This is a genomic window from Pseudomonas sp. FYR_7, assembly GCF_043106155.1.
Lineage (GTDB): Bacteria > Pseudomonadota > Gammaproteobacteria > Pseudomonadales > Pseudomonadaceae > Aquipseudomonas > Aquipseudomonas parafulva_B.
In genome coordinates this window covers 56060-112045 of the sequence record NZ_JBICMI010000080.1, presented here as the reverse complement: position 1 = coordinate 112045, position 55986 = coordinate 56060, and the positions used below count along the sequence as shown (strand labels likewise).

Here is a 55986-nt window from a genome sequence, read left to right as displayed (position 1 = left end):
CGCTTCCTCGTAGCCGCGACATCCGTGGTCGGGGCAGCGGGAGCAGTGGGGGCTGCGGTACCGTTCGTGGGGTCATGGTTCCCCAGTGCCAAGGCGAAAGCTGCAGGCGCACCGGTAAAGGTCAACATCGCTAAGGTCGAGCCAGGGCAGCAGATGGTCGCAGAATGGCGAGGGCAGCCTGTGTTCATCGTGCGGCGAACGGCTGAGATCCTCGGCAACCTCAAGAAAATCACCGGCGAATTGTCAGACCCTGATTCCCAGGCATCGGACCAGCCGACCTACGTCGATCCGCAAGTACGCTCCATCAAGCCGGAGATCCTCGTGCTGGTTGGTCTGTGCACGCACCTGGGGTGCTCGCCCACCTTCCGCCCGGAAGTGGCCCCCGTCGACCTCGGTCCCAAATGGGTCGGAGGCTATTTCTGCCCGTGCCATGGTTCCCACTACGACATGGCAGGGCGAGTGTACAAGTCGCAGCCGGCACCGCTGAACCTGCCGGTGCCGCCCCATGCCTACGAGTCCGACGAGATCATCGTCATCGGTATCGACCAGGAGAACGCATGATGAGCAAGTTCATGGACTGGATCGACGCGCGTTTCCCTGCCACCAAGATGTGGGAAGACCACCTTAGCAAGTACTACGCGCCCAAGAACTTCAATTTCCTGTACTTCTTCGGCTCCCTGGCCTTGCTGGTGTTGGTCAACCAGATCGTCACCGGGGTCTGGCTGACGATGAGTTTCACGCCTTCGGCCGAAGAGGCCTTCGCCTCAGTCGAATACATCATGCGTGACGTGGAATACGGCTGGATCCTGCGCTACTTGCATTCGACGGGTGCGTCGGCCTTCTTCATCGTGGTCTACCTGCACATGTTCCGCGGCCTGTTGTATGGCTCCTACCAAAAGCCCAGGGAGCTGGTATGGCTGTTTGGCATGCTGATCTACCTGGCGCTGATGGCTGAAGCGTTCATGGGCTACCTGCTGCCATGGGGGCAGATGTCGTATTGGGGTGCCCAGGTGATCATCTCGTTGTTCGGGGCCATTCCCGTCATTGGTGATGACATCACCCAGTGGATTCGCGGCGACTACCTGATCTCGGGCATCACGCTCAACCGCTTCTTCGCCCTGCATGTAGTGGCATTGCCGATCGTCATCCTGGGCCTGGTGGTGCTGCATATCCTGGCCCTGCACGAAGTCGGCTCTAACAACCCCGATGGCATCGACATCAAGAAGCACAAGGACGAAAACGGTATCCCGCTGGACGGTATTCCGTTCCACCCGTACTACACCGTCAAGGATATCGTCGGGGTGGTCGTGTTCCTGTTCGTGTTCTGCGCCGTGGTGTTCTTCTTCCCGGAAATGGGCGGGTACTTCCTGGAAAAACCCAACTTCGAACAGGCCAACGCCTTCAAGACCCCCGAGCACATCGCGCCGGTGTGGTACTTCACGCCGTTCTACGCCATCTTGCGCGCCGTACCGGACAAGCTGATGGGCGTGATCGCCATGGGCGCAGCCATTGCCGTACTGTTCGTGCTGCCCTGGCTGGACCGCAGCCCGGTTCGCTCCATGCGCTACAAGGGCTGGATAAGCAAACTCTCCCTGCTGGTGTTCTGCGTCGCCTTCATCGTCCTCGGCGTGCTGGGGGTACTGGCGCCAACGCCTGGGCGTACCTTGCTGTCGCAGGTGTGCACGTTCCTGTACTTCGCCTACTTCCTGCTGATGCCGTTCTACACAAGGCTCGAGAAGACCAAACCGGTTCCGGAAAGGGTGACTGGCTGATGAAAAAGTTGATTGCTGTATTTCTCCTGGCAGTGATGCCTGCATTCGCCCTTGCTGCAGAGCATGGCGTGGAACTGGACAAGGTCGATATCGACTTGAGCGACAAGGCAGCGATGCAGGACGGTGCGCGCACGTTCGCCAACTACTGCATGGGGTGCCACAGTGCCAAGTTCCAGCGCTATGAGCGGGTGGCTGATGACCTGGGCATTCCCCACGACGTGATGCTTGAAAACCTGGTGTTCACCGGGGCCAAGATTGGCGACCACATGCAGATTGGCATGAAACCCAGCGATGCCAAGACCTGGTTCGGTGCCGCGCCACCCGACCTTACCCTGGTGGCACGGGTCAGAGGCGCCGACTGGCTGTACAGCTATCTGCGCAGTTTCTATGAAGACCCATCGCGGCCCTACGGTGTGAACAACAAGGTCTTCCCGAACGTCGGCATGCCGAACGTGCTGGTTGGCCTGCAGGGAAACCAGGTGATCGGCTGCAAGCAGGTGCAGACGGTGGTGGATGGCAAGAAACAATTTGACCCCTTGACCGGCACGCCGTTGACCCATGAAGCCTGCGATCAGCTGACCATCACGCCGAATTCCGGTACTCTGACCACCGAGCAGTTCGACGAGAAGGTCAAGAACCTGGTGACCTTCCTGGCCTATTCGGCCAACCCGGTCAAACTGGAAAGCCAGCGCATTGGTACCTACGTATTGCTGTACCTGGCTTTCTTCTTCGTATTCGCCTACTTGCTCAAGCGTGAATACTGGAAGGACGTGCACTGATCACGCAGTAACCTCTGGTTGTTGAACGCGCCTGTGGCGCACTGGTAGTTATGCCAGTGCGCCACAGGCGCGTTTTCATTTACAGTTTTACAAGCATCCCTCGAGAGGAGGCGCTACATGGGCGTAACCAATGGGTTAGCCTGCTATTCCGACCCTGCCGATCAATACTCGCATCGGGTTCGCCTTGTGTTGGCCGAAAAGGCCGTTGACGCGCACATCACCAACGTCGATACCGACAAGATTCCGCCGCGGCTCGCCGAACTGAACCCGTATGGCAGCGTGCCGACCTTGGTTGATCGGGATTTGGTCCTGTATGAGTCGTCGGTGATCATGGAGTACCTGGAGGAGCGCTATCCGCATCCTCCGCTGATGCCGGTCTATCCGGTGGGGCGTGGCAATAGCCGGTTACTGATGCACCGTATCCAGCGTGACTGGTGCAGCCTGGCTGATCAGATTCTCGACCCACGCACCGGTGAGGCTGCCCGTGCAGAGGCTCGCAAGGCGCTGCGCGAGAGCCTGACCGGTGTCTCGCCGCTGTTTGGCGAGTTCGCCTGTTTCATGAGCGATGAGCAAAGCCTGGTCGATTGCTGTCTACTGCCCATACTCTGGCGTCTGCCGATGATGGGTATCGAATTGCCGCGGCAAGCCAAGCCGCTGCTGGATTACATGGAGCGACAGTTCGCCCGGGAGTCATTCCAGGCAAGCCTGTCGTCCGTTGAACGCGAAATGCGCACGCTTTGAGGAGCTGTTGATGAACTCCAGTCGCCCCTATCTGGTTCGAGCACTGTACGAGTGGATCGTCGACAACGATTGCACACCCCATATGTTGGTCAATGCCGAGTACCCGAAAGTACAGGTGCCGGAAGGTTTTGCCAGTGATGGCCAGATCGTCCTGAATGTGTCGCCCAGCGCTGTGCGCAGTTTGCACATGGACAATGACGCCGTCAGCTTCGAAGGCCGTTTTGGCGGCGTGCCCCATTCGTTGTTCGTGCCCATTGGCGCGGTACTGGGTATTTATGCCCGCGAAAATGGTCAGGGCATGGTTTTCGAGTTGGAGTCTTCGATGATGGAGGACGAGGAAATCGAGGACGATCAGGAGCAGCCTGATGATGATGGGCCGCCAGAAGGCGGCGGGCAGCCACCGCGCCCGAGCGGTCGGCCAAGTTTGAAAGTGGTGAAATAAGAAAAGGCGATCCGCAAGGATCGCCTTTTTAGTACTGTCAATAGGCTAGGTGCGCGAGGGCCTGCGCGGCCTGGCGTGCTCAAGTGTTCAGTCGATGTACTCGAACAGTTTCACGATTTTTTGCACACCAGACACGCTTTGCACGACGGCAGTGGCGGCATTGGCCTCCTGCTGGGTGACGAGCCCCAACAAATACACGATGCCATTCTCGGTGATCACTTTGATCCGCGAGCTGGGTACTGCTGTATCGGCCAGCATCTGAGTCTTGATCTTGGTGGTCAACCACGCATCGTTGTTGCGCGCCAGGATGGAGGAGGGCTGCATGACCTGCAGTTCGTTATGCACCTTCTTGACGCGCTGGACTTGGCTGGCCGTCTGTTCGGCAAGGCTTTTGAGGTCGGCGCGTGGCGTCTGGCCAGCCAACAGAACGATGCCGTTGTAGCTGCTGACGACGATGTGCGAGCCCTTGTCGAGGTCCGGGCTTGCCTTGGCGATGTTCACCGATGCCTTGGTCTCGATCAGTGAATCGTCGATCTTGCTGCCAATGGTGCGAGTGCCTCGGTCGTCCTCGATGGGCGAATTACGAGCAGAGTTGAGTACCGAACTGCAGCCGGTGACGCTCAGGCACAAGGTCAAGGCCATGAGGCCAATGCGCATAGGGGTCATTCTTCACTCCCGAACAGTTGGCTGTCGATCAGATCGCACAGGCAATGGATCGCCAGCAGGTGGACTTCCTGGATGCGAGCGGTCACCGTCGAGGGTACCCGAATCTCGACGTCCTCTGGCAGCAATAGCGAGGCCATGCCCCCGCCGTCGCGGCCCGTCAATGCTACGACAATCATTTCGCGGTCATGTGCGGCCTGGATGGCCTGGATGACGTTGGCGGAATTGCCGCTGGTGGAGATGGCCAGCAGAACATCCCCGGGTTGGCCCAAGGCGCGGATCTGCTTGGAAAACACCTCGTTGTAACTGTAGTCGTTGGCAATCGAGGTCAGGGTCGAGCTGTCAGTGGTCAGCGCGATTGCTGGCAGGCTGGGGCGTTCGCGTTCGAAGCGGTTGAGCAGCTCCGAAGAGAAATGTTGCGCATCGCCGGCCGAGCCGCCGTTGCCGCACGCGAGCATCTTGCCCTCGTTGAGCAGTGCGTTGACCATGACCAGGCTGGCCTGCTCGATGTGCGGTGCCAGGATGTCCATTGCCTGTTGCTTGGTATCGATGCTGGCCTGGAACAGCCGGCGGATTCGGGATTGCATGTCCATCTGGTGACCTTAAATGGGGCGGAGGCCGTCGCGGCACGCGACGGTAATCAGCCCGCGAAACATAGAGCATAAAGAACGAAGTGGGTTCAGCATTCGAAGGCGTTTTTCAACCATTCGAGCGGCTTGCCAGCATGATGGCTGCCTTGAAGGGCGACCACGTCGAAGCGGCAAGGACAGTTGCCCCATTGAGGTTTCTGATGCAGGAACAGGCTGGCGGCAAGCACCAGCCGCTTCTGCTTGCGCTGATCGATACTGCCGAGGGCGCCACCGTAGTGCGCGTGCAACCGATAGCGGACTTCGACGAATACTACTGTATCGGCGTCGAGCATGACCAGATCAAGCTCGCCTCCTTTGCATCGCCAGTTGCGGTCAATCAGCTTCAGGCCATGCCCTTGAAGGTACTCAAGGGCATGGTTTTCCGCCGCTTGCCCAGCATGGCTTGGCGAGGCAGCGGTCATCAGCGGGGCGTATCAGGGAGGCGCTTGACCTGGCCGCCGGCGAACTCTGCCCACGGCAACTGACGCTCAACGCGCTGGCTGGCATTGATGCCGAGGTTGCCAGACAGGCCCTGGATACGGCTGTCCGGCAGGGCCTTGAGCTGACCGAGGCGCGGGGCCAGGGTGTAGGCGTCTACACCCATGGCATACAGGCGGCCCAGGCTGCCCGCCGCTTGCGGCCATTGCTGTACCACCTGCTGGCGGAGGCTGTTGCTGCTGTCGAGCAACCATGGGGTTTCACAGAAACGGATGCCGTTCATGTCGTTGTACTGGTTCACATCGCCGCTGGCGCTGTACAGGTTGGAAGTGGCATAGACTGGCACGTCACCTGCGTACTGGAAGTTCAGCGTCGGCTTGATCTGCTGCGCCTGCTGTGGGGTGGCTGCCAGGAACAGGAAGTCGATGTCTTGGCGACGTGCCGGCTGGGCAGCGATGCTGCCGCCCACGGTGCTTTGCACGCTCTTGGCGCGCCCTTCGCTTTGGCGCAGCTGGAACAGGTCGGCAATCTGCTGGGCCAGTGCCACGGGCTGGGCAATACGCTCTGCAGCCAGCAGGGTACCGCCGTTGCTCTCCCAATCCTGACGGAACGCGGCCAGGACACGATCGCCCCATTCACCGCTCGGCACCATGGCAACGGCGCGGACCATGCCGTCTGCGCGGGCCCTGCGGGACACCTCGCGGGCCTCGTCCTCGGCGGCAAGGCCGAACTGGAACAGTTGAGGCGGCGCCTTTTGACCCGCGTCGGCATAGTTCAGTGCCAGGGTGGTGATCGGAAGCTGCGGCTTGGCAGCCAATTGCTTGACCAGGGGTTTCTCCAATGGGCCAATGACAAGCTGCACGCCGTCGGCCTGCGCCTGTCGGTAGAAGTCGTCCAGCGACCCGATGCGGGAGCTGTCGACCATCTGCACGGACGGGGCGGGTTGCCCGGATTGCTGGGCCTGGAAGTGGGCGGCCATGAACCCGTCACGCAGCGCGCGCGCCACACCGGCCAATGGGCCTTCCTGGGGAAGTAGCAGGGCGATACGCGTCAGAGGCTGGCTAGCCAGCTCCTTGAGCTTGGTGAGGGCAGTGGGCAACTGTTTCGCGGCAGGATGATCCGGGTGCTGTTTGACCCAGTCGTCGATGGCTGCCTGTTGCTGCTCCAGGGTGCCGGCGCCCTTGACGGCCAGGGCGAGGCTGGACCAGCCCGCCAGGACCGGATCGTTGGCGGGCTGTTGCAGTTGCTCGGTCGACAGCGAGGCGACAAGTGACCAGATGGCATCGTGGTTGGCGCTGGCGGCTTGCCCGCTGAGCAGCGGTGCCAACAGCACACGCTGCTGGGCAGCGGCCATGGCCTGCCCGTCCGCCTCCAGAGCGGCGGCATGTACCGAATAGGTGCGCACCTGCTGTTGCGCAGGCAATTCGGGCACGTGCTGCAGGCTGGGATGCTGCAGCGCGCTCAAGGCAGCCTTGGGTTGGTTGCGGCTCATGGCAAGTTCGGCGGTCAGCGTGACGGCGAACACCTGCTGGGCGGGCTTGAGCGTGTCTACCTGGACTTGTTCGAGAATGCGTGCGGCGCGCGGGAAGTCCTTCTGCTGGTAGGCCATGTCTGCGGCGCTCAGGCGCAGCAGTGCGGCATCTTCGGCAGACTTGCTGGAGGTCGCCCGTTCGAGCAGTTGCTCGATGCTGGCATCCGGCGTACGGGGCAGCTCGCCAAGGCTGGATGAGGGCGAACTGGCGCAGGCTGCCAGCAGGGCAGCGAGACAGAAGGCTGTGAGCAGCCGCAGGCAGGCGATCATGTAATTGTCCTGTTACTCGATCAAGTTGGCTGGCGATTGTACCCAAGCGCTGGCCCGGGCGCGATGTCGCCGTGTGGAAGCTTCACTATAGGCCTGCTGTGGCGCAGCGGCGTTCAACTTCTTTGCGCGCTGTTGCGGGTGCTCGGGCTACAATGCCTGCTTTGATTTCAATGGCAGGTGCGTGCAGTGACTGATGTGGCCGGGGCTTCGACCGCCCCAGTGGGAACGCTTTATGTGGTGGCAACGCCTATCGGCAATCTTGATGACATGAGTGCCAGGGCGCTGAAGGTGCTGGCAAGCGTGTCACTGATCGCTGCCGAGGACACGCGCCATTCGATCCGCCTGCTGCAACACTTCGGCATCGACACACCACTGGCCGCCTGCCATGAACATAACGAGCGGGATGAGGGGGGGCGCTTTCTGACCCGGCTATTGGCCGGCGACGATGTGGCGCTGGTGTCTGACGCAGGCACACCGCTGATTTCGGACCCCGGTTATCACCTGGTCCGACAGGCTCGCGCTGCAGGTGTGCCCGTGGTGCCGGTGCCTGGCGCCTGTGCCTTGATCGCCGCACTGTCAGCGGCAGGCTTGCCTTCGGATCGCTTCATCTTCGAAGGTTTCCTGCCCGCCAAGACAGCGGGGCGCCGCGCCCGTCTGGAGCAGGTCAAGGAGGAGCCGCGTACCTTGATCTTCTATGAGGCGCCGCATCGCATCCTGGAGTGCCTGGACGACATGCAGGCGGTGTTTGGCGCAGACCGTCCAGCGGTGCTGGCGCGCGAAATCACCAAAACGTTTGAAACCCTCAAGGGCCTGCCTTTGTCCGAGCTCCATGCGTTCGTTGCCGGCGACAGCAATCAGCAGCGCGGCGAATGTGTGGTACTGGTAGGCGGCTGGAGCGCGCCGGAAGGCGAACAGGGTATCGGCACCGAAGCGCAGCGCGTACTTGACCTTCTGCTGGCCGAGCTTCCGCTCAAGCGGGCAGCGGCGCTGGCGTCGGAAATAACGGGCGTACGCAAGAACCTGCTGTATCAAGTTGCACTGGAAAAACAGAAAGTGCAGTAGTGGCTAATTGATATAAAAGGCGGTAGCGCTTGTTCTTGGCAGCATCTGCCGGTACTCTTTGCGCCGGAGAGTCGATCGGACAGTCGCTGCCCGTTTAAGTTCCACCGCTTTGCGGTGTCGCTGGCGGGGGGAGGAAAGTCCGGGCTCCGCAGGGCAGAGTGCCAGGTAACGCCTGGGAGGCGCGAGTCTACGGAAAGTGCCACAGAAAACAACCGCCTAAGCACTTCGGTGCCGGTAAGGGTGAAAAGGTGCGGTAAGAGCGCACCGCACGGCTGGCAACAGCCCGTGGCTAGGTAAACCCCACTCGGAGCAAGACCAAATAGGGTTCCATCAGGCGTGGCCCGCGTCGGAACCGGGTAGGTTGCTAGAGGCGTCCAGTGATGGCCGTCGTAGAGGAATGACTGTCCTCGACAAAACCCGGCTTACAGATCGACTCTCCACCTTTTCCCTCCTGCTTGAATCGATAGCAGATCTCATCTGGTAATGCCGAAAAAATCTTACTCTTGATAAATCACTTTAAGTTCGGCCCGCATCGGGTTGTGCGCATTTGATTTCTCAAGTCTTTTTATTCCCCAGATAGTCTTTCCACATTCCTTTAACGCGCTAAATCTCGGTCATGTAAGGCTTTTCCTTCCGAACGTGCCTTGACGGTGCTGCGGGCGGATTCCTATAGTGTGCGCAGGTGGCAGGAAGTGGGATGAAGTGGGTTTTCTGACACAAAAAAGCTAATATTGTGGGGAATCGCTGCCGTGTTTCGCGGAGCCAATGCCGTCAGTCTCGATGCCAAGGGCCGTCTCGCCATGCCGAGCCGGTACCGTGACGAGCTCGATTCGCGTTGCAACGGCCAGCTGATCGTGACCATCGACGCTGTCGATCCCTGCTTGTGCGTCTACCCGCTCGATGAGTGGGAGCAAATTGAAGCCAAGTTGCGAGCCTTGCCATCGCTTCGTGAGGAAAACCGCCGCCTGCAGCGCTTGCTGATTGGTAATGCGGTCGACCTAGAGCTTGATGGCAGTGGTCGCTTCCTGGTGCCGCCCCGCTTGCGTGAGTACGCCCGGCTGGACAAGAAGGCGATGCTGGTGGGGCAACTGAACAAATTCCAGCTGTGGGATGAGGAAGCCTGGAACACGGTTTCGGCAGCCGACCTCGCAGCTATCCAACAACCGGGCGCCATGCCCGACGAATTGCGTGACCTGATCCTGTGACCATAGATAGCGGCTTCAACCACATTACCGTCCTGCTCGACGAAGCTGTCGAGGCACTGGCCTTGCGCGCCGACGGTTGCTATCTGGACGGCACCTTTGGCCGTGGCGGACACAGTCGGCTGATCCTCAGCAAGCTCGGCCCAGAAGGGCGGCTGTTGGGATTTGACAAAGACCCACAAGCGATTGCCACAGGGCAAGCGCTGGCGGCCGAAGACGGCCGCTTTGTCATTGTGCAGCGCAGCTTTGCCGAGCTGGGTGCAGAAGTGACCGAGCGCGGCCTGCACGGTAAGGTGAGCGGGATACTGATGGACCTGGGCGTGTCTTCACCACAGCTTGACGACCCGGAGCGTGGCTTCAGCTTCCTCAATGACGGGCCGCTGGACATGCGCATGAACCCCGACCAAGGCATCAGCGCCGCCGAATTCATTGCCACCGCGCCGGTCGAGGAAATCGCCCGCGTATTCAAGGAGTATGGCGAGGAGCGCTTTGCCGGCCGTATGGCCCGTGCAGTCGTCGAGCGCCGTGAAAAGCAGCCGTTCACCCGCACAGGCGACCTTGCCGAGGTTCTCAAGGTGGCCAACCCTGCATGGGAAAAGGGCAAGAACCCAGCCACCCGCGCGTTCCAGGGCCTGCGTATCCACGTCAACAACGAACTCGGCGACCTGGAAACCGGCCTGCAAGCGGCCATCGACGCACTGGAGGTTGGCGGTCGCCTGGCCGTGATCAGCTTCCATTCGCTCGAAGACCGCATCGTCAAGCTGTTCATGCGCAAACTGGCCAAGGGCGAAGCTGATAACCTGCCGCGCAACCTGCCCGTGCAGCACAAGGTGTTCGAACCCACGATCAAGCTGATCGGTAAAGCCCAGTTCGCCTCCGATGCAGAGCTCAAGGCCAACCCCCGCTCACGCAGTGCGGTGATGCGTGTTGCGGAGAAATTGCGGTGAGCAAGTTGTTCGCCAAACCTCTGCCTGGCGGCAGCTTCCTCATGCTCATGCTGTTCGTCGGCGTGTTGGGCTCGGCCATTGCCGTGTCGTACAGCGCGCACTGGAACCGGCAATTGCTCAATACCCTGTACGGGGAGCTCAACGAGCGGGACAAGGCCCAGGCTGAATGGGGCCGGTTGATCCTGGAGCAAAGCACTTGGACAGCGGCCAGTCGCATCGAAAACCTGGCTACCGAGCAGCTCAAGATGCGCGTGCCAGCCGCTGACGAAGTGCGGATGGTGGCGCCATGATGAAGCTCGAAGGCGCACTCTATCCCTGGCGGTTCCGTGTGGTCGTCGGCCTGTTGGCGCTGATGGTCGGTGCCATTTGCTGGCGCATCATCGACCTGCAGGTCGTCGACCGCGATTTCCTCAAGGGGCAGGGCGATGCACGCAGCCTGCGCCACATTCCCATCCCTGCGCACCGTGGTTTGATCACTGACCGCAACGGTGAGCCGCTGGCGGTCAGCACGCCGGTCACCACGCTGTGGGCCAACCCCAAGGAAATGCAGGCTTCGCGCGACCGCTGGCCGCAGTTGGCAACCGCTCTGGGGCAAAATCCCCAGCAGCTCACCGAGCGCCTGACCCAGCAAGCCAACAAGGAATTCATCTACCTGGTCCGCGGCCTGACCCCGGAGCAGGGGCAGCATGTGCTGGACCTGAAGGTACCAGGCGTCTATGGGCTGGAAGAGTTCCGCCGCTTCTACCCTGCCGGCGACGTGACCGCCCACATGGTCGGCTTTACCGACCTGGACGATCACGGTCGCGAAGGCGTCGAGCTGGCCTATGACGAGTGGCTGGCCGGTGTACCGGGCAAGCGGCAGGTGATCAAGGACCGGCGCGGCCGCCTGATCAAGGACATCCAGGTCACCAAGAACGCCAAGGCAGGGAAGACCTTGGCGTTGTCGATTGACCTGCGCCTTCAATACCTGGCTACCCGCGAACTGCGCAACGCCATCGCCGAGCAGGACGCCAAGGCCGGCAGCCTGGTGATCATGGACGTCAAGACCGGTGAGGTTTTGGCGATGGTCAACCAGCCTACCTACAACCCCAACAACCGCCGCAGCATGTTCCCGGCGGCCATGCGCAACCGGGCCATCATCGACGTGTTCGAGCCTGGCTCCACGGTCAAGCCGATCTCGATGAGTGCCGCACTGGAAAGCGGCCGCTGGAAGCCTACCGACAAGGTCGAGGTTTACCCGGGCAGTCTGCAGATCGGTCGCTATACCATCAAGGACGTGTCCCGAAGCGAGGGTCCGATCCTCGACCTGACCGGCATTCTGATCAACTCCAGTAACGTGGGCATGAGCAAGATCGCCTTCGATATCGGCGGCGAAGCCATCTACCGTGTCATGTCCCAGGTCGGGCTGGGCCAGTACACCGGCCTGGGTTTCCCGGGCGAGCGTGTCGGCAACCTGCCCAACCACCGGGAGTGGCGCAAGGCCGAAACGGCCACGCTGTCGTACGGCTACGGCGTTTCGGTCACCGCTCTGCAGCTGGTGCACGCTTATGCAGCCTTGGCCAACGACGGCAAGATGGTGCCGCTGTCGATCCTCAAGGTGGACAAGGCGCCCGAAGCCGTCCAGGCGATTCCCAAGGAAACCGCAGAAACCGTGCAGGGCATGCTCCAGCAAGTGATCGAGGCGCCGCGCGGCGTGTTCCGTGCCCAGGTGCCGTTCTACCACGTGGCCGGCAAGTCCGGTACCGCGCGTAAAGCCACGGTGGGTTCCAAGGGCTACACCGAAAATGCCTATCGCTCGCTGTTCGCAGGCTTCGGCCCGATGAGCGACCCGCGCTATGCGATCGTCGTGGTAATCGACGAACCCGGCAAAGGCGGCTACTTCGGCGGTCTGGTATCGGCACCTGTGTTCAGCAAGGTCATGTCCGGCACCCTTCGGTTGATGAACGTGCCGCCAGACAACCTGCCGCCACCTGCGCCGGCAGCGCCGGCAAGCCAATCGCAAGTCAATGCAGCAGCCGCCAACGGAGGGCGTGGATAATGACAATGCCATTGAGCAAGCTCTTCGCCCATGCCAGCCGCGACCCGCTGATTCGTGAACTGACCCTCGATAGCCGCAACGTGCGCCCAGGCGACCTGTTCCTGGCAGTGCCTGGGGCCAAGGTCGATGGCCGCGAGCATATCGCCGACGCGCTGGCCCGTGGCGCTGCCGCCGTGGCTTACGAGGAACAGGGCGCCACGGTGCTGCCGCTGACCGATGTACCGCTGATTCCAGTCAAGGGCCTGATCGCCCAGCTGTCGGACATCGCCGGGCGTTTCTATGGCGAGCCCAGCCGCCAGTTGAACCTGGTAGGCGTGACCGGCACCAACGGCAAGACCAGCGTCACCCAACTGGTGGCACAGGCGCTCGACCTGTTGGGCCAGCGTTGCGGCCTAGTGGGTACCCTGGGGACGGGTTTCTACGGCGAGCTGAAAAGCGGTCGACTGACCACGCCTGACCCGATCGCCGTGCAGTCGACCCTGTATGACTTGAAAAAACAAGGCGCCAAGGCCGTTGCCATGGAAGTGTCCTCCCATGCACTGGAACAGGGGCGTGTAGCGGCCTTGGCGTTCGACATCGCGGTGATGACCAACCTGTCCCGTGACCACCTCGACTACCACGGCAGCATGCAGGCCTACGAAGCGGCCAAGGCCAAGCTGTTTGCCTGGCCAAGCCTGCGTTGCCAAGTGGTCAATCTGGACGACGACTTCGGTCGCCGCCTGGCTGACGCCTACGCTCACAAGCCGATGGCCGAGCGCATCGATACCCGGTTGATCACCTACAGCCTGGAGCACTCGGACGCCTCGCTGTACTGCCCCAAGGCCAAGTTCGACGACGATGGCGTCTGCGCCACCCTCGTCACCGCCCAAGGCGAGCGCACGTTGCGCACGCAGCTGCTGGGTCGCTTCAACCTGAGCAACGTATTGGCGGCCGTGGCGACCCTGCTGGCGTTGGACTACGCCCTGGACGAGATCCTCAAGGTCATGCCGCAGTTACACGGCCCTGTTGGCCGCATGCAACGCCTGGGCGGCGGCGACAAGCCCCTTGTGGTGGTCGACTACGCACACACGCCCGATGCCCTGGAAAAAGTGCTCCAGGCCCTACGCCCCCATGCCCACGGCCAACTGCTGTGCCTGTTCGGCTGTGGCGGCGACCGTGACCGGGGCAAGCGCCCGCTGATGGCAGAAGTGGCCGAACGTCTGGCCGACCGGGTGCTGGTGACCGACGACAACCCGCGGACCGAAGACCCAATGCGCATCTTCGACGATATTCGGCCCGGCTTTAAGGCGCCGGTCGAGGTGGCGTTCGTGGCCGGTCGCGGTGATGCCATCGCTCAGCTGATCGCCGGTGCCGCTGCCGACGACGTCATCGTGCTGGCCGGCAAGGGACACGAGGACTATCAGGAGATCAACGCGCAGCGCCATGCGTTTTCCGATTTGACCGAGGCCGAAAAGGCACTCGCAGCCTGGGAGGCCCCCAATGCTTGAGGCGATGACGCTTAGCCAGGTGAGCGCCACCTTGAAGGGTCGCCTGACCGGCGCCGATGCCCGCTTCGATGGCGTCAGCATCGACAGCCGCAGCGTTGTGCCGGGGCAACTCTTCGTTGCCCTGGCCGGCCCGCGCTTTGACGGTCATGACTACCTGACAGACGTCAAGGCCAAGGGCGCCGTGGCGGCGCTGGTCGAACGCGAAGTGCAGGGCGTCGACCTGCCGCAGTTGGTGGTCGCCGATTGCCGCCTGGCCCTTGGCCAGCTCGGTGCACTCAACCGGGCGGCCTTCGACAAGCCCGTGGTGGCCATTACCGGGTCCAGCGGCAAGACCACGGTCAAGGAAATGCTCGCCAGCATCCTGCGCACGCGCGGCCTGGTGCATGCCACACGTGGCAACCTGAACAATGACCTGGGCGCGCCGCTGACCTTGTTGGAAATCGCCCCCGAGCACAGCGCCGCCGTCATCGAGCTGGGCGCCTCGCGCATCGGCGAAATTCGCTACACCGTGGGTTTGACTCAGCCCCAAGTGGTCATCATCAACAATGCCGGCACCGCGCACGTGGGTGAATTCGGCGGCCCGGAGAAGATCGTCGAGGCCAAGGGCGAAATCCTCGAAGGACTGGGTGAGGGCGGTACCGCCATTCTCAACCTGGCCGACAAGGCCTTCGACACTTGGCGAACGCGTGCCGGCGATCACCGGATCGTGAGCTTTGCGCTCGACGATACCCGTGCCGACTTCCATGCCAGTGACATTGGCCGTGACCCCCGCGGCTGCCCGTCTTTCACCCTGCACGGGGCCGGCGAGCAGGCGCAGGTGCAACTCAACGTCCTGGGCGTGCACAACGTCAGCAACGCCTTGGCCGCCGCCGCCGCCGCCCATGCCGTGGGCATCAGCCTGCAGGGCATTGCTGCCGGCCTGGCTGCGGTCCAGCCGGTCAAGGGCCGCACCGTGGCGCAGGTCACCCCGAGCGGCGCTCGCGTGATCGACGACAGTTACAACGCAAATCCCACCTCCATGTGTGCCGCCATTGATATACTCGCCGGCTTTTCCGGACGCACCGTCCTGGTGCTTGGAGAAATTGGCGAGCTGGGTCAGTGGGCGCAGGAAGGTCACCGTCAGGTGGGTGACTACGCCCGCGGCAAGGTCGACGCCTTGTATGCGGTGGGCGCCAACATGGCGCACGCCGTCGAGGCGTTTGGTACCCATGGCCACCATTACGCTACGCAGGCCGCGCTGATCGAAGCAGTCAGTGCCGAAAATGCCGGCGATACCACTATCTTGATCAAGGGCTCGCGCAGCGCTGCGATGGAAAATGTCGTGGCTGCACTGTGCGGTGCCAGCGGGGAGAAACATTAATGCTGCTGCTGTTGGCCGAGTATCTGCAACAGTTCCACAAAGGCTTCGCGGTCTTCCAGTACCTCTCCCTGCGCGGGATTCTCGGGGTGCTTACCGCGTTGTCGCTGGCGCTGTGGCTGGGGCCGTGGATGATCCGTACCCTGCAAATTCGCCAGATCGGCCAGGCCGTTCGCAATGACGGGCCGCAGTCGCACCTGTCCAAGTCCGGTACGCCGACCATGGGCGGGGCATTGATCCTGTCTGCCATTGCCGTCAGTACCTTGCTGTGGGCTGACCTGACCAACCGTTATGTCTGGGTGGTGCTGATCGTTACCCTGGCCTTCGGTGCCATCGGCTGGGTCGACGACTACCGCAAGGTCATCGAGAAGAACTCCCGCGGCCTGCCAAGTCGCTGGAAGTATTTCTGGCAGTCGGTGTTCGGCCTGGCTGCGGCCGTGTTCCTCTACAAGACGGCCCCGACCAGTGTGGAGACCACCCTGATACTGCCGTTCATCAAGGACGTTACCATCCCCCTGGGCATCGGTTTCGTGGTGCTGACCTATTTCGTCATCGTCGGCTCCAGCAACGCCGTGAACCTGACCGATGGCCTGGATGGTCTTGCCATCATGCCGACCGTGATGGTTGGCGGGGCGCTGGGCATCTTCTGCTACTTGTCGGGCAACGTGAAATTCGCCGAGTACCTGTTGATCCCGTACGTACCCGGCTCTGGTGAGCTGATCGTGTTCTGCGGCGCACTGATCGGTGCCGGCCTGGGCTTTCTGTGGTTCAACACCTACCCGGCACAAGTGTTCATGGGCGACGTGGGCGCACTGGCGCTGGGCGCGGCGCTGGGCACCATCGCCGTGATCGTGCGCCAGGAAATCGTGCTGTTCATCATGGGCGGTGTATTCGTGATGGAAACCCTGTCCGTGGTCATCCAGGTCGCTTCCTTCAAGCTGACCGGCAAGCGCGTGTTCCGCATGGCGCCGATTCACCACCACTTTGAACTCAAGGGCTGGCCAGAGCCACGCGTGATCGTCCGCTTCTGGATCATCACCGTGATCCTGGTGCTGATTGGCCTTGCCACCCTGAAACTGAGGTAGATGCGCGTGTCACTGATCGCTTCCGACCAATTCCGCATCGTTGTCGGCCTCGGCAAGAGCGGCATGTCCCTGGTTCGCTTCCTGGCGAGCCGGGGCATTGCCTTTGCGGTCGCCGATACCCGCGAGCAACCGCCGGAACTGGAAACCCTGCGCCGAGATTACCCGCAGGTGGAAGTACGCTGTGGCGAGCTTGACGTGGACTTCCTGTGCCGCGCCAGCGAGCTGTACGTCAGCCCAGGCCTGGCCTTGGCTACGCCGGCGCTGCAACAAGCCGCTGCCCGCGGGGTCAAGCTGTCCGGCGACATCGAGCTGTTTGCGCGCAACGCCAAGGCACCGATCATCGCCATCAGTGGATCGAATGCCAAAAGCACCGTCACCACCCTGGTCGGCGAAATGGCCGCCAGGGCGGGCAAGCGCGTAGCGGTTGGCGGCAACCTCGGCACCCCGGCCCTCGACCTGTTGGCCGATGACGTCGAGCTGTACGTGATGGAGCTGTCCAGCTTCCAGCTGGAAACCACCGACCAGCTCAATGCCGAAGTTGCCACGGTGCTGAATATCAGCGAAGACCACATGGACCGCTACAGTGGCCTGCCGGCCTACCACTTGGCCAAGCACCGCATCTTCCGGGGTGCCCGGCAGGTGGTGGTCAATCGCCAGGACGCGCTCAGCCGTCCCCTGCCAGTCGAAGGCCGCCCCTGCTGGACCTTTGGTCTGAGCGAGCCCGACTTCAAAGCCTTCGGCCTGCGCGAGGTGGACGGCGAGAAATACCTTGCCTTCGCGTTCCAGGCTCTGATGCCGGTGCGCGAACTCAAGGTGCGCGGTGCTCATAACCAAAGCAATGCGCTGGCCGCACTGGCCCTGGGCCATGCTGCAGGGCTGCCCTTCGAGCCGATGCTGCAGGCGCTGCGTGAATTCAAGGGGCTCGCTCACCGCTGCCAGTGGGTACGTGAGCGCAACGGGGTGAACTGGTACGACGACTCCAAGGCCACCAACGTGGGCGCCGCACTGGCAGCTATCGAAGGCCTGGGTGCCGATACGCAAGGCAAGCTGGTGCTGATTGCCGGAGGCGACGGCAAGGGCGCCGATTTTGCGGCGCTGCGCGAACCGATCCGGCGCTATTGCCGCGCCGTGGTGTTGCTCGGCCGTGATGCTGAACGCCTGGGCCAGGCCCTCGGCGATGCCGCGCCGCTGGTGCGGGTAGCCTCCCTGGACGACGCTGTGCAGCGCTGCGCCGAATTGGCACAGCCCGGTGATGCCGTGCTGCTGTCGCCAGCCTGCGCCAGCCTCGACATGTTCAAGAACTTCGAAGAACGCGGGCGCCTGTTTGCCCAGGCAGCGGGAGCACTGGCATGATCTTCGGCATCCTCAAGCCTTACCCGTCGCCGCTGATCAGCGGCCGTGGCATCGACTTGGACTTCCCTCTGCTGGCCGGTTGCCTGGCGCTGCTGGGCCTGGGCCTGGTAATGATCACCTCTGCCTCCTCGGAGGTGGCCGCCGTCCAGTCCGGCAACCCGCTTTACCACATGTACCGGCACCTGGTTTACGTCTTCCTCGGGCTAGTTGCCTGTGGCGCGACCATGATGGTGCCGATCGCCACCTGGCAGCGCATGGGGTTCATGATGCTGCTCGGTGCCTTTGGCCTGCTGGTCATGGTGCTGGTGCCCGGCATCGGGCGCGAGGTCAACGGTTCGATGCGCTGGATCGGCTTCAGCTTCTTCAACGTCCAGCCTTCGGAAATCGCCAAGGTATTCGTGGTCATCTACCTTGCCGGCTACCTGGTACGCCGGCAGACCGAGGTACGTGAGAGCTGGATGGGCTTTTTCAAGCCGTTCATCGTGTTGCTGCCCATGGCCGGTTTGCTGCTGATGGAGCCTGACTTTGGCGCCACCGTGGTGATGATGGGGGCCGCGGCTGCCATGCTGTTCCTGGGTGGGGTGGGGCTGTTCCGCTTCAGCCTGATGGTGGTGCTGGCGGTCGTGGCGGTGTTTGTGCTGGTGCAGGCGCAGCCCTATCGAATGGCGCGACTGATCACCTTCACCGACCCCTGGTCCGATCAGTTTGGCTCCGGCTACCAGTTGACCCAGGCCCTGATCGCATTCGGGCGGGGCGAGTGGCTGGGCGTGGGCCTGGGCAACAGCGTGCAGAAGCAGTTCTACCTGCCTGAAGCGCACACCGACTTCGTGTTCTCGGTGCTGGCCGAAGAGCTGGGTGTGGTTGGCTCGCTGGTCACCATCGCACTATTCGTCTTCGTCACCATTCGCGCGCTTTACATCGGGCTGTGGGCCGAGAAAGCCAAACAGTTCTTCGCCGCGTACATGGCCTTTGGCCTGGCCTTCCTGTGGATTGGTCAGTTCTTGATCAACATTGGCGTGAACGTCGGCCTGCTGCCGACCAAGGGCCTGACCCTGCCGTTCCTCAGCTATGGCGGCAGCTCGCTGGTCATCTGCTGCGCGTGCGTGGGGCTGCTGCTGCGTATCGAATGGGAAAGCCGTACCCATCTGGGCAGCGAAGAACATGAATTCAGCGAGAGCGACTTTGCCGAGGAGCCTGCCCATGGCCGCTGAACACAAGAACGTATTGATCATGGCCGGCGGAACCGGCGGTCACGTGTTCCCAGCGCTGGCTTGCGCGCGCGAGTTCCAGGCGCGTGGCTACACCGTGCACTGGCTGGGCACCCCGCGAGGGATCGAAAATGAACTGGTGCCCCAGGCCGGCCTTACCCTGCATCGGATTCAAGTCAGCGGCCTGCGTGGCAAGGGCAAGCTCTCGCTGCTCAAGGCCCCTTTGACCCTGGTCAAGGCCGTGCTGCAGGCCCGGCGCATCATCCGCACGCTCAAGCCTGCCTGCGTGCTGGGCTTCGGTGGGTATGTCACAGGCCCGGGCGGCGTGGCGGCGCGCCTTTGCGGGGTACCGCTGATCATTCATGAGCAAAATGCCCGCGCCGGCACCGCCAACCGCTTGCTGGTACCCCTGGCCGCACGGGTATGTGAAGCCTTCCCCGACACCTTCCCGGCCAGTGAAAAGCGCCGCACCACAGGCAATCCGGTGCGTGCAGAACTGTTCATGGATGCCGGGCGTCCTGCGCTTGGCCAGCGCCAACCGCACCTGCTGGTGCTCGGCGGTAGCCTGGGCGCGGAACCCTTGAACACATTGTTGCCTAAAGCGCTGGCCGAAGTGCCCGAAGCCGTACGGCCCCAGGTGTTCCACCAGGCTGGCAAGCAACATGCGTCGATCACCGCCGAGCGATACCGCCAAGCCGGTGTCCAGGCGCAGGTCGAGCCCTTCATCAAGGACATGGCCCAAGCCTATGGCTGGGCCGACCTGGTGGTGTGCCGTGCCGGGGCCCTGACCGTCAGCGAGCTGGCGGCAGCGGGCCTGCCCTCGATGCTGGTGCCCTTGCCCCATGCGATCGACGACCACCAGACCCATAACGCCCATTATCTGGCCCGCGAAGGCGCTGCCTTCCTGATGCCACAAGCGACAACTGGCGCAGCGCAGCTCGCTGAACGCCTGAACGAGGTGCTGATGCAACCCGAGAAACTGACTGTCATGGCCGGTACCGCAAGGCGCCTGGCCAAACCTGCTGCAACCAGCACCGTCGTCGATATCTGCCTGGAGGTGGCCCGTGGTTGAGAGCCAGAAAGCCATGCCCCAGCCCAAGATGGGCCGTATTCGTCGTATCCATTTCGTGGGTATCGGCGGTGTCGGCATGTGCGGTATCGCCGAGGTATTGCTGAACCTGGGCTACGAGGTATCCGGTTCGGACCTCAAGGTCTCGCCTGTGACCGAGCGCCTGGAGTCGTTCGGCGCGCAGATCTTCGTTGGCCATCGTGCAGAGAACGCTGCGACCGCTGACGTGCTGGTGGTGTCCAGCGCCATCAACCCGGCCAACCCTGAAGTGGCCACTGCCCTGGAACGTCGCATTCCGGTGGTGCCACGGGCAGAGATGCTGGCCGAACTCATGCGCTACCGCCATGGCGTGGCCGTGGCCGGTACCCACGGCAAGACCACCACCACCAGCCTGCTGGCCTCGGTATTCGCCGCCGGTGGGCTGGACCCCACGTTCGTCATCGGTGGTCGCTTGACTGCAGCGGGCACCAACGCCCAGCTAGGCACCAGCCGTTACCTGATTGCCGAAGCCGATGAAAGCGACGCCAGCTTCCTGCACCTGCAGCCGATGGTCGCCGTGGTCACCAACATCGACGCCGACCACATGGCCACCTACGAAGGGGACTTCAACAAACTGAAGAAGACCTTCGTCGAGTTCCTGCACAACCTGCCGTTCTATGGCCTGGCCGTGATGTGCCTGGATGACCCGGTGGTGCGCGAGATTCTGCCTCAGGTCAAGCGCCCGACGGTCACCTACGGCTTCAGCGAAGAAGCCGATATCCGCGCCATCAATGTTCGTCAGCAAGGCATGCAGACGCATTTCACCGTCTTGCGCCGCGACTGTGAGCCGCTGGAGGTTTCGGTGAACATGCCGGGCAACCACAATGTGCTCAATGCACTGGCGACCATCGCCATCGCCACCGACGAAGGCATTCCCGACCAGGCCATTCTCCAGGGGCTCTCCGGGTTTCAGGGCGTGGGCCGTCGGTTCCAGGTGTACGGTGAGCTGCCCGTGGAGGGCGGCAGCGTGATGCTGGTGGACGATTACGGTCATCACCCCACTGAAGTGGCCGCGGTGATCAAGGCCGTGCGTGGCGGCTGGCCAAGCCGCCGGCTGGTGATCGTCTACCAGCCGCACCGCTACAGCCGCACCCGCGACCTGTACGACGACTTCGTCCAGGTGCTCGGTGATGCCAACGTGCTGCTGCTGATGGAAGTCTACCCGGCCGGCGAAGAGCCGATCCCGGGGGCCGATAGCCGCCAGCTGTGCCACAGCATCCGCCAGCGCGGCAAGCTGGACCCGATCTACATCGAGCGCGGCGCCGAGCTGGCGCCGCTGGTTCAGCCGTTGCTGCGTGCCGGCGACATCCTGATCTGCCAAGGTGCCGGCGATGTCGGCGGCCTGGCTCCGCAATTGATGAAAAGCCCGCTGTTTGCCGGCGCCGTGCAGGAGACGTCGAAATGACCAGCGCCTACGACACATTGCCCAGCACCCTGGACGTCAAGGCGTTCGGTCGCGTCGCCGTGCTCTATGGGGGCAAGAGCGCCGAGCGGGAAGTCTCGCTCAAGTCCGGCGCCGCCGTGATTGGCGCGCTCACCGAAGCCGGCGTGGACGTCGTCGCCATCGACGTGGGCGATGACCTGCTTGCGCGTCTGCAAAGCGAAAAAATCGACCGTGCCTTCATCATCCTGCACGGCCGCGGCGGTGAAGACGGCAGCATGCAAGGGCTGCTCGAGTGCCTGGGCATTCCTTACACCGGCAGCGGCATCCTGGCTTCTGCCTTGGCGATGGACAAGCTGCGCACCAAGCAGGTGTGGCAGAGCCTGGGTATTCCTACCCCGCGGCATGCCGTGTTGGCCAGCGAAAGCGATTGTTTGCGTGCCAGTACGGAACTGGGCTTCCCGCTTATCGTCAAACCTGCCCATGAAGGCTCCAGCATCGGCATGGCCAAGGTGAACAGCGAGCAGGAACTGGTCGCCGCCTGGCAAGAGGCCGCCAAATACGATTCTCAGGTACTCGTGGAACAGTGGATTCACGGCCCGGAGTTCACCATTGCGGTGTTGCGCGGGCAGGTGCTGCCGCCGATTGCCCTGGGAACGCCCCACGTGTTCTACGACTACGACGCCAAATACATCGCCAACGATACCCAGTACCGCATTCCCTGTGGGCTCGATAGCGCCAAGGAGCAGGAACTGATCGATCTGACTGCCCGCGCTTGCGATGCCATTGGCATCGAAGGCTGGGGGCGGCTGGACGTGATGCAGGACGAGCAGGGCCGGTTCTGGCTGCTCGAAGTAAACACCGCCCCAGGCATGACTGATCATAGCCTGGTGCCCATGGCGGCCCGCGCGGCCGGCTTGGACTTCCAGCAATTGGTGCTGGCCATCCTGGCCGACAGCGTGGCGACGCGAGGTTAATCATCATGCAGGGCGCAATGGTACGTCAGCAGCAACCCGTTACCGGCCGCAGCAAGCCGGTGCCGCGTGGTGCCAGCCGGCTGGTGGCCGACGAGCCCGTATCGGCGCGCCTGCCGCGTCCAAGCCTGGGCGGCCTCAAGCGCCTGCTGTGGCCGGTGCTGCTGGTAGCCGCAGGCTTCGGCGCCTACGAGGGTGCCATACGGCTCATGCCGTATGCCGACCGGCCGATCACCAAGATCGACGTGCAGGGCGACCTGACCTACATCAGCCAGCAGTCGGTGCAGCAGCGCATCGCACCCTATGTGGCCGCAAGCTTCTTCACCGTCGACCTGCCGGCGATGCGCAAGGAGCTCGAGCAGATGCCCTGGATCGCCCATGCAGAAGTGCGCCGGGTATGGCCGGATGAAGTGGTGATTCGCCTCGAGGAGCAACTGCCGGTGGCGCGCTGGGGTGATGCCGCCTTGCTCAACAACCAGGGCCAGGCCTTCACGCCGCGCGAACTGGCCAACTACGAGCACCTGCCACAATTGGCTGGCCCCCAGCGAGCTCAGCAGCAGGTCATGCAGCAGTATCAGATATTGAGCCAGATGCTGCGCCCCTTAGGCTTCTCCATCGCGCGCCTGGAGCTGCGCGAACGAGGCAGCTGGTTCCTCACCACCGGCGCGAGCAGCGCAGCGCCCGGTATCGAGCTGCTGCTGGGGCGCGACCATCTGGTCGAGAAGATGCGCCGTTTCATTGCCATTTACGACAAGACGCTTAAAGAGCAGATCGCCAATATCGCCCGCATCGATCTGCGATATGCCAACGGGCTTGCCGTTGGCTGGCGGGAACCGATTGCACCGACGACGGCCCAACCCGCCGTTGCGAAGAATTAGAGAGAGGCAGGACCATGGCAAACGCGCATAGCGGCAAAATGATCGTCGGGCTGGACATCGGTACCTCCAAGGTAGTGGCCTTGGTAGGTGAGGTGGGCGAAGACGGCATGCTGGAAATCGTCGGGATCGGCACTCACCCGTCCCGCGGCCTGAAAAAAGGCGTGGTGGTGAACATCGAGTCCACCGTGCAATCGATCCAGCGCGCCGTCGAAGAAGCACAGCTGATGGCGGGTTGCCGCATCCACTCGGCCTTCGTGGGTGTCGCTGGTAATCACATTCGCAGCCTGAACTCCCATGGCATCGTCGCCATTCGCGATCGCGAAGTCAGCCTGGCCGACCTTGAGCGTGTGCTCGATGCGGCCCAGGCGGTGGCCATTCCGGCGGACCAGCGGGTGCTGCACACGCTGCCCCAGGACTATGTGATCGATAACCAGGAAGGGGTGCGCGAACCGCTCGGCATGTCGGGCGTGCGCCTTGAAGCCAAGGTTCACGTGGTGACCTGCGCCGTCAATGCCGCGCAGAACATCGAGAAGTGCGTACGCCGCTGCGGCCTTGAAATCGACGACATCATTCTCGAGCAACTGGCATCGGCCTATTCGGTACTGACCGACGACGAAAAAGAGCTGGGCGTGTGCCTGGTCGACATCGGCGGCGGCACCACCGACATCGCGATCTTCACCGAAGGCGCGATTCGCCACACCGCGGTCATCCCGATCGCCGGGGACCAGGTGACCAATGACATTGCCATGGCCCTGCGTACGCCCACACAGTATGCCGAGGAAATCAAGATTCGGTACGCCTGCGCCCTGGCCAAGCTGGCAGGTGCGGGTGAAACCATCAAGGTGCCAAGCGTTGGCGACCGTCCTCCGCGCGAACTGTCGCGTCAGGCGTTGGCCGAAGTGGTCGAGCCGCGTTACGACGAACTCTTCACCCTGATCCAGGCTGAACTTCGTCGCAGCGGTTACGAGGACCTGGTGCCTGCTGGCATCGTCCTGACCGGCGGCACCGCCAAGATGGAAGGCGCGGTCGAGCTGGCCGAGGAAATTTTCCACATGCCGGTACGCCTGGGCGTGCCGCACAGCGTGCGCGGCCTGAGCGACGTGGTACGCAACCCGATTTATTCCACCGGTGTGGGCTTGCTTACCTACGGGCTGCACAAGCAGACCGAAGACCTGCCCTTGACCGGCAACAGCAGCAGCAACAACAGCTATGGCGATGAACCGAAGGCCCCAGTGCTTGAGCGCTTCAAGCGGTGGGTACAAGGCAACTTCTAAGTTTCAAAGCAGTAGTGGTAGGCGCGACAACTAGAGAACTGTAAGGAGAGGGAAAATGTTCGAGCTCGTAGACAACGTCCCGCAAAGCCCGGTCATCAAGGTGATCGGCGTCGGTGGTGGTGGTGGTAACGCCGTCAATCACATGGTCAAGAGCAGCATCGAGGGCGTGGAGTTCATCTGCGCCAACACCGATGCCCAGGCGCTCAAGAACATTGGTGCGCGCACCATCCTGCAACTGGGCACTGGCGTGACCAAGGGCCTGGGTGCTGGCGCCAATCCGGAAGTCGGTCGTCAGGCCGCGCTGGAAGACCGTGAGCGCATCGCCGAAGTGCTGCAAGGCACCAACATGGTGTTCATCACCACAGGCATGGGCGGCGGTACCGGTACCGGTGCAGCGCCGATCATCGCCGAAGTGGCCAAGGAAATGGGCATCCTCACCGTTGCAGTGGTGACCCGTCCCTTCCCGTTCGAAGGTCGCAAGCGCATGCAGATCGCCGATGAAGGCATCCGCATGCTGGCCGAAAGCGTCGACTCGCTGATCACCATCCCCAACGAGAAGCTGCTGACCATCCTGGGCAAGGACGCAAGCCTGCTGTCCGCGTTCGCCAAGGCCGATGACGTATTGGCCGGAGCCGTTCGCGGTATCTCCGACATCATCAAGCGCCCGGGCATGATCAACGTCGACTTTGCCGACGTGCGTACCGTGATGGGTGAAATGGGCATGGCCATGATGGGTACTGGCTGCGCCAGCGGCCCGAACCGCGCTCGCGAGGCGACCGAGGCGGCGATCCGCAACCCGCTGCTCGAAGACGTCAACCTGCAGGGCGCCCGTGGCATCCTGGTCAACATCACCGCAGGTCCGGACCTGTCCCTGGGTGAGTACTCCGACGTGGGTAGCATCATCGAGGCGTTCGCCTCCGACCATGCCATGGTCAAGGTCGGTACCGTGATCGACCCGGACATGCGCGACGAGCTGCATGTCACCGTCGTGGCCACCGGTCTGGGTGCGCGCATCGAGAAGCCGGTCAAGGTGGTGGATAACACCCTGCAGACTGCCCAGCAGGTCTACGAGGCATCCAACCCTGCCCCTGCGCGTCAGGAGCAGCCAGCGGTCAACTACCGTGATCTGGAGCGCCCAACCGTCATGCGCAATCAAGCGCACGCGGGTGCGGCAGCTGCGGCCAAGCTGAACCCTCAGGATGACCTGGATTATCTCGATATTCCGGCCTTCCTGCGTCGTCAGGCTGATTAATGAAATTTATCAGGGCTATGAAGGTGATTGGTATTCATCAAAGGTTGGGTCTGGTATTATCGCCAGCCTTTGTTGATAACTGTTCGCAATTTGCGCTGAAGCGGCCAATGCCATGATTAAACAACGCACCCTGAAGAATACCATCCGTGCCACAGGTGTCGGCCTGCACTCTGGGGAGAAGGTCTACCTGACCCTCAAGCCTGCGCCTGTTGACACCGGCATCGTCTTCCGCCGCGCCGACCTTGACCCTGTGGTCGAGATCCCGGCGCGTGCGGCCAATGTCGGCGAGACAACCATGTCCACGACGCTGGTCAACGGTGACGTCAAGGTCGATACGGTCGAGCATCTGCTCTCCGCCATGGCGGGCCTGGGCATCGATAACGCCTACGTCGAGCTCTCCGCCTCGGAAGTACCGATCATGGATGGCAGCGCCGGACCTTTCGTATTCCTGATTCAGTCTGCCGGCCTGGAAGAACAGGACGCAGCCAAGAAGTTCATCCGCATCCTGCGTGAGGTGACAGTGCAAGAGGGTGACAAGCGCGCCACCTTCCTGCCTTTCGAAGGGTTCAAGGTGAGCTTCGAGATCGACTTCGATCACCCGGTGCTTCGCAACCGGACCCAGAGCGCAAGCGTCGACTTCTCCAGCACCTCGTTCGTGAAGGAAGTCAGCCGCGCCCGCACCTTTGGCTTCATGCGTGACATCGAATACCTGCGCAAGCACAACCTTGCGCTGGGCGGCAGTGTGGAAAACGCCATCGTGGTCGACGAGGAAGGCGTGTTGAACGAAGACGGTCTTCGCTACGAAGACGAGTTCGTCAAACACAAGATTCTCGATGCCATTGGCGACCTGTACCTGCTGGGCAACAGCCTGATTGGCGAGTTCAAGGGCTTCAAGTCCGGCCACGCGCTGAACAACCAGCTGTTGCGCAAGCTGATTGCCGAAACCGATGCCTGGGAAGTGGTCACTTTCGAAGATGCCAGCACGGCGCCGATCTCGTATATGCGTCCTGTCGCGGCTGTGTAAGCTCGAACACTCTCTAGTTCATTGAGGCCACCTTCAGGTGGCCTTTTTTATGGGCGGCTTCGTGCAGCAATTGCCAGGACGTTAGTTGGCAGTGCGCCTGACCAAGCTTCGCAGTCCTTCTGCCTGCTGTCTTGGGCATCGTCTGGCCTGCTCCGCACGCCAGAACTGGCGCTCAGTCCTTGGCCTGCGCATGCGCCGCCAGGCGCTCCAGTGCAGCCCGCAGTTTCGCGTCAGTGATGCCTTCGGCCGTCTGCAGCAGGCTCTGGGCTGCGCTGTTGGACAACTCGGCCGCATGCCCGCCGCGCTTGGCAGGCACCAGGGGTGGCTGCACCTTGAAAAGAATACGCCTGAGGTTGCCAAACGCATCGGTTGCCTGCAATGCCGCCATCAGGCGCTTTTGCTGGTAACGCAGGCGCGTGGCCCAGTGCCCGTCGGTGACCACAAGCAGCAGGGTACCGTCGCGCCATGACGCCACGTGGCAGTGCTCGCGTGCAGCCGGTTGCAGCTGGCCTTCGACCAGGCGTTGCAGGTGCTCCAGGCGCTCGGCCTGGTTGAGCAGCAGGCGCAGCGGGCGAACCTGGCGCAGTAGCGCCGATGGCGGCTGGGCGGGGGAGGGTTTGTAGGCCATGGGTGTACGCATGAGGTTACAAGTTGGGCAGTCTAACACTTCAGCGTCAGTCCCGATTACCTGGCGGTTGAGCCCACTGGCCAAGCGCAGGGCTCGACGTACAGGCGCCAGGCCCTGCAAGGTACCCGGCACAGGCGAGTGTTGAACGCTTTCATCTTTCCAGGTCTTGAACTCAGGGGAAATGCCCCTATCTAAGACACGCCCCTGTAAAAGCGCTGTGCCAGCATCGTGGAATCCACCACTTTCATCACCATCGTTTCCGGGTAGAATGCTCGTTCGCATGCGGCCTTAGGGCTGCACGGGCGACTCATGGGGCCGCCCTCCATCCCTACGTGTGGAAGATCCTGCCAATATGTTTGCGCCTTTGTTAAAGAAACTTTTTGGAAGCAAGAACGAGCGTGAAGTCAAACGCATGCTCAAGACGGTGAGTATCGTCAATGCCTTCGAAGAGAAGATGGTGGCCCTCTCCGACGAGCAGCTGCGTGGCAAGACTGCCGAGTTCAAGGAGCGTTTGGCCAAAGGCGAAACACTGGACCAACTCCTGCCCGAAGCCTTCGCCGTCGCCCGTGAGGCCGGCAAGCGCGTGATGGGCATGCGTCATTTCGACGTTCAGCTCATTGGCGGCATGACCCTGCACGAGGGCATGATCGCGGAGATGCGCACCGGTGAGGGCAAGACCCTGGTCGGTACCTTGGCCGTCTACCTCAATGCATTGTCCGGCAAGGGCGTGCACGTGGTCACCGTCAACGACTACCTTGCTCGTCGTGACGCCAACTGGATGCGCCCGCTGTACGAGTTCCTCGGCCTGTCGGTCGGTATCGTCTCAGCGTTCCAGCCGCCCGAAGAAAAGCGCGCAGCCTACGCTGCCGACATCACGTACGGTACCAACAACGAATTCGGCTTCGACTACCTGCGCGACAACATGGCGTTCAGCCAGGACGAGAAGTTCCAGCGTGAACTGAACTTCGCCGTGATCGACGAAGTGGACTCGATCCTCATCGACGAAGCCCGTACGCCGCTGATCATTTCCGGCCAGGCCGAGGACAGCTCCAAGCTGTACATCGAGATCAACCGCCTGATCCCACGCCTGACCCAGCACATCGAGGAAGTCGAAGGCCAGGTCACCCAGGAAGGCCACTTCACCATCGACGAGAAGACCCGCCAGGTCGAACTCAACGAAGCCGGTCACCAGTTCATCGAGGAAATGCTCACCCAGGTCGGTCTGCTGGCCGAGGGCGAGAGCCTGTACTCGGCGCACAACCTGGGCCTGCTGACGCACGTCTATGCCGGTCTGCGCGCACACAAGCTGTTCCACCGCAACGTCGAATACATCGTGCAGGATGGCCAGGTGCTGCTGATCGACGAGCACACTGGGCGTACCATGCCGGGTCGCCGTCTGTCCGAAGGCCTGCACCAGGCCATCGAGGCCAAGGAAAATCTCAACATCCAGGCCGAGAGCCAGACCCTGGCTTCCACCACGTTCCAGAACTACTTCCGTCTGTACTCGAAACTGTCGGGCATGACCGGCACCGCCGATACCGAGGCCTTCGAGTTCGCCCAGATCTACGCCCTGAACGTGATGGTCATTCCGCCGAACAAGCCCCTGGCGCGCAAGGACCACAACGACCTGGTGTACCTGACAGCCGAAGAGAAGTACGCCGCGATCATCGCCGACATCAAGGAAACCCTGAAGCAGGGTCGGCCGGTGCTGGTGGGTACGGCGACCATCGAAACCTCCGAGCACATGTCCAACCTGCTGCACAAGGAAGGCATCGAACACAAGGTACTGAACGCCAAGTACCACGAGAAGGAAGCCGAGATCATCGCCCAGGCCGGCGCGCCAGGCGCGCTGACCATTGCCACCAACATGGCCGGTCGTGGTACCGACATCCTGTTGGGCGGTAACTGGGAAGCTGAAGTGGCCGCACTGGAAAACCCTACGGACGAGCAGATCGCGCACATCAAGGCCGACTGGCAGAAGCGTCACCAGCAGGTGATCGAGTCCGGTGGCCTGCACGTCATCGCCTCCGAGCGTCACGAATCGCGTCGTATCGACAACCAGCTGCGCGGTCGTTCCGGTCGCCAGGGTGACCCGGGTTCCAGCCGCTTCTACCTCTCGCTCGAAGACAGCCTGATGCGCATCTTCGCCTCTGATCGGGTGAAGAACTTCATGAAGGCGCTGGGCATGCAGTCGGGCGAAGCCATCGAACACCGCATGGTCACCAACGCCATCGAGAAGGCCCAGCGCAAGGTCGAAGGCCGCAACTTCGATATCCGCAAGCAGTTGCTCGAATACGACGACGTGGCCAACGAGCAGCGCAAGGTCATCTACCACATGCGCAACAGCCTGCTGGCCGCAGAGAACGTCGGCGACACCATTGCCGAATTCCGCAAGGAAGTGCTCGATGCCACCATCAGCCAGCACATCCCGCCGCAGTCGCTGCCTGAGCAGTGGGACGTGGCCGGCCTGGAAGCCTCGCTGTCCAGTGACTTTGCCATGAAGTTGCCGATCCAGCAGTGGCTCGACGAAGACGACCACCTCTACGAAGAAACCCTGCGCGAGAAACTGCTGCACGAAATCACCACGGCCTACACCGAGAAAGAGGACCAGGCCGGGATAGAAGCACTGCGCACCTTCGAGAAGCAGATCCTGCTGCGCGTGCTGGACGACCTGTGGAAGGACCACCTGTCGACCATGGACCACCTGCGTCATGGTATCCACCTGCGCGGCTACGCCCAGAAGAACCCGAAGCAGGAGTACAAGCGCGAGTCGTTCACCCTGTTCCAGGAGCTGCTCGAGTCGATCAAGCGCGACGCCATCCGTGTGCTCTCGCACGTTCAGGTTCGCCGTGAGGATCCTGCCGAGGAAGAAGCACGTCTGCGCCGCGACGCCGAAGAGCTGGCCAGCCGCATGCAGTTCGAGCACGCGCCAGCACCTGGTCTTGAAAGCGAGCAGTTGGCCGAGGAGGGTGCTGAGGTAGCCGTAGCCGCCGAGCCTGTGCGCAATGAGCAGAAACTGGGTCGCAACGAGCCGTGCTGGTGTGGTTCGGGCAAGAAGTTCAAGCACTGCCACGGCCAGATCGAGTGATCTGACCGCCGGGCCGTCACAAGGCGCACGGCGTCTTGTGGGCCGCTCAATGCCAAGGGGCTACTGCGCAGCTCATCGCCGGCACGCCACTGCCGGACTGGGTTGCGCCGATTCAAGCCATACGGTGTGCCTGGTTCGGCCGGGCTTGCCAGAGATGGGCCGCACAGCGGCCCTTTTTTTTCACCAAACGTATTTTCTAGGAGCGCTCCAATGGCTGTTGGTCTTGGTCCTTTGCCTACGCTGCACCCTGTCCCGGGTTTCGAACTCGGCATCGCCTCTGCCGGCATCAAGCGCCCGGGGCGCAAGGATGTGGTGGTCATGCGCTGCGCCGAGGGTTCGAGTGTGGCCGGTGTGTTCACCCTCAACGCCTTCTGCGCCGCCCCCGTGATCCTGGCCAAGCAGCGGGTACAGGGCACCGTGCGCTACCTGTTGACCAACACTGGCAATGCCAATGCCGGTACGGGTGCCCCCGGCCTGGAAGCTGCGCAGCGGACCTGCGCTAAACTCGCCGAGCTTGCCGGTGTGCCCGCCGAATCGGTTTTGCCGTTCTCCACCGGCGTGATTGGTGAGCCCCTGCCGGTCGAGAAGATCGAAGGCGCCTTGCAAGCTGCCCTGGACAACCTGTCGGAAAACAACTGGGCTGAAGCGGCCACAGGCATCATGACCACCGATACCTTGCCCAAGGGCGCGAGCCGTCAGTTTCAGCACGACGGCGTGACCGTGACCGTAACCGGTATCAGCAAGGGTGCGGGCATGATCCGCCCGAACATGGCAACCATGCTGGGCTACATCGCCACCGACGCCAAGGTCGCGCCAGGGGTACTCAAGGACTTGATGCTGGACGGGGCCAACAAATCGTTCAACCGCATCACCATCGACGGCGATACCTCAACCAACGACTGCTGCATGCTCATCGCCACCGGTCAGGCCGACCTGCCGGAAGTCACCCAGGCCAGCGGAGCCCTGTTCGATGCCTTGAAAAAGGCAGTTTTCGAGGTTTGCATGGAGGTGGCCCAGGCCATTGTCCGTGACGGTGAAGGGGCGACCAAGTTCGTGACCGTGCAGGTCAACGGCGGTGGCAATCATCAGGAATGCCTGGACGTCGGCTACGCGGTGGCGCACTCGCCGCTGATCAAGACCGCACTGTTCGCCTCCGATCCGAACTGGGGCCGCATCCTTGCAGCGGTTGGGCGTGCCGGCGTGCCCGCGCTGGATGTGAGCCTGATCGATGTGTACCTGGATGAGGTGTGCATTGCCAGCCAGGGCGGCCGTAGCCCAAGCTACACCGAAGACCAGGGCGCCCGGGTGATGGCCCAGGAAGAAATCACCATCCGTATCGACCTTGGCCGTGGTCAGTGCAGTGAAACCATCTGGACCACCGACCTTTCTCACGAATACGTGAAGATCAACGCCGAGTACCGCACCTGATGCCGCCGGGGCCGTTCGCGGTCCCGATGTTTCAATGCCAAGGGAGCAGAACCATGAGCTTTATGCCAACCCCATCGTCCATGGTCGGCGTGACGGAGCGTGACCGATGAAACGGGTTCACGTCGTTGCAGCCGTGATTCGGGGTATGGACGGGCGGATACTCATCGCCCGTCGCGCCGACACCCAACACCAGGGCGGCCTCTGGGAGTTTCCGGGAGGCAAGGTGGAGCCAGGGGAAAGCGTCGAGGCCGCGCTGGCGCGTGAGCTCGACGAGGAGCTGGGCATCCAGGTAACCCGCTCGCGGCCCTTGATCAAGGTCAGTCACGATTACCCCGACAAACACGTACTGCTTGAGGTACGCGAGGTCGAGACCTTCACCGGTGAGCCCCATGGCGCCGAGGGACAACCGCTGGCCTGGGTCGCGCCGCGCGAGCTGCCGGACCATGCGTTTCCCGAGGCCAACAAGCCCATCGTCACCGCTGCCCGGCTGCCGGATCAGTACCTGATCACACCGGACGGCCTGGACGTGCCTGACATGCTCAAGGGGATCCAGAAGGCCGTGGCCAATGGCATCCGGCTGATCCAGTTGCGTGCACCGGACATGTACGACCCCAAGTATCGGGATGTGGCGGTGGATGCGGTGGGGTTATGCGCGGGCAAGGCTCAGCTGATGCTCAAGGGGCCACTGGAATGGCTGGGCGACTTCCCGTCGGCAGGCTGGCACCTGACCGCGGCGCAGTTGCGCAAGTATGCCGACAAGGGCAGGCCGTTCCCGGTCCAGCGCTGGCTTGCCGCCTCCTGCCACAACGCCGAGGAGCTAGCCCTGGCCAAACAAATGGGGGTGGACTTCGTCACCCTGTCGCCGGTCCAGCCTACCGAAAGCCATCCACAGGCCGCGCCGCTTGGCTGGGAACAGGCCCAGCGCCTGATTGCCGGGTTCGACCAGCCGGTGTACCTGCTCGGTGGCGTGGGGCCAGAGGCGCGCGGGCAAGCCTGGCTAGCCGGGGCGCAGGGCGTTGCGGGTATCAGGGCGTTCTGGCCGGCTCTTTGACGGCGGGCCAGTACGGCAAGCGCCAAGGCGTCAGCCCTGAGGTTTTTCGGCGGGCTGCCACAGCACTTCAGCGATCCCTTGCCGCCTACCAATGATGCGGGCGGCAACGAACAGCAGGTCCGATAGGCGATTGATGTACGCCAGGCCGACACCTTCCAGTGGCTCTACGGTGTTGAGGTGCTGGCAGCGTCGCTCGGCGCTGCGTGCCAGACTGCGGCACACGTGCGCCTGGGCGACCAGCGCCGACCCGCTGGGCAGGATGAAATTCTTCAATGGGCCCAGTTCGTCGTTCCACACATCGATGGCCGCCTCCAGCCGCTCCACCTCTGCGGTGGTCAGGGCCTGATAACTGGGCATGGCCAGCTCCCCACCCAGGTCGAACAGGCGGTGCTGACAGGGCGCCAGCACGCGGCTGACTTCGTCCAGACCTTGTTCATCCAGGCCAGCCAGCAACAAGCCAAGCTGGCTGTTGAGGCTGTCCACCTCACCGATGGCTTCGATGCGTGGATGATCCTTGGGCACTCGCCGGCCATCGCCCAGGCCGGTTTCCCCAGTGTCGCCAGTGCGGGTATAGATCTTGGACAAGCGGTAGCCCATGTCATTGCTCCGTGTTGACCGGCAGCGGCGGATGCGGCTGGCCGAGGGGCAGGCGCAGGGTGAAACAGGTCCCCTGCCCAGGCGTGGAATGCACCTCCATCTGCCCCTTGTGGTTATTGGTGATGATGAAGTACGACACCGAAAGCCCAAGGCCGGTGCCCTGGCCGATTTCCTTGGTCGTGAAGAAAGGCTCGAAGGTGCGCTTGCGCACGGCTTCGGGCATGCCCACGCCATTGTCCTCCACCTGGATTTCTGCCCAGGGTGGCGCAAGCCGTGTGCGCAGGATGATGCGGCCTGGCTCGCAAGGTGCCGGGCGCTGGTGAATAGCCTGGGCGGCGTTCTTGAGCAGGTTGAGCAATACCTGCTCCAGTTCGTTGGCAGTACAGGGCACAGGCCCCAGCGCCGGGTCGAACTGGCGCACGATAGCCTGGCCCTTGAAGTCGAAACCGATGGCCAGGTCGAAGTCGTTGCCTGCTATGTCCACCGCCTGGTCGATCAGGGCAGGCAGGTCGCAGGGCGTCAGTTCGCGCGTGCTGCGGCGGCTGAAACTAAGCATGTGGGTGACGATCTTGGCGGCCCTGGCCCCCGCTTGCTGGATGCCATCGAGCAACTGAGGCACTTCGCGGCTTTGCAGGTAGCCGTTGACCGTGGCCAGGTCGATCCCCAACGCCTGGGCCTGCTCAAGATTGCGCGGTAGGTCGGGTGACAGGCGGCGGCGGATATTCTGCACGTTGTGCAGGATGGCCCCGAGCGGGTTGTTGATTTCGTGGGCCATGCCGGCCGCCAGGCCTCCGACCGAGAGCATCTTTTCCGACTGCACCATCATATCTTCGAGCGACAGGCGCTGGGTGATGTCATCGATCCGGATCACCACGCCCCGGCCTCCACCGCCGGTGAGCGGGTAGAAGGTCAATGCGTAATGTCGCGGCTCGTCATCCTTGTGCCAGGTGACACGGTCGATTTTTGCCACCCGGTGCCGCTCCACCGTGTCCTTCAACTGTGGCAAGAAGGGTTTGAGTGGCGCGAAGGCCATGAACACCGGCTGGTTGAGCGCCTCGTTTAGGGTCGTGCCGGATAACGCCGTTGCCTCTTGATTCCACTGGGTCACGTACAGCTCCTCATCCAGGGCGATCAGGGCCGAGGGCATGGAGTCGATGATGCTGTTCAGGTAGTTCTGAAAGCCTGTGAGCTTCTTCTCGATTTTGCTGCGCACCTGCACTTCGAGCTCGAGTTTGCGATTAGTATGCCGCGTTTCCTCGGCCAACCCCTGGGCCTGGTCGTAGGCGCTCTGGAACTCGTCCCGGGCACGCTTGAGCTGGTGCTCGCGGGCTTCGATGCGCGAGAGCATGGTATTGAAGGCATTGGCCAGGCTACCGATCTCGTCGTCGTTGCCGCGTTGGGCCCGCAGCGCATAGCTCTCCTCACGGGTGACCTGGCGGCTGAGTTCTTCGAGCTGGTTGATCGGTTGGGTGATCAGGCGTTTGATCTGCCGGGCAATGAAGAGCCACAACAGCACACTGAACACCAGAATGGCCAGGCTTGCACTGAGCGTCCCGGTATAGAAGGCCGTGGGCAGTTCGCTGCTGGCCACCAGCAGCAAGTGCGCCGGCGGGCTACCGGCCCGCGGCAGGCGAATCAACTGCGTGCTGCGAAACTCCATGAATCGCCAGCCTTCTATGTTGCGAAAGCGCTTGGGCAGTGTCAGGGGGTCGCCATGCTGCAACTGGGCGAGCATGCGCCCGTCGCTGCCATACAAGGCAGCGGCGCGCAGCGGCGCATAGCTGTCCAGTTCATCGAGCAGCGCCTGGGCCGAGGCGGGGTCGTCTGCCGCGCGGGTCGACAGCTCGGGGTTGGAGACCAGCCGCCCAATGGTCTGGAGCGCTTGCGGTGCCATGCTTTCCTGGGTGATCCAGTAGGCGGCGCTGATGAAGGTCAGGTTCGCCACCAGCAAAATGGTCACCAGCAAGACCAGCAAAGCTGCCAGCAGCTTCTGCCCGACGGGGAGGTTCTTCAGGCGTTGACGCAGCGTCATGGGCAAGGCGATGTCCGTATGGGTTCAAGGGCCGCGTCAGTCGCAGGGCAAGCCCCGCGCGCGCAAGTTATCGACCAGGCATTGGAGCAGGTGTTCCAGATGCGGCAAGTGCAGCCCATGTCGCCGGGCTGCCTGACAGGCATACCCCAGCAGGTAGTGCACTTCGGTGCGCCGCCCAGCCTGTACATCCTGGTACATCGAAGCGTAGTTGCTGGCGGTGGCCAGGAGCACCCGTTGTACGTCCTGCTCAAGGTTCTGGGCGGCCTGCGGCTGGCCGCACTGAAGCAACAGGCTCTCGAGTTCAAGGCACAGTGCCTGCACCTGATCGAGGTGGCCGAGCAGGCCCCCGTTGCGACACTGGTGCAGCACGGTCAGCGGGTTGATCGCGCAGTTGATGGCCAGCTTGCGCCAGAGCCGGGTGAGGATGTCGGGCGTCCATTGGGCAGGGATACCCGCCGCTTGCAAGTCCTCGAGCCACGGCGGTGGTGCAGGATTGCCAGGGTCCCCCAGCCAGTTGTACCCCTGCCCGGCGAAGCGCACCTGCCAGTCATGTTCCAGGTAGGCGCCTTCGGTGCTGGAGACGAAGATACAGCGGGCCTGCGGCACCTGCCTGGCCACCTCTTCCTGGCTACCCAGGCCGTTCTGCAACAACAGCACCTCGGCCCCCGGCACCAGACGGCCGGCAACGCTGGCCACGGCCGGCGCCGCGTCATAGGCCTTGCAGGCCACCAGCAGGCGGTGGATCGGCCCATTACCCTGGACGGTCTCGGCGGGGATGGCGTAGTGGGCGGTCAGGTCTTGTTCCAGCAAGCCAAGGCTGCCCACTTGCTGGTAGGCCTGCAACCGCGTGCTGTCACGCAAGATCAGGCGCACGGCCTTGCTGGCCCGCGCCAGACGACAAGCCCACAGGCTGCCCAGGCTACCTGCGCCGAGAATGTGCCAGGTGCTGCTCATATGCGTTTCGCAACCGTTATAATGAGCCCGCATTTTAACCGTCAAACCCAGCGCGCTCCATCTTCAGTCCGAGCGCGCTTTTATTTTGGGAGAGTAACCATGCCTTCGTTCGACGTGGTATCGGAACTGGACAAGCACGAAGTGCAGAACGCGGTCGACAATGCCATCAAGGAACTCGACCGCCGCTACGACCTCAAGGGCAAGGGCAGCTTCGAGTTCAAGGACAAAGAGCAGACCGTCATGCTCACCGCCGAGGAAGAGTTCCAGCTCGAGGCGATGCTCGAAATCCTGCGCCTGGCCCTGGTCAAGCGCAAGATCGACGTCAAGTGCCTGGAGACCAAGGACCCCTATGCGTCCGGCAAGGAGAAAAAGCAGGAGGCCAAGTTCCGCGAGGGCATCGACAAAGACCTGGCGAAAAAGATCGTCGCCACCATCAAGGATGGCAAGCTCAAGGTCCAGGCCGCCATTCAGGGCGAGCAGGTACGGGTTACCGGCAAGAAGCGCGATGATCTGCAGGAAGCCATCGCCTTGCTGCGTACCAAGGAATTCGACATGCCCCTGCAGTTCAACAACTTCCGCGACTGAACCGGGCCGCCGGAACCCCCATGCAGTTGCGGCTGTCCATGGGGGCCTGGCCGCTGAAATGCAGGCGGCCGACGTATTGTGCAATCGCCGTTCGGCATCAGGAGATGAATATGGATTTGAGTGCTGAAGTCGATCAGCTGGTCCGCCAATCCGAAACCTGGATTCCCATGATCATGGCGTACGGCAGCCGCCTGCTGCTGGCGCTGGTCACCCTTGCCATCGGCTGGTGGGTGACCAACATCGTCAGCGACCGGCTGGCAAGGCTCGTGGGCCTTAAAGTCCACGACCCGGCGCTGCAGAACTTCATCCGCACGCTGGCCAACATCGTATTGAAGATCCTGCTGGCCATCAGCGTGGCCTCGATGATCGGTATCGAGACGACCTCCTTCGTGGCGGCCATCGGTGGTGCCACCCTGGCCATCGGCCTGGCGCTGCAAGGTAGCCTGGCGAACTTCGCAGGCGGCGTCCTGATCCTGCTGTTCCGCCCGTTCCGTATCGGCGACTGGATCGAGGCCCAGGGCGTAAGTGGTACCGTGGACAGCATCCAGATCTTTCACACGGTGCTGCGTACCGGCGACAACAAGACCGTGATCCTGCCCAACGGCTCCCTGTCCAACGGGATCATCACCAACACCAACCGCCAACCTACCCGCAAGGTGGTGTTCGACGTGGGGGTAGACTACGAGGCTGACCTGCAGAAGGCGCGCAACGTCCTACTGGAACTGGCCCAAGACCCACGTGTGCTGGCCGACCCCGCCCCTGTGGCGGTGGTGTCCACCCTGGGTGACAGCTCGATCACCGTCTCGCTGCGTCTATGGACAAAGACCTCGGACTACTGGGACGTGATCTTCATGCTCAACGAGCAGGCGCGTGACCGTTTGAAGGCAGAGGGGATCGACATTCCATTCCCGCAGCGGGTCATTCGCGTGGTGCAGGAAACGGCCGCGCAGTAAGGCCTCAGTACAAGCTGGCATCGATCGAGCCCGCCCTGCGGGTTCAGCAGCGTCCTTCAGAGGGCCTGCTGGGCGCGCAGGGCGGGCTTCGTTGCTCAAGGCGCTCAATGGACGCGCGCTTACACTTGCTCACAGTCAGTCATTGCGATTTCTGGCATATAGCCTCGTTCCCCGTCATCTTCGTAAACCATCATGAAACCACTGCTGTACATCACCCCGTTGCGGGCCTTGTTGTTCGGCCTAACACTCGCACTGTTCGAACTGCTGACCTACCTGGCCAGCGACGCCGTCATGCCGGCGATGCCCGTTGTGGTCGGCGAGCTCAAGGCCGGCCCCGAATACATTCCACATGCGCTCAATCTCTACCTGCTCGGTGGTGTCTTGCTGCAATGGCTGATCGGGCCGTTGGCCGACCGCTACGGCCGCCGACCGCTGCTGCTCATAGGTTGCGCATTCTTCGGCCTGGCGTGCCTGGGCACCTTCTGGGTCCATGACATCGGCTTGTTCAACCTGCTGCGTCTGCTGCAAGGCATCGGGCTAGGGTTCGTGGTCACGGTCAGTTATCCCGCACTCAACGAGGCATTCAGCGAGGCGGATGCCGTGCGCATGATGGCCCTGCTGGCCAATATCGCCTTGCTTTCGCCACTGCTGGGGCCTTTGGTGGGGACGTTGCTGCTGCAATGGCTGGACTGGCGCTGGTTGTTCGTGGCGTTCGCCATTGGCGCCGTGGTCGCCTGGTTGCTTCTGTATCGGTTGATGCCCGAAACCCTGGGGGTGGAGCGGCGCGACGGCTCGCGCCTGGCCTTTACCCCGATCCACCTGCTGCCCTTGCTGGCCGGATACGGGCAGCTGCTGTCGAACCGACGCTTCGTCGCCGGGAGCGCCGCCCTGGGCCTGGTTGGCCTGCCATTGATCGGCTGGATTGGCCTGTCCCCGGTGCTGCTCATCCACGATGAGGGGCTAAGCACGCTCGCCTATGCCCTGTGGCAGTTGCCGGTGTTCGGTGGGCTGATTCTGGGCAACCTGATCATCAACCACATTGCCGACCGTTATCCGCTGCCGACGTTGGTGCGCGGTGCGCTGTGGCCGTATGTGGCCGGGCTTTGCCTGATGGTGGTGGCAACCTGGGTATGGCCGAGCGTCATCAGCCTGGTGGCGGGCCTGTCGCTCTACGCACTGGGCCTGGGCGTCGCCAATGCCGTGCTCTATCGCATGACATTGTTCGCCAGCACGCAAAGCAAAGGCCTGGTCTCGGCCATGCTCGGCATGATCACCATCGCGCTGCTGGGATTGGGCGGGGCTTTGCTGGCCATGATTGGTGCCGGTGCCAGCCTTTTGCACTTTGCCGTGGCGGCCGGTGTGGCAGGGGGGTTGGCCCTTTGCCCGCTGTGGTCGCTGTTGAGGGGGCGCAGTGCCCAAGCGACTATGATGCCTTAGGTCGATACACAGGCCTTGCCCTTGCAAGGCATGCTGTTCAGGGCTGCTCGCGGGCCGGGGCAGGCTGGCTTGCCGGCTGGCCGGGCGTGCCGTCCTGGCGCCACTGCAAGGCGATCAGGATCAAGGTCGGCACCCCAAGCAGCGCGGTGATCAGGAAGAAATCGTGGTACCCGAACTTCTCCACCATGACACCGGAATAGCCGCCGATCAGGCGTGGCAGCAGCAACATGATCGAGCTCAGCAGCGCATACTGGGTGGCCGAGAACTTGAGGTTGGTCAGGCTCGACAGGTAGGCGACAAAGGCTGAAGTCGCCATGCCTGAGCTGAAGTTGTCCAGGGAAATGGTCACCACCAGCATTTCCAGGTTCGGGCCCATGTCCGCCAGCATCAGGAACAGAATGTTGGTGCCGGCAGACGCCACGCCACCGATGAACAGAATGGGCATGATGCCGAAGCGCACGATGAGCAAGCCGCCCACACCGGCGCCCACCAAGGTCATGATCAGGCCGAAAATCTTGCTGACACTGGCGATCTGATCCTTGGTAAAGCCCATGTCGATGTAGAACACGTTGGCCATGACGCCCATCACTGTGTCGGACATGCGGTAGGTGGCGATCAGGCCGAGTAGCAGCAGGGCTTGCCAGCGGTAGCGCACGATGAAGTCATTGATGGGCGTGAGCACCGGCGCGAGGCCGCGGCGGCCGAGGCTCGACAGGCAAGCCCAGGACAGCAGCACGTACAGGATCAAGCGCAGGAAGGCGCGGTCTTCGAGCAGCAGGTCCAGGGGCGTGGCGTCGCCCGAGATCACGCTCGACCAGCCTGTATTGAACATCTGCGTGAAGCTGGCCGGCACCGACACCAGCAGGATGATGAGCACGAACACCGAGGCCAACTGGTGGGCCAACCCGTAGCGGGCTGCCGACAGTTGGGTGCGCAGGGGCACGGGCGGTTCACGCATGACCAGGGTCGTGAACAGGGCCGGGAGCATCATGACTGCGAACATGACATAGGTGCCGGCCCACGCCTTGTGCAGGTAGCTGAACCCGGTGGAGCCAAACCATTCTGCAAAGAACAGTGCGCCGGCCGTGGCGAGCAGGGCGGCGACGCGATAACCGGCCATGTAGCTGGCGGCCAGGGCCGCCTGGCGTTGGTCATCGGCGATTTCCAGGCGGTAGGCATCCACGGCGATATCCTGGGTAGCCGAGGCAAAGGCCACCAGGACGGCCAGGGCGATCAGCCAGGAGAGGTGCTGTTGCGGGTCGCACAGGCTCATGCCGACCAGGCCCACCACGACCAGTGCCTGGGACAGCAGCAGCCAGGAACGGCGACGCCCCATCCCGCCCAGAAGCGGTAAACGCCATTGGTCCAGCAGCGGCGACCACACCCATTTGAAGGCATAGGCCAGGCCGATAAGGCTGGCATAGCCGATGGTTTCCCTGGCTACGCCGGCTTCGCGCAACCATACGGAGAGGGTCGAGAACACCAGCATGTAAGGCAGGCCGGCCGCGAAGCCGAGCAGCAGAAGCACCAGGGTTGACGGGCTGGCATAAGCAGCGAGCGCAGCGCGCCAGGTTTTACGGGGCATGGACCAACATCTGCCTCAAGTTTCCAGGACAAAGCGCGCACTCTAACCGCTGTGCTCCATCGGGCGCCAGCCATGGCGCGTCATATCCACGCGATTGTTGGCCACCTGCACACCTTCGGCACGCAAACGGGCCCGTTGCTCATCGCCCGATGGCGTACCCGAAGGCAGGCTCAGGCGACCACCTGCGCCCAGCACCCGATGCCAGGGCAAGCGCGTGCCCTGGGGCAGTTGCGACAGCGTGCGGCCCACCCACCGTGCGGCTTTGCCAAGCCCGGCAAGCTCAGCCAATTGGCCGTAGCTCACCACATGCCCGGCAGGCACCTGGCCGAGCACTGAATAAAGTGCCATCCGTCGGCCCTCTGCAGTTTCCAAGGTATGACCCATCGCGTCGGACACCAGACCCTCCCTGGGGTATAGATGAAACCTGACCAGCGGCGGGCAAATGAGAGTGGAACTCATCGGCGCATTGCAGGTCATTGCTTGCTCTTGCCGGTTGCATCCGGATAATGCCCGGTTTTCTCGCCAAATCGAACCTGTAGCCTGCTTATGTCACTTAAATTACTGATGTCATTGCTTGCCGCGTCTTGCTGCGCCTCCTCGGCGTTTGCCGATACCGTCTGGATGAAGAACGGGGACCGTCTGAGCGGCAAGATCAAGGTTTTCGACGGCGGCAAGCTGTTGCTCGAGACGCCCTACGGCGGTTCGATCGCCTTGGACTGGAAACAGGTCAAGACCCTGGAAAGCGACCAGGAGCTGCTGGTCAAGCAGGATGCCTACTCTGGCGAGAAGGCCAAGTCGCTCAAGGCAGCCGAGGCCGGCAAGGTGACCCTGGCCAACGGCGAGGCACCCAAGACGGTGGACCTGGCGAGCATCGAGCAGATCATGAAGCCCAAGCCGGTGGTCGAGGACCTGGTCTGGAAAGGCAATGTCGATGTGGCGCTGGACTACAAGCGGGCCGAGAACGACACCGACGACTACGACGTCAGTTTCAAGACTACTGCGCGTCATGGGCGCTGGCGTCATAACGCCGAAGGCGAATACAACCGCGAGACCAAGGACGATGTCACCACCACCGACAACTGGAGCGCCGAGTACGCGCTGGACCGCTTCCTGACAGAGAAATGGTTCTGGCAGGGGCGCGCCGAGTACAAGCGTGACCGTATCGAAGACCTCGCCCGCCAGCGCACGGTGGGTACCGGCCCTGGCTACCAGTTCTGGGACGATGAGCTGGGTGCCTTCTCGCTGGGCTCGTTGATCAACCGCACCGACTTCGAGTACCAAGACGGTGAGAAGGACAACTTCTATTCCGCCGCTGTGAAGTGGGACTACACCCGGTACCTGATCGGCAAGAAGGTGCAGCTGTTCACCAACGGCGAGCTGGCAAAGCCCCTGGGTAATGTTGCCGACTATTCCCTGGACGCCGAAGTCGGCTTGCGCTACAAGGTCACCGACTGGGCGTCGCTGAACCTCAAGGCCGAGAAGGACATCATCAGTGGCACCCGCGAAAGCGACCTGGACAAGACCCGCTACACTGCAGGCTTTGGCGTTACCTGGTAAGCCGTCGAGGTCAAGCCGGGCGATTGGCGCCAGGCCTGCCTTGGTCGCGCTTGTGCCAGCCATCACTGCCTGCTGCCTACAGGGTTTCAGCGAGGGGTTTTGAAGTGAGTGAGAACGCCGTCCGTCCTGCACGGGAATTGCTGCTCAAGGAATACCGGGGAGTCTTGTCGACCCATTCCAAGTCCATGGCGGGTTTCCCGTTCGGTTCGGTCGTGCCCTATTGCCTCGATGCAGAGGGCAGGCCCCTCATCCTGATCAGCCGTATCGCCCAGCACACGCATAACCTGAGTAAAGACGCCAAGTGTTCGTTGCTGGTGGGCGAACGCGAGGCGCAGGACGTGCAGGCGGTCGGGCGACTGACCGTCATGGCCGAAGCGCGCAAGCTGCAGGACCCGGCCAGCATCGAGGCAGCGGCCATGCGCTATTACCGCTACTTTCCGGACGCGGCCGACTACCACCAGGCTCACGACTTCGATTTCTGGGTGCTTGAGCCGGTGCGCCACCGGTACATTGGTGGTTTCGGTGCCATCCACTGGCTCGATCAGGTGACCTTGGCCAATCCCTTCGCCGGCAAGGTCGAGGGCGGCATGATCGAGCACATGAACAGCGACCACGCCGCCGCCATCGCGCACTATGTGCAGCTTGCCGAGCTTCCCAGCCATATCCCTGCGCAGTTGGTCGGTATCGACAGCGAGGGGATGCACCTGCGCATCGGCCAGGCGATCCACTGGTTGGCATTCCCGAGCCGTTGCAATACGCCGACACAAGTGCGCGAAGCCTTGGTTTTGCTGGCCCGCGCCGATCGCTGGCCGGCCTTGAGCGAAATACTTGCTTGAAAAGCGGAGCACACGCATCCATTTGTAGGTCTTACTGCAAGGGTGTCTTGCGACGAGGAATGCTTTGATGCGTGTTTTTCTACTGCTGCTTCTGCTGTTTCCCGTGCTGGAGCTGTTCGTCTTCGTGAAAGTCAGCGCCGCCATCGGTTTTTTCCCCGCGTTGCTGCTCATCATCGCCGGCTCCGCCCTCGGGGTCCTGGTCATGCGAGTGGCCGGGTTGGCCACGGCCCTGCGTGCACGTGAAAGCCTGCAGCGCGGTGAGCTGCCTGCCGAGGACATGTTCCATGGCATGATGCTGGCGGTCGGCGGCGGGCTATTGATGATCCCCGGTTTTATCAGCGACGTGCTTGGCCTGCTGTGCCTGTTGCCCTTTACCCGCCAGTTGGCGGCTCGCAAGATGCGCGAGCGCGCCCAGGCCCAAGCGACCCGCCAGCGCGCGTTCCAGGATGACCCGTTGCAGGGCCAGCCCCCGCATGGCGGGGGCCATCGACCCAATGTGATCGAAGGCGAGTACGAACGCCGCGATCAGTGAGAACAGGGCCGCCAAGCGGCCCTTTTTTATGCCTGTGCAAAAAAATTTCCCTACCAAGCCTTGTAATCGATTCGGTCGGCCTCATGTAGTGGTCACCGCAAGGTTTCTGGTGGCGACACCAGACATGACTTAGGCCGTTTGCTCGTGGCGAGCGGCCTTCCGGCAACGCCGGACAGCATCAACCCGCCGGTGTCGACACCGGCCGATGAAAACCACAATTTGGGAGAGATCGACAATGAAGCTTCGTCCTCTGCATGACCGCGTCGTCATCCGTCGCAGCGAAGAAGAATCGAAAACCGCTGGCGGTATCGTCCTGCCAGGTTCGGCCGCTGAAAAACCAAACCGCGGCGAAGTCGTCGCCGTCGGCACCGGCCGCGTCCTGGACAACGGCGAAGTACGTGCGCTGGCCGTGAAAGTGGGTGACAAAGTGGTTTTCGGCCCGTACTCGGGTAGCAACACCGTGAAAGTCGACGGCGAAGACCTGCTGGTCATGGCCGAAAACGAAATCCTGGCCGTTGTTGAAGGCTGATTTCCACCGACTTCCCGTTACTCCAAAGATTTATCAAGGATTAAACGATCATGGCTGCTAAAGACGTAAAATTCGGCGATTCCGCTCGCAAGAAAATGCTGGTTGGTGTCAATGTTCTGGCTGACGCGGTAAAAGCGACCCTGGGCCCGAAAGGCCGTAACGTGGTACTGGCCAAGAGCTTCGGCGCGCCGACCATCACCAAGGACGGCGTTTCCGTCGCCAAGGAAATCGAGCTCAAGGACGCCTTCGAGAACATGGGCGCCCAGCTGGTCAAGGAAGTCGCTTCCAAGGCCAACGATGCAGCCGGTGACGGCACCACCACCGCGACCGTGCTGGCTCAGTCGATCGTCAACGAAGGCCTGAAGGCCGTCGCTGCCGGCATGAACCCGATGGACCTCAAGCGCGGCATCGACAAGGCCACCTCCGCCATCGTCGCCGAGCTGAAGAACCTGTCCAAGCCATGCGCCGATTCCAAGGCCATCGCCCAGGTCGGTACCATTTCCGCCAACTCCGACAGCTCCATCGGTGAAATCATCGCCGAAGCCATGGAGAAGGTCGGCAAGGAAGGCGTCATCACCGTCGAAGAAGGTTCGGGCCTGGAAAACGAGCTGTCCGTTGTAGAAGGCATGCAGTTCGACCGCGGCTACCTGTCCCCGTACTTCGTCAACAAGCCAGACACCATGGTTGCCGAGCTGGACAGCCCGCTGCTGCTGCTGGTCGACAAGAAGATCTCCAACATCCGTGAGCTGCTGCCAGTGCTGGAAGCCGTTGCCAAGGCCGGCCGCCCACTGCTGATCGTTGCTGAAGACGTCGAAGGCGAAGCCCTGGCTACCCTGGTCGTCAACAACATGCGCGGCATCGTCAAGGTTGCAGCGGTCAAGGCGCCAGGCTTCGGCGACCGTCGCAAGGCCATGCTGCAGGACATCGCCGTCCTGACCGGCGGCCAGGTCATCTCCGAAGAAATCGGCCTGTCCCTGGAAACCGCTACCCTGGAACACCTGGGCAACGCCAAGCGCGTGACCCTGTCCAAGGAAAACACCATCATCATCGACGGCGCTGGCGCTGAAGATGATATTCAGGGTCGCGTCAAGCAGATCCGTGCCCAGATCGAAGAAACCTCTTCGGACTACGATCGTGAGAAGCTGCAAGAGCGTCTGGCCAAGCTGGCTGGCGGTGTTGCCGTCATCAAGGTCGGTGCTGGCACCGAAGTCGAAATGAAAGAGAAGAAAGCCCGCGTCGAAGACGCCCTGCACGCTACCCGTGCAGCGGTCGAGGAAGGCGTGGTGCCTGGCGGTGGTGTTGCCCTGGTGCGCGCCCTGTCTGCAATCGTTGACCTCAAAGGTGACAACGAAGACCAGAACGTCGGTATCTCGCTGCTGCGCCGTGCTATCGAAGCACCACTGCGTCAGATCACTGCCAACGCCGGCGACGAGCCAAGCGTTGTGGCCGACAAGGTCAAGCAGGGTTCGGGCAACTACGGCTACAACGCTGCGACCGGCGAGTACGGCGACATGATCGAAATGGGCATCCTGGACCCAGCCAAGGTCACCCGTTCGGCACTGCAAGCTGCTGCTTCGATCGGCGGTCTGATGATCACCACCGAAGCCATGGTTGCCGACCTGCCGGAAGACAAGCCAGCAGGCGGCGGCATGCCTGACATGGGCGGCATGGGTGGCATGGGCGGCATGATGTAAGCCAGCCTTACCCCCGCTGTACCCCAAAGCCCCGGCTCGCTAGAGCCGGGGCTTTTTTGTTCAGGGCTCGGCATTCTATCGGTGGGTGCTGGCTCAGGCAGGGCGGGGCTCTGTGGCTGGCCTGTTCTGCGCGCGTCTGCGGTACAGCACCAGGTAGTAGGCACCCAGGCCGATCAGCCAGCAGAACACAGCCGTCCAGACGTTGTGGGACAAAAAGTGCGCCCCTTGCATCATCCTGCCCACCGACAGCACTGTACCGGCGATCAGGGCCACCGCAAACGCGACGCGCGCAAGACGCGGTTTACGATCACGCAACGCGAAAAACAGCGCGAACAGGCAGAACCCGGTGGTCGCATGACCGCCCGGCCAGCACAGCCCCGGCTTGTCGGTAGCAGGCCTTGGCTCAAGCAGCTTGCTGTAGGTTTCCGAGCCGCCGAACTGCGTGAGGCTCCAAGGGCACTGCACCTGCGTCAGTTTCTTCAGCGGCGTGACGAAGGCGGTGGATACCCCCAGAGCGAGTACCAAGCAGCCCAGTTCGCGGCGCCAGCCGTACAAGCCCCTGACCAAAAAACTTGCCACAAAAACAGCCAGTGCCAGGACGCCCAGCAAGATAACGCCCTGCTTGACCCGGTCATGCAGGATGTTCTCCAGCAGGTAGCTGTGCCGACCGATGAACTGCCCGGTGGCGGTATCGAAGAACAGATTGGCCACGGCCATGTCCACCGAGGTCCATTCGAGCGCCACCAGCGCAAGCATGGTGGCCAGTGGAATACCCAGGTACAGCCACAGGTTCAAGGGGCGAGGGCAAATTGGTTGCTGCATGGCGGCTCCAGGGCACGGAAAGGTCGCGCATTGTCGAGCCGCTCCTATGCTGTGTCCGTGAAGGTTCAGTGAAAAAAACGTCAAGCCGCCTGAATTCATCCAAAGGCTGGCACCCCGCAGGCTTAGGCCTTAAGCTGCGCCTGCCGCGCATCACCGCGAGCAGCGTCGCACAGGAGAAATTCATGCGCATCCTCTTGGTTGAAGACAACCGCGATATTCTGGCCAACCTTGCCGACTACCTTGGCATGAAGGGCTATACCGTCGACTGTGCCCAGGATGGGTTGTCGGGCCTGCACCTGGCAGCGACCGAGCACTATGACCTGATCGTGCTCGACATCATGTTGCCGGGTATCGATGGCTATACGCTGTGCAAGCGCCTGCGCGAAGACGCCCGCCGCGACACGCCGGTGATCATGCTTACCGCCCGCGATCAACTGGACGATCGGCTGCAAGGCTTCCGCTCCGGCGCCGATGACTACCTGCTCAAGCCCTTCGCCCTGTCCGAGCTGTCCGCGCGTATCGAGGCTGTGCTGCGCAGGGCGCAGGGGGGTGGCCGTCGCACGCTGCAGGTCGCCGACCTGAGCTACGACCTCGACACACTGGAGGTCAGCCGGCAAGGCCGCCTGCTCAAGCTCAACCCGGTCGGCCTGAAACTGCTGGCGGTACTCATGCAGAAGAGCCCGCACGTGTTGCGGCGCGAAGTACTGGAAGAGGCCCTGTGGGGCGATGACTGCCCTGACAGCGACAGCCTGCGCAGCCATGTACACCAGTTGCGTCAGGTGATCGACAAACCTTTCGAAAAACCCCTGCTGCATACCGTCCATGGCGTCGGCTATCGCCTCGCCGAGGGTCGCGATGGAGTTTAAACAGAGCCTTGCCCAGCGCATCATCATTGCCTTTGCGCTGATGAGCGCGCTGGTGGCCGGGGCTTTCGCGGTGGGTATCGTTTCCACCGTGCACCTGGTGGAAGAGCGCCTGATTTCCTCGGTGCTCGGCGGTGACCTGCAGCGGCTGTTGCGCATGGACAGCGTCAGCGACTGGAGTCACCGCCCGCGACCGGACCAACTGTTCTACTTCAGCGGGGGGCGGGACGACTTCGAGCTGCCCAAGGACCTGCGCCATCTGGACCGAGGTTTCCACGAGGTCTTTCGCGACCAGCTTTCGTATCACGCCATGGTGGAGATCGTGGACGGTCGTCGTTACGTGCTGTTGCAGGATCAAAGCGACTTCGAGGAGCGAGAGCGGCTGCTGTTCGCCGTAGTGGTCGTAGGGTTCGTATTGAGCCTGGTGCTCGCCGTGATCCTGGGCTGGTTGGTGGCGCGTCGGGTGATGGCACCGGTCATCCGCCTGGCGCGCCAGGTGCGCCATCGCGACCAGCTGCTTGGGTTGGCGCCACCCTTGGCACCTGACTACGCCGCTGACGAGGTCGGGCAGTTGGCAGTGGCCTTCGATGACACCCTGGGCCGTCTGCGCGATGCCTTGACGCGCGAGCGCCTGTTCACAAGTGACGTCAGCCACGAGTTGCGTACACCACTGATGGTGCTGGCGACCTCATGCGAGTTGCTCATGGAAAACCCGGCCTTGGATGCGCGTTCGCGCAGTCAGGTCGAACGGGTGGCACGCGCCACCGAGGAAATGCGCGAGCTGGTGAAAACCTTCCTCATGCTGGCCCGGGCCCAAAGGGACGAAGGTGCTGTGGCATCGCGGGCAACCCTGCGCGAAGTAGGGGACGAATTGATCGGGGTTTGGCGCGACACCATCGAACAAAAGGGGCTGACGCTGCATTACGAAGGCCGTGGCAACGCAGGTCCGGTCTTGTACAACGCCACCTTCCTGCAATCGGTTATGGGCAACCTGCTGCGTAACGCCGCCCATTACACCGACAGCGGTTACATTCGTCTGACTCTGCAGGCCACAAGTTTCACCGTGGAAGACAGCGGGGTAGGCATCCCCGAGGAGCAGCGCGAGGCCATGTTCAAGCCCTTCGTACGCGGGGAAGAACGCCGAGGGGAAGGCCTTGGCCTTGGCTTGTCGTTGGTCCAGCGCATTTGCGATGACCAAGGCTGGCAGGTCACGCTGACCTCGACCCATCCCCATGGCTGCCGATTCCAAGTGGACCTCAGCAGTACAGTGGTCAAGGGTGAGCTGAATACACTTTCGTAATAGCCTGTAAGAAATATCCTGGTGAAGAACGCTTTTTTCACAACGTCATAACCTGATTCCAACGCTTGGCTGCTTAGTCTGGCCGCCATTGGAATCAGGAGATGCCCGATGCGCAGCCCCATCAACCTCGAGTTTTCCCGTAAATACGACAAGGCCCATGCCCAACAGTATTTTTTGAAGCACCAGGCCGGCTTGGCCAGGCGCCTGTCCCATAAACGCGATGAGCAGTTGGCTCGCCGGGCCCTGACGCTGGCGGGCGAACCGGGCTTGGTCTTGGACCTGCCCTGCGGAGCGGGTCGCTTCTGGCCACTGCTGGCGGAAAAAGCCAACCGCGTGATCATTGGAGCAGACAATTCCGCCGACATGATCGAGACGGCATGCGCGTCCCAACCACCGGAAGTCGTGGCCCGGGTACGACCTTTGCAGACCTCGGCCTTTGCCATCGAGTTACCGGATAACGCGGTGGACAGCATTTTTTGCATGCGTCTGTTTCACCATATTGGCGAAGCGGCTCACAGGAAAGCGATCCTTAAGGAGTTTCAACGAGTTAGCCGAGACAGCGTGATTGCGTCGCTGTGGGTCGATGGCAATTTCAAAGCCTGGCGGCGCAGGAAGCTCGAGCACCGTCGCGATACCGAGCACGGGCCGGACAGTTACCAGAACCGTTTTGTGTTACCTGCCGAAACGGTTGAGGCGGAGTTCGCAGCCGCTGGTTTCAGGATCCAGGAACGCCTCGACTTCCTGCCGTTTTATGCCATGTGGCGCGTGTATGTGCTGCGCAAGGGTTAAGGTGCATGACGGTTCACAAGGCCTGTACCCCTTGCGCAGGCACCCTCGATACCGGTGCTGCCATTCGTCGTTGAGCGGTGCAAAGGCGCCTAGGTTGCACTACGTTTATCCAATGGCGTTTGGCAGCGCTGTCAAAGGGTTAGGGCAATGAAACTAGAAATAGCTCGAACTTTGTTTCTGGTTGGGGGCTTGGCGCTCACCACGGTTGCAGTGGCAGCCTGGGAACAACCGAAAACCGTGGTGTTCAGCCAATCGGAACTGGCTGAGCAATGTGCTTTGCCGCGCGAGGTAAAGCCACAGCAGCATGCCAAGGTGCAGCCTGATCACGACCTGCTGTTGTTCCTGTTCGGCATGCGCCAGGGACTGCGGCCGTTTGGTTGAGCCGCAGGGCACAGCCTGACGCCCGTTTCAGATCACATGCAGGTGATTGTCCCAGAAGCCTGAAGGCAGGTTCAGGGGCTGGCCGACGAGCTGGTGCTTGCGGCAATCATAGAACCGGCAGCGGCCTTGGCCCGATGTCACCACGAACCCGTCCTTCACCGCGCCAACGCCGGCACAGTCGGGCATGGGCGCATCCAGACGCACGGCGCCGCTGTCCAGGTCCCAGACGAACAGGCGGTTGGCCCGTGGTGCTGTCAGTGCCACCAGGCGCAGTTCGTCGTGTATGGCCACGCTGGCCGTATACTGGGCCATGGCCTGTAACTGGTGGTGCGGAACTGGGAAGGCCTGGAAAGCCTGGCCTGGTCGTTTGATTGCCAGCAGCTCGGCAGTTTCCGAGGCATCCCCCATGAACTGCTGACACGCGGCAATGGTGCCATCGCGGGCTACCGCCAAGTGACGAACACTGTTCATCTGCTGGGCCAGGGTTTCCTTGCTCAATAAGGTGCCGTCGCGCTGCATCAGCACCAGGCTCGGCTCCATGGCATCAAGGTTCATCTCCACTCGGCTTTCGGCCTCGGTGCGGATACCCCCGTTGGCGACCACCAGCGTTTCGCCGTCCGGCAGCCAGGCGACTTCATGCGGGCCAATGCCGTGGGTGCTGAGCTCGCCGGTGCGCACCAGGCGCTCGTCGTCGAAACGGTAAACCCCCAGCACGCCACGGCCGGGGTCTCGGGTATCGTTTTCGGTGGTGTACAGCCACTGACCGTCCTTGTGCAGCACGGCATGACCATAGAAATGCCGGTCAGGCGGCGATACCACCGTCTGCAACAGCTTCCCGTCGCGCAGGTCGACCAGGTAGCTTTCAGTCCCTGGGCGGCGAGCCACGAACAAGGCAATGGGCCGCTCCGGATGATCGATGATGGCATGGCAACGCTGGGCCACCTGGGTACTGAACACCTGGGTGCCGTCCAGGCGATAGCCCACGGCATAGTGCTTGCCGTCGGCGTCGTCGCGTGCCGACAGCAGCAAGGGCTCGCTGCCTTTTTTGCGCAGAAGACTCCAGCCGCCCAAGGTGAGGGCACTGAGTACAACGCTACCGAGTTTCAAGGCCTGGCGTCGCAGCATGATCAGTCACCGTCGTTGGCGTTGAAGCCCAACTGAATGTTAAGCGCCTTGGCCAATTCACCTTCATGCAGGCGGTGCACGACGTTGAGGCTGTCGTAGATCTGGTTGAGGGTCTGCTGACCTGCGTCGTCGGCCAGTAGCTCGCCCAAGGTTTTCTGGTTATCAGCCAGCAACTTCAATGAATTGGCGTAGGCATCGTCTATCTTTTGCGCAAGCGCCTTCTGATCGCCTGGCAGCAGCCCGCGCAGCCCTTTATTGTCCACACCCACCCAAACCGCCTGGGCCGCCTTGAGGCTGGCCTGGAGGCTATTCATGGAGTTGTGGCTACGCCAGGCTTCCGCTTGCAGGGGCTGTGGGATGCCTTTGCTTTGCCGTCCCATGGGCGCACCCAGCTTCTTCTTCAGCGAGTCCAAAGCGGTTACCTGTGCACGCAGCAGGTCGGCGATGGCTTCGTGCGAATCGGCGTAGCGCTGGTTGGGGAACTTGGTCATCTGCGAGAGCATGCCCTCGGTGCTGTTCCAGCCCTTGAGGATTTCCTCGGCCAGCCCCTTCTGGTGCTCGGCGATGGCCACCAGCATCGGGCAGTAACGCGCCTTCTGCTCGGCCGTGGCGATGTCCGGCTTGCTGTCGAACAAGATGTATTCATAGGCTGATAAACCGCGGACCACAACGCTCGCCTTGGCGAGGGAGGCCGCATCGACAGGCTTGTCCGCATTGACCAGTTGCTCGACCTGACGGCCGACCAGGTTCTTCTTGTCAGGCCAGAACTGTACTTGCCATGCACGGTTGCCCTCGGCCAGCGGGCCCACCAGCAAGGGTTGCAGCTCAGCCCAGGCCTTTTGCGCATTGAGGAAATCGGCACGCGCCTTTTCCAGGGTTTCCTTGCCTTCGCAGAACGCCAGGGCGCTGGCGGCCAGCATGCGATCGGCTTCGACCCAGCGGCTGTAGGTGGGCAGGATCACCTGCTTGGCGATGGCCGCGGAGGTGACGGCCTGCGGATCCTGCGGGGAGCAGGCGCCAAGGGCCAGGGCAGCGAGGCTGGTAAACAACAGTTTGGGTCGGAACATGGCCGGCTCCTGTGCATGTTTAAAGTGATTTCAAAAACGCCAGCAGGGCAGCGCGCTGCTCGGCATCGAATGTAAGGACGAAATCGCGTGCTGCCTGGGCTTCGCCGCCGTGCCACAGCACCGCTTCGAGCAGGTTGCGCGCGCGTCCGTCATGCAGAAATTGCGAGTGACCGCTGACCGTTTCGCTCAGGCCGATTCCCCAGAGCGGGGCCGTACGCCAGTCCTGGCCGTTGGCGGCAAATTCGGTTCGTTCATCGGCAAGGCCGGGGCCCATGTCATGCAGCAGTAGATCGGTATAGGGCCGGATGATCTGGCCGGCGAGTTCCGGCTCGGCAGCATCGCTGGCGGTGGTGAACTGAGGGATATGACAACCCTGGCACCCGGCCTTATAGAACAGGTTCTTGCCTGCCAGCACCTGGGGGGTGGCCACATCCCGACGGGCCGGCACGGCCAGGTGGCGGGTATAGAAGGTGACCAGGCGCAGGATGTTGTCACTGACTTCCTTTTCCCCTGCCACGCCGTCGCCATTGGGCGCGGCGCGGCATTCGACCTGAGCCTGGGTGCAGTCGTCGTTGGGCTGCAATGTCGTCGTCAGGCCCATGTCGCCGGCGAACGCATGCGCATTCTGCTGGTTCACAGTGGGCTGGCCCGCTTTCCACCCAAAGCGGCCGACAACCGTGCGCCCCAGCGCATCGTCCCACACGCGGTTGGCGCGTCCCCGAATCCCATCGCGATTGCGGTCGTCCGGGTCTTCGTTGGCCAATACGTCAGCCTCGGGAATCGCCTCGAGCAGGCCCAGGCCGATCATCGGTGGCGCCACGCGCGCCGAAAAGCGCGTGTCCGGGTGCATGGCCCCGTAGCCCAGTTGGGTGATCTGCAACGCCGGCATGCGCAGCTCGACCTGGTGGCCATCCTTGAACGAGACCGTCTGCGCGGTGTAGGTCATGCGCACCTTGCCTTCAGGCGCCACGCCAGGGATGGCCATGTCCTGAAGCTGAGTGCCGTATACAGGTTCCGGTACCACCCCCAGCCGTTCGATGACCTTGGCCAGGTAGGGTTGGTCAGGTATCGACAGGCGCACGAGCATGCCGACCGCATTGCTGGCATTTGCCGCGGGTGGGTGACCGCGCCCGTCGCGCACATGGCAGTTCTGGCAGGCGTTGGTGTTGAACAAGGGGCCCAGGCCGTCGCGCGCCGTGGTGGTGGAGGGGGCGATGACCCAAGGGTTGCGAAAGAAGCTGTTGCCTACTGCAAAGTCCAGGCGCCGCTCATGGGAGAGGTTGGCGGCGGGCAGCGAATACGCATTGCGGTCACTGCGCAACACGGTCGTCTTGCCACCTGACAGCGCTTCGCCCGGCTCGGCCTGGGTAAAACGCGGGGCGTCGTCACAGGCGGAGAGGGCAAAGACCAGCAGCAGAGGGGCAAGTCGGGACAGCGGCAGGGACATGAAGAATGCTGGGCCTGAACGAAAATCCGGCGTGCAAGCTTATCAGGCCCAGGATCATTGAATAAGAGCAATTTGCGTTTGCTAGATGAAATCGTCGACGTGAGTGCTCCTGTCGTAAGTAATGCTGGCCATGGTTTAACCCCTCTACGGCCCAGACATGAAAACGCCCGGCTCAAGGCCGGGCGTCGGGTGCCGCACCAGATGGGATCAGAATTCGTGGTCGGCTGTGTCGGGGTTCAGGTTGTCGATGCCCAGTTTGCCGGCGGCCTGTTCGATGGCACCGGTCTGCTTGACCAGGGCTGCAATCGCATCACGCACGATCTGGTTGCCGGCGGCGTTGTCGGCGGCGATCAGTTGGTCATAGTGCTCGCCCTTGAGGGCGTGGTCGACGATCACCTGGATCTTCGCTTCGGTGGCTTCCAGGTCTGCGCGCAGGGTCGCATCGGCAGCAGGGTCGGCCTTGGCCACCAGTGAAGACAGGCTAGGCCCGGTCAGCTTGGTACCATCAGGGCGGGTGTACTCGCCCAGGTAGACATTGCGAATGCCCTTGGCATCGTAGAAATGCGAGTAATGGGTGTTGTCGCTGAAGCAGTCGTGCTCGTCCTCGGGCGAGTTCGCCTCCAGGGACACCTTCATACGCTCGCCAGCCAGCTCACCGAGCGAAAGGCTGCCCATGCCGAACAGCATCTTGCGCAAGCCGTCGGTGGCAGGCGCGCCTTCGAGCTTGGCGCGATAGTTGTCGGCCACGTTCGGCGCCCAGTTGGCCACCATCTCGTCAAGGTCGGCGACCAGAAGGTCGGTGACCGCCTTGAGGTAGGCGCGGCGGCGGTCGTTGTGGCCACCCGTGGCGCCCTCGCCTTCGAGGTAGTCCGACGCCGGACGATTACCCGCACCTGGGCCGGTACCGTTCAGGTCCTGGCCCCACAGCAGGAATTCGATGGCGTGGTAGCCGGTGGCGACGTTGGCTTCGGAGCCGCCCAGTTCGTTGAGGCTGGCCAACTTCTCGGGGGTGATGTCCTTGACGTCGATTTTCTCTTCGCCCACCTGGATCTCGGTGTTGGCGATGATGTTGGCGCTGGCTGCCGGGTTACCCAGGGCGTGCTCGTAGCTGGTGTCGACGTAGTCGATCAGGCCTTCGTCCAGGGGCCAGGCGTTCACCTGGCCTTCCCAGTCGTCGATGATGGTGTTGCCGAAGCGGAACACTTCGCTTTGCAGGTAGGGCACGCGCGCAGCGACCCAGGCGTCCCTGGCGGCCTTGAGCGTCTGATCGTTGGGCGTGGCGAGGAATGCGTCGACGGCGGCCTGCAGGGTCTTGGCGGTGCTCAGCGAGTCGCTGTACACGGCATGGACCATCTCGGCGTAGTGCTTGACCACGGCCTTGGCAGCGGCTTCGTCGACAGCCCCTGGCGTTGCTGCAGGGGTGCTGGCGGCAGCGGGAGCCTGGGCTTGCGGCGCGGCGGCCTTGTCGTCCTTGCCTTCACCGCAACCGGCGAGAGCGATGGCAATGGCCAGCAGACTGGCAGAGGCCAGGGGCATTCGAATCATTGTTGGTTTCCTGCGTCGTGTGGTTGGACCATGGGTGAACCGTGCGCGATGGCACGCTGAACCGACACATCATGCGAAAGATTTGCATTTGCTGTAAAGGGTTCAGCCTGCGATTCATGTAAAAGCAGGTCACGGCGTTTCACCTGTGCATTCAGAGCATGGAAACCTGATTGCGCTGGGCCTGCCTGAGGAAGCTGGTCAGTTCCCGGGCCGACAGCGGCTTGCTGTAGTGGTAGCCCTGGCCCTCGTGGCAGCCTTGGGCAATG

Annotated in this window: 53 protein-coding genes and 1 other RNA gene (2 of these 54 only partly in view); 38 read left to right on the top strand and 16 right to left on the bottom strand. The window is 62.4% G+C overall.

The genetic code is table 11. The features are described from left to right. The 5 genes from petA to ACF8R3_RS21090 all read left to right on the top strand — a co-directional run. Positions 1 to 561, top strand: the 3' portion of a protein-coding gene (gene petA, locus ACF8R3_RS21110) for a ubiquinol-cytochrome c reductase iron-sulfur subunit (protein WP_023534417.1). Its footprint begins 33 nt before the window's first position; only the last 561 of its 594 coding nucleotides appear in the window; its start codon lies off the left edge, out of view; the stop codon is at positions 559 to 561. Next, entirely contained in the window at positions 561 to 1772 is a 1212-nt protein-coding gene (locus tag ACF8R3_RS21105; RefSeq protein ID WP_078478033.1) for a cytochrome bc complex cytochrome b subunit, read from the top strand. The genes petA and ACF8R3_RS21105 overlap by 1 nt, the downstream gene beginning before the upstream one ends. Further along, the gene (locus tag ACF8R3_RS21100; RefSeq protein WP_058604943.1) at positions 1772 to 2551 is read left to right on the top strand and encodes a cytochrome c1; all 780 of its coding nucleotides are present in this window, start codon (positions 1772 to 1774) and stop codon (positions 2549 to 2551) included. The genes ACF8R3_RS21105 and ACF8R3_RS21100 overlap by 1 nt, the downstream gene beginning before the upstream one ends. 117 nt (positions 2552 to 2668) lie before the next feature. After that, complete coding sequence (locus tag ACF8R3_RS21095; RefSeq protein ID WP_078478034.1) at positions 2669 to 3292, top strand: glutathione S-transferase N-terminal domain-containing protein; 624 nt, start codon at positions 2669 to 2671, stop codon at positions 3290 to 3292. Between the two features lie 10 nt (positions 3293 to 3302). After that, on the top strand, positions 3303 to 3734 hold the full coding sequence (locus ACF8R3_RS21090; RefSeq protein WP_058604945.1) for a ClpXP protease specificity-enhancing factor: 432 nt from the start codon (positions 3303 to 3305) through the stop codon (positions 3732 to 3734). An 87-nt stretch (positions 3735 to 3821) separates the two neighbouring features. Here the strand turns inward: ACF8R3_RS21090 and ACF8R3_RS21085 are convergent, their stop codons facing one another. From ACF8R3_RS21085 to ACF8R3_RS21070, 4 genes are all read right to left on the bottom strand, one after another. After that, positions 3822 to 4400 carry a BON domain-containing protein gene (locus ACF8R3_RS21085; RefSeq protein WP_058604946.1) on the bottom strand — a complete coding sequence of 193 codons (579 nt, stop codon included), beginning with the start codon at positions 4398 to 4400 and terminating at the stop codon, positions 3822 to 3824. Continuing rightward, on the bottom strand, positions 4397 to 4990 hold the full coding sequence (locus ACF8R3_RS21080) for a phosphoheptose isomerase (RefSeq protein ID WP_012274070.1): 594 nt from the start codon (positions 4988 to 4990) through the stop codon (positions 4397 to 4399). The genes ACF8R3_RS21085 and ACF8R3_RS21080 overlap by 4 nt, the downstream gene beginning before the upstream one ends. An 86-nt stretch (positions 4991 to 5076) precedes the next feature. Then, complete coding sequence (locus ACF8R3_RS21075) at positions 5077 to 5448, bottom strand: YraN family protein (RefSeq protein ID WP_058604947.1); 372 nt, start codon at positions 5446 to 5448, stop codon at positions 5077 to 5079. Next, on the bottom strand, positions 5448 to 7265 hold the full coding sequence (locus tag ACF8R3_RS21070) for a penicillin-binding protein activator (RefSeq protein ID WP_078478035.1): 1818 nt from the start codon (positions 7263 to 7265) through the stop codon (positions 5448 to 5450). Before ACF8R3_RS21070 ends, ACF8R3_RS21075 begins: the two co-directional genes overlap by 1 nt. Positions 7266 to 7451: 186 nt before the next feature. Here ACF8R3_RS21070 and rsmI point away from each other — a divergent pair, with 186 nt between their 5' ends. The 18 genes from rsmI to lpxC all read left to right on the top strand — a co-directional run bounded on the left by rsmI (position 7452) and on the right by lpxC (position 26895). Beyond that, positions 7452 to 8327, top strand: a complete 876-nt coding sequence (gene rsmI, locus ACF8R3_RS21065) for a 16S rRNA (cytidine(1402)-2'-O)-methyltransferase (protein WP_144964871.1) — start codon at positions 7452 to 7454, stop codon at positions 8325 to 8327. A gap of 67 nt (positions 8328 to 8394) precedes the next feature. Continuing rightward, an RNA gene (rnpB, locus tag ACF8R3_RS21060) (RNase P RNA component class A) lies at positions 8395 to 8768 on the top strand. 308 nt (positions 8769 to 9076) lie between these two features. After that, a complete protein-coding gene (mraZ, locus tag ACF8R3_RS21055; RefSeq protein WP_023534344.1) occupies positions 9077 to 9532 on the top strand; it encodes a division/cell wall cluster transcriptional repressor MraZ in 456 nt (151 codons plus the stop codon). After that, the gene (gene rsmH / locus ACF8R3_RS21050) at positions 9529 to 10476 is read left to right on the top strand and encodes a 16S rRNA (cytosine(1402)-N(4))-methyltransferase RsmH (RefSeq protein ID WP_392516093.1); all 948 of its coding nucleotides are present in this window, start codon (positions 9529 to 9531) and stop codon (positions 10474 to 10476) included. Before mraZ ends, rsmH begins: the two co-directional genes overlap by 4 nt. Then, the gene (ftsL, locus tag ACF8R3_RS21045; RefSeq protein WP_023534348.1) at positions 10473 to 10766 is read left to right on the top strand and encodes a cell division protein FtsL; all 294 of its coding nucleotides are present in this window, start codon (positions 10473 to 10475) and stop codon (positions 10764 to 10766) included. Before rsmH ends, ftsL begins: the two co-directional genes overlap by 4 nt. Beyond that, positions 10766 to 12514, top strand: a complete 1749-nt coding sequence (locus ACF8R3_RS21040; protein WP_167338592.1) for a penicillin-binding protein 2 — start codon at positions 10766 to 10768, stop codon at positions 12512 to 12514. Before ftsL ends, ACF8R3_RS21040 begins: the two co-directional genes overlap by 1 nt. After that, the gene (locus ACF8R3_RS21035; RefSeq protein ID WP_196121591.1) at positions 12514 to 14001 is read left to right on the top strand and encodes a UDP-N-acetylmuramoyl-L-alanyl-D-glutamate--2,6-diaminopimelate ligase; all 1488 of its coding nucleotides are present in this window, start codon (positions 12514 to 12516) and stop codon (positions 13999 to 14001) included. Before ACF8R3_RS21040 ends, ACF8R3_RS21035 begins: the two co-directional genes overlap by 1 nt. Then, positions 13994 to 15361, top strand: a complete 1368-nt coding sequence (gene murF / locus ACF8R3_RS21030; protein WP_392516092.1) for a UDP-N-acetylmuramoyl-tripeptide--D-alanyl-D-alanine ligase — start codon at positions 13994 to 13996, stop codon at positions 15359 to 15361. Before ACF8R3_RS21035 ends, murF begins: the two co-directional genes overlap by 8 nt. Next, positions 15361 to 16443: a phospho-N-acetylmuramoyl-pentapeptide-transferase gene (mraY, locus tag ACF8R3_RS21025; RefSeq protein WP_015271711.1), complete on the top strand. Its 1083-nt coding sequence runs from the start codon at positions 15361 to 15363 to the stop codon at positions 16441 to 16443. The genes murF and mraY overlap by 1 nt, the downstream gene beginning before the upstream one ends. A gap of 6 nt (positions 16444 to 16449) precedes the next feature. Then, a complete protein-coding gene (gene murD, locus ACF8R3_RS21020; RefSeq protein ID WP_058637231.1) occupies positions 16450 to 17796 on the top strand; it encodes a UDP-N-acetylmuramoyl-L-alanine--D-glutamate ligase in 1347 nt (448 codons plus the stop codon). Continuing rightward, positions 17793 to 19007 carry a putative lipid II flippase FtsW gene (ftsW, locus tag ACF8R3_RS21015; protein WP_058637160.1) on the top strand — a complete coding sequence of 405 codons (1215 nt, stop codon included), beginning with the start codon at positions 17793 to 17795 and terminating at the stop codon, positions 19005 to 19007. The genes murD and ftsW overlap by 4 nt, the downstream gene beginning before the upstream one ends. Next, entirely contained in the window at positions 18997 to 20076 is a 1080-nt protein-coding gene (gene murG, locus ACF8R3_RS21010) for an undecaprenyldiphospho-muramoylpentapeptide beta-N-acetylglucosaminyltransferase (RefSeq protein WP_058637159.1), read from the top strand. The genes ftsW and murG overlap by 11 nt, the downstream gene beginning before the upstream one ends. A 13-nt stretch (positions 20077 to 20089) precedes the next feature. Next, a complete protein-coding gene (gene murC / locus ACF8R3_RS21005) occupies positions 20090 to 21517 on the top strand; it encodes a UDP-N-acetylmuramate--L-alanine ligase (protein WP_178091270.1) in 1428 nt (475 codons plus the stop codon). Next, positions 21514 to 22470 carry a D-alanine--D-alanine ligase gene (locus ACF8R3_RS21000; RefSeq protein WP_058606147.1) on the top strand — a complete coding sequence of 319 codons (957 nt, stop codon included), beginning with the start codon at positions 21514 to 21516 and terminating at the stop codon, positions 22468 to 22470. The genes murC and ACF8R3_RS21000 overlap by 4 nt, the downstream gene beginning before the upstream one ends. Before the next feature lie 5 nt (positions 22471 to 22475). Beyond that, the gene (locus tag ACF8R3_RS20995; protein ID WP_058606148.1) at positions 22476 to 23345 is read left to right on the top strand and encodes a cell division protein FtsQ/DivIB; all 870 of its coding nucleotides are present in this window, start codon (positions 22476 to 22478) and stop codon (positions 23343 to 23345) included. A gap of 14 nt (positions 23346 to 23359) precedes the next feature. Continuing rightward, positions 23360 to 24619, top strand: a complete 1260-nt coding sequence (ftsA, locus tag ACF8R3_RS20990) for a cell division protein FtsA (protein ID WP_145256115.1) — start codon at positions 23360 to 23362, stop codon at positions 24617 to 24619. A 55-nt stretch (positions 24620 to 24674) separates the two neighbouring features. Further along, a complete protein-coding gene (ftsZ, locus tag ACF8R3_RS20985; RefSeq protein WP_058606149.1) occupies positions 24675 to 25871 on the top strand; it encodes a cell division protein FtsZ in 1197 nt (398 codons plus the stop codon). Between the two features lie 112 nt (positions 25872 to 25983). After that, on the top strand, positions 25984 to 26895 hold the full coding sequence (lpxC, locus tag ACF8R3_RS20980; protein ID WP_023534425.1) for a UDP-3-O-acyl-N-acetylglucosamine deacetylase: 912 nt from the start codon (positions 25984 to 25986) through the stop codon (positions 26893 to 26895). 172 nt (positions 26896 to 27067) lie between these two features. Here the strand turns inward: lpxC and ACF8R3_RS20975 are convergent, their stop codons facing one another. Further along, on the bottom strand, positions 27068 to 27523 hold the full coding sequence (locus ACF8R3_RS20975) for a DUF721 domain-containing protein (RefSeq protein ID WP_058637158.1): 456 nt from the start codon (positions 27521 to 27523) through the stop codon (positions 27068 to 27070). Positions 27524 to 27875: 352 nt separating this feature from the next. Between ACF8R3_RS20975 and secA the strand changes: the two genes are divergently transcribed. The 3 genes from secA (at position 27876) to ACF8R3_RS20960 (ending at position 33090) form a co-directional block, all read left to right on the top strand. Beyond that, the gene (gene secA, locus ACF8R3_RS20970; RefSeq protein ID WP_058637157.1) at positions 27876 to 30611 is read left to right on the top strand and encodes a preprotein translocase subunit SecA; all 2736 of its coding nucleotides are present in this window, start codon (positions 27876 to 27878) and stop codon (positions 30609 to 30611) included. Between the two features lie 210 nt (positions 30612 to 30821). Continuing rightward, positions 30822 to 32039, top strand: coding sequence for a bifunctional glutamate N-acetyltransferase/amino-acid acetyltransferase ArgJ (argJ, locus tag ACF8R3_RS20965; RefSeq protein WP_196135094.1), 1218 nt, complete (start codon positions 30822 to 30824; stop codon positions 32037 to 32039). A 106-nt stretch (positions 32040 to 32145) separates the two neighbouring features. Beyond that, entirely contained in the window at positions 32146 to 33090 is a 945-nt protein-coding gene (locus tag ACF8R3_RS20960; RefSeq protein WP_197843687.1) for a Nudix family hydrolase, read from the top strand. 30 nt (positions 33091 to 33120) lie between these two features. Here the strand turns inward: ACF8R3_RS20960 and ACF8R3_RS20955 are convergent, their stop codons facing one another. From ACF8R3_RS20955 to ACF8R3_RS20945, 3 genes are read right to left on the bottom strand one after another with little or no spacing between them, the layout of a single operon-like run. Beyond that, positions 33121 to 33687, bottom strand: a complete 567-nt coding sequence (locus ACF8R3_RS20955) for a cob(I)yrinic acid a,c-diamide adenosyltransferase (protein ID WP_100850934.1) — start codon at positions 33685 to 33687, stop codon at positions 33121 to 33123. A gap of 1 nt (position 33688) precedes the next feature. Further along, positions 33689 to 35719: an ATP-binding protein gene (locus ACF8R3_RS20950; RefSeq protein ID WP_392516091.1), complete on the bottom strand. Its 2031-nt coding sequence runs from the start codon at positions 35717 to 35719 to the stop codon at positions 33689 to 33691. 36 nt (positions 35720 to 35755) lie between these two features. After that, positions 35756 to 36673: a putative 2-dehydropantoate 2-reductase gene (locus tag ACF8R3_RS20945; RefSeq protein WP_392516090.1), complete on the bottom strand. Its 918-nt coding sequence runs from the start codon at positions 36671 to 36673 to the stop codon at positions 35756 to 35758. Positions 36674 to 36772: 99 nt separating this feature from the next. Here ACF8R3_RS20945 and ACF8R3_RS20940 point away from each other — a divergent pair, with 99 nt between their 5' ends. The 3 genes from ACF8R3_RS20940 (at position 36773) to ACF8R3_RS20930 (ending at position 39648) form a co-directional block, all read left to right on the top strand. Continuing rightward, positions 36773 to 37258 carry a YajQ family cyclic di-GMP-binding protein gene (locus tag ACF8R3_RS20940; protein WP_058603288.1) on the top strand — a complete coding sequence of 162 codons (486 nt, stop codon included), beginning with the start codon at positions 36773 to 36775 and terminating at the stop codon, positions 37256 to 37258. A gap of 110 nt (positions 37259 to 37368) precedes the next feature. Then, positions 37369 to 38211 carry a mechanosensitive ion channel family protein gene (locus tag ACF8R3_RS20935; protein WP_023534305.1) on the top strand — a complete coding sequence of 281 codons (843 nt, stop codon included), beginning with the start codon at positions 37369 to 37371 and terminating at the stop codon, positions 38209 to 38211. A gap of 192 nt (positions 38212 to 38403) precedes the next feature. Continuing rightward, a complete protein-coding gene (locus ACF8R3_RS20930) occupies positions 38404 to 39648 on the top strand; it encodes an MFS transporter (protein ID WP_325942525.1) in 1245 nt (414 codons plus the stop codon). A gap of 37 nt (positions 39649 to 39685) precedes the next feature. Here the strand turns inward: ACF8R3_RS20930 and ACF8R3_RS20925 are convergent, their stop codons facing one another. Both ACF8R3_RS20925 and ACF8R3_RS20920 read right to left on the bottom strand, forming a co-directional pair. Then, positions 39686 to 41233, bottom strand: coding sequence for an AmpG family muropeptide MFS transporter (locus ACF8R3_RS20925; protein ID WP_058637151.1), 1548 nt, complete (start codon positions 41231 to 41233; stop codon positions 39686 to 39688). 42 nt (positions 41234 to 41275) lie between these two features. Further along, positions 41276 to 41617, bottom strand: coding sequence for an MGMT family protein (locus ACF8R3_RS20920; protein WP_058603284.1), 342 nt, complete (start codon positions 41615 to 41617; stop codon positions 41276 to 41278). A gap of 237 nt (positions 41618 to 41854) precedes the next feature. On the opposite strand from ACF8R3_RS20920, the gene ACF8R3_RS20915 reads away from it, so the two are divergent. From ACF8R3_RS20915 to groL, 5 genes are all read left to right on the top strand, one after another. Continuing rightward, the gene (locus tag ACF8R3_RS20915) at positions 41855 to 42790 is read left to right on the top strand and encodes a DUF481 domain-containing protein (protein WP_392475721.1); all 936 of its coding nucleotides are present in this window, start codon (positions 41855 to 41857) and stop codon (positions 42788 to 42790) included. Positions 42791 to 42894: 104 nt separating this feature from the next. Beyond that, on the top strand, positions 42895 to 43626 hold the full coding sequence (locus ACF8R3_RS20910) for a HugZ family protein (protein ID WP_392516089.1): 732 nt from the start codon (positions 42895 to 42897) through the stop codon (positions 43624 to 43626). Positions 43627 to 43693: 67 nt separating this feature from the next. Next, positions 43694 to 44158 (top strand): FxsA family protein, encoded by a 465-nt coding sequence (locus ACF8R3_RS20905; protein WP_058637147.1) that lies wholly within the window; start codon positions 43694 to 43696, stop codon positions 44156 to 44158. 235 nt (positions 44159 to 44393) lie between these two features. Next, a complete protein-coding gene (locus ACF8R3_RS20900) occupies positions 44394 to 44687 on the top strand; it encodes a co-chaperone GroES (RefSeq protein ID WP_003251905.1) in 294 nt (97 codons plus the stop codon). A gap of 50 nt (positions 44688 to 44737) precedes the next feature. After that, positions 44738 to 46381 carry a chaperonin GroEL gene (gene groL / locus ACF8R3_RS20895; protein WP_058603280.1) on the top strand — a complete coding sequence of 548 codons (1644 nt, stop codon included), beginning with the start codon at positions 44738 to 44740 and terminating at the stop codon, positions 46379 to 46381. 93 nt (positions 46382 to 46474) lie between these two features. Here groL and ACF8R3_RS20890 read toward each other — a convergent pair whose 3' ends face one another. Then, a complete protein-coding gene (locus tag ACF8R3_RS20890) occupies positions 46475 to 47203 on the bottom strand; it encodes a phosphatase PAP2 family protein (RefSeq protein ID WP_392516088.1) in 729 nt (242 codons plus the stop codon). Positions 47204 to 47385: 182 nt separating this feature from the next. Between ACF8R3_RS20890 and colR the strand changes: the two genes are divergently transcribed. The 4 genes from colR (at position 47386) to ACF8R3_RS20870 (ending at position 50536) form a co-directional block, all read left to right on the top strand. Further along, a complete protein-coding gene (colR, locus tag ACF8R3_RS20885) occupies positions 47386 to 48069 on the top strand; it encodes a two-component system response regulator ColR (protein ID WP_023534349.1) in 684 nt (227 codons plus the stop codon). Beyond that, positions 48059 to 49366 carry a HAMP domain-containing sensor histidine kinase gene (locus tag ACF8R3_RS20880; protein ID WP_058637145.1) on the top strand — a complete coding sequence of 436 codons (1308 nt, stop codon included), beginning with the start codon at positions 48059 to 48061 and terminating at the stop codon, positions 49364 to 49366. The genes colR and ACF8R3_RS20880 overlap by 11 nt, the downstream gene beginning before the upstream one ends. 108 nt (positions 49367 to 49474) lie before the next feature. Then, entirely contained in the window at positions 49475 to 50155 is a 681-nt protein-coding gene (locus ACF8R3_RS20875; RefSeq protein ID WP_392516087.1) for a class I SAM-dependent methyltransferase, read from the top strand. A gap of 147 nt (positions 50156 to 50302) precedes the next feature. Continuing rightward, entirely contained in the window at positions 50303 to 50536 is a 234-nt protein-coding gene (locus tag ACF8R3_RS20870; RefSeq protein ID WP_058603276.1) for a hypothetical protein, read from the top strand. A 27-nt stretch (positions 50537 to 50563) separates the two neighbouring features. On the opposite strand, the gene ACF8R3_RS20865 is transcribed toward ACF8R3_RS20870, so the two are convergent. The 5 genes from ACF8R3_RS20865 to ACF8R3_RS20845 all read right to left on the bottom strand — a co-directional run. Further along, positions 50564 to 51661, bottom strand: a complete 1098-nt coding sequence (locus ACF8R3_RS20865) for a DUF1513 domain-containing protein (protein ID WP_078478042.1) — start codon at positions 51659 to 51661, stop codon at positions 50564 to 50566. Positions 51662 to 51663: 2 nt separating this feature from the next. Further along, positions 51664 to 52728, bottom strand: a complete 1065-nt coding sequence (locus ACF8R3_RS20860) for an imelysin family protein (RefSeq protein WP_196127514.1) — start codon at positions 52726 to 52728, stop codon at positions 51664 to 51666. A 19-nt stretch (positions 52729 to 52747) separates the two neighbouring features. Then, positions 52748 to 54175: a di-heme oxidoredictase family protein gene (locus ACF8R3_RS20855; protein ID WP_392516086.1), complete on the bottom strand. Its 1428-nt coding sequence runs from the start codon at positions 54173 to 54175 to the stop codon at positions 52748 to 52750. A 207-nt stretch (positions 54176 to 54382) separates the two neighbouring features. Further along, the gene (locus ACF8R3_RS20850) at positions 54383 to 55720 is read right to left on the bottom strand and encodes an imelysin family protein (protein ID WP_392516085.1); all 1338 of its coding nucleotides are present in this window, start codon (positions 55718 to 55720) and stop codon (positions 54383 to 54385) included. A 151-nt stretch (positions 55721 to 55871) separates the two neighbouring features. Further along, a protein-coding gene (locus ACF8R3_RS20845) for a putative bifunctional diguanylate cyclase/phosphodiesterase (protein ID WP_392516084.1) crosses the window boundary here: on the bottom strand, positions 55872 to 55986 show its 3' portion. The gene runs 1940 nt beyond the window's last position; only the last 115 of its 2055 coding nucleotides appear in the window; its start codon lies off the right edge, out of view; the stop codon is at positions 55872 to 55874.

Excerpts from the sequence above, each read along its gene's own strand:
- ACF8R3_RS21105 (WP_078478033.1), top strand. The coding sequence starts at position 561 with ATGAGCAAGTTCATGGACTGGATCGACGCGCGTTTCCCTGCCACCAAG.
- ACF8R3_RS21100 (WP_058604943.1), top strand. The coding sequence starts at position 1,772 with ATGAAAAAGTTGATTGCTGTATTTCTCCTGGCAGTGATGCCTGCATTC.
- ACF8R3_RS21095 (WP_078478034.1), top strand. The coding sequence starts at position 2,669 with ATGGGCGTAACCAATGGGTTAGCCTGCTATTCCGACCCTGCCGATCAA.
- ACF8R3_RS21090 (WP_058604945.1), top strand. The coding sequence starts at position 3,303 with ATGAACTCCAGTCGCCCCTATCTGGTTCGAGCACTGTACGAGTGGATC.
- ACF8R3_RS21085 (WP_058604946.1), bottom strand. The coding sequence starts at position 4,400 with ATGACCCCTATGCGCATTGGCCTCATGGCCTTGACCTTGTGCCTGAGC.
- ACF8R3_RS21080 (WP_012274070.1), bottom strand. The coding sequence starts at position 4,990 with ATGGACATGCAATCCCGAATCCGCCGGCTGTTCCAGGCCAGCATCGAT.
- ACF8R3_RS21075 (WP_058604947.1), bottom strand. The coding sequence starts at position 5,448 with ATGACCGCTGCCTCGCCAAGCCATGCTGGGCAAGCGGCGGAAAACCAT.
- ACF8R3_RS21070 (WP_078478035.1), bottom strand. The coding sequence starts at position 7,265 with ATGATCGCCTGCCTGCGGCTGCTCACAGCCTTCTGTCTCGCTGCCCTG.
- ACF8R3_RS21040 (WP_167338592.1), top strand. The coding sequence starts at position 10,766 with ATGAAGCTCGAAGGCGCACTCTATCCCTGGCGGTTCCGTGTGGTCGTC.
- ACF8R3_RS21035 (WP_196121591.1), top strand. The coding sequence starts at position 12,514 with ATGACAATGCCATTGAGCAAGCTCTTCGCCCATGCCAGCCGCGACCCG.
- murF (WP_392516092.1), top strand. The coding sequence starts at position 13,994 with ATGCTTGAGGCGATGACGCTTAGCCAGGTGAGCGCCACCTTGAAGGGT.
- mraY (WP_015271711.1), top strand. The coding sequence starts at position 15,361 with ATGCTGCTGCTGTTGGCCGAGTATCTGCAACAGTTCCACAAAGGCTTC.
- ftsW (WP_058637160.1), top strand. The coding sequence starts at position 17,793 with ATGATCTTCGGCATCCTCAAGCCTTACCCGTCGCCGCTGATCAGCGGC.
- murG (WP_058637159.1), top strand. The coding sequence starts at position 18,997 with ATGGCCGCTGAACACAAGAACGTATTGATCATGGCCGGCGGAACCGGC.
- murC (WP_178091270.1), top strand. The coding sequence starts at position 20,090 with ATGCCCCAGCCCAAGATGGGCCGTATTCGTCGTATCCATTTCGTGGGT.
- ACF8R3_RS21000 (WP_058606147.1), top strand. The coding sequence starts at position 21,514 with ATGACCAGCGCCTACGACACATTGCCCAGCACCCTGGACGTCAAGGCG.
- ACF8R3_RS20995 (WP_058606148.1), top strand. The coding sequence starts at position 22,476 with ATGCAGGGCGCAATGGTACGTCAGCAGCAACCCGTTACCGGCCGCAGC.
- ftsA (WP_145256115.1), top strand. The coding sequence starts at position 23,360 with ATGGCAAACGCGCATAGCGGCAAAATGATCGTCGGGCTGGACATCGGT.
- ftsZ (WP_058606149.1), top strand. The coding sequence starts at position 24,675 with ATGTTCGAGCTCGTAGACAACGTCCCGCAAAGCCCGGTCATCAAGGTG.
- lpxC (WP_023534425.1), top strand. The coding sequence starts at position 25,984 with ATGATTAAACAACGCACCCTGAAGAATACCATCCGTGCCACAGGTGTC.
- ACF8R3_RS20975 (WP_058637158.1), bottom strand. The coding sequence starts at position 27,523 with ATGGCCTACAAACCCTCCCCCGCCCAGCCGCCATCGGCGCTACTGCGC.
- secA (WP_058637157.1), top strand. The coding sequence starts at position 27,876 with ATGTTTGCGCCTTTGTTAAAGAAACTTTTTGGAAGCAAGAACGAGCGT.
- argJ (WP_196135094.1), top strand. The coding sequence starts at position 30,822 with ATGGCTGTTGGTCTTGGTCCTTTGCCTACGCTGCACCCTGTCCCGGGT.
- ACF8R3_RS20960 (WP_197843687.1), top strand. The coding sequence starts at position 32,146 with ATGAAACGGGTTCACGTCGTTGCAGCCGTGATTCGGGGTATGGACGGG.
- ACF8R3_RS20955 (WP_100850934.1), bottom strand. The coding sequence starts at position 33,687 with ATGGGCTACCGCTTGTCCAAGATCTATACCCGCACTGGCGACACTGGG.
- ACF8R3_RS20950 (WP_392516091.1), bottom strand. The coding sequence starts at position 35,719 with ATGACGCTGCGTCAACGCCTGAAGAACCTCCCCGTCGGGCAGAAGCTG.
- ACF8R3_RS20945 (WP_392516090.1), bottom strand. The coding sequence starts at position 36,673 with ATGAGCAGCACCTGGCACATTCTCGGCGCAGGTAGCCTGGGCAGCCTG.
- ACF8R3_RS20940 (WP_058603288.1), top strand. The coding sequence starts at position 36,773 with ATGCCTTCGTTCGACGTGGTATCGGAACTGGACAAGCACGAAGTGCAG.
- ACF8R3_RS20935 (WP_023534305.1), top strand. The coding sequence starts at position 37,369 with ATGGATTTGAGTGCTGAAGTCGATCAGCTGGTCCGCCAATCCGAAACC.
- ACF8R3_RS20930 (WP_325942525.1), top strand. The coding sequence starts at position 38,404 with ATGAAACCACTGCTGTACATCACCCCGTTGCGGGCCTTGTTGTTCGGC.
- ACF8R3_RS20925 (WP_058637151.1), bottom strand. The coding sequence starts at position 41,233 with ATGCCCCGTAAAACCTGGCGCGCTGCGCTCGCTGCTTATGCCAGCCCG.
- ACF8R3_RS20920 (WP_058603284.1), bottom strand. The coding sequence starts at position 41,617 with ATGGGTCATACCTTGGAAACTGCAGAGGGCCGACGGATGGCACTTTAT.
- ACF8R3_RS20915 (WP_392475721.1), top strand. The coding sequence starts at position 41,855 with ATGAAGAACGGGGACCGTCTGAGCGGCAAGATCAAGGTTTTCGACGGC.
- ACF8R3_RS20905 (WP_058637147.1), top strand. The coding sequence starts at position 43,694 with ATGCGTGTTTTTCTACTGCTGCTTCTGCTGTTTCCCGTGCTGGAGCTG.
- ACF8R3_RS20900 (WP_003251905.1), top strand. The coding sequence starts at position 44,394 with ATGAAGCTTCGTCCTCTGCATGACCGCGTCGTCATCCGTCGCAGCGAA.
- groL (WP_058603280.1), top strand. The coding sequence starts at position 44,738 with ATGGCTGCTAAAGACGTAAAATTCGGCGATTCCGCTCGCAAGAAAATG.
- ACF8R3_RS20890 (WP_392516088.1), bottom strand. The coding sequence starts at position 47,203 with ATGCAGCAACCAATTTGCCCTCGCCCCTTGAACCTGTGGCTGTACCTG.
- colR (WP_023534349.1), top strand. The coding sequence starts at position 47,386 with ATGCGCATCCTCTTGGTTGAAGACAACCGCGATATTCTGGCCAACCTT.
- ACF8R3_RS20880 (WP_058637145.1), top strand. The coding sequence starts at position 48,059 with ATGGAGTTTAAACAGAGCCTTGCCCAGCGCATCATCATTGCCTTTGCG.
- ACF8R3_RS20875 (WP_392516087.1), top strand. The coding sequence starts at position 49,475 with ATGCGCAGCCCCATCAACCTCGAGTTTTCCCGTAAATACGACAAGGCC.
- ACF8R3_RS20870 (WP_058603276.1), top strand. The coding sequence starts at position 50,303 with ATGAAACTAGAAATAGCTCGAACTTTGTTTCTGGTTGGGGGCTTGGCG.
- ACF8R3_RS20865 (WP_078478042.1), bottom strand. The coding sequence starts at position 51,661 with ATGCTGCGACGCCAGGCCTTGAAACTCGGTAGCGTTGTACTCAGTGCC.
- ACF8R3_RS20860 (WP_196127514.1), bottom strand. The coding sequence starts at position 52,728 with ATGTTCCGACCCAAACTGTTGTTTACCAGCCTCGCTGCCCTGGCCCTT.
- ACF8R3_RS20855 (WP_392516086.1), bottom strand. The coding sequence starts at position 54,175 with ATGTCCCTGCCGCTGTCCCGACTTGCCCCTCTGCTGCTGGTCTTTGCC.
- ACF8R3_RS20850 (WP_392516085.1), bottom strand. The coding sequence starts at position 55,720 with ATGATTCGAATGCCCCTGGCCTCTGCCAGTCTGCTGGCCATTGCCATC.